Here is a 56893-nt window from a genome sequence, read left to right as displayed (position 1 = left end):
CGTGAAGGGTGGTTACTTCCCGGTTCCTCCGGTTGATTCCCTGCATGAAATTCGTAGCGACATGTCACTGGTTCTGACTGATATCGGCATCGAAGTTGAAGCCCATCACCACGAAGTGGCAACGGCTGGTCAGTGTGAGCTGGCAATGAAGTTTGCTGAGTTGATCCAGAAGGCGGATGAGGTGCAGTGGTACAAGTATGTAATCCACAATGTGGCACATGCACACGGTAAAACTGCTACCTTCATGCCTAAGCCGATCTACGGTGATAACGGTACTGCCATGCATGTGCATCAGTCTCTGTGGCTCAAAGGCAAGAACCTCTTTGCTGGCGACAAGTATGCCAACCTCTCCCAGGAAGCACTGTGGTATATCGGTGGCATCATCAAACATGCCAAGGCACTGAACGCCATCACCAACGCTTCTACCAACTCATATAAGCGTCTGGTTCCAGGCTTTGAAGCACCGGTTATGCTGGCTTACTCCAACCGTAACCGTTCAGCTTCCATCCGTATTCCGGTTGTAAACTCTGATCCGGCTCGCCGTATCGAAGTTCGCTTCCCTGACTGCACAGCTAACCCGTATCTGGCATTCACTGCTATGATGCTGGCTGGTCTGGATGGCGTTGCTAACAAGATCGATCCGGGCGAAGCTGCAGACAAGAATCTTTATGACCTGCCACCGGAAGAGGGCAAATTGATTCCTACTGTTTGTGGTTCTCTGGAAGAGGCGCTCAATGCACTGGATGCAGATCGTGACTTCCTGAAAGTCGGTGGTGTCATGGATGACGATATGATTGATGCCTACATCGAGTTGAAGATGGAAGAGCTCAACGAAGTTCGTATGCGTCCGCATCCGAAAGAGTTCGAACTCTACTACTCTGTCTAATCACGCTTGATCAGATCGAAACTGAAAGGCCGCCCAATGGGCGGCCTTTTTATTTGTCCGGTAAAATCTTAAGGGGAGACTTAACGGTTTAACCAACCCACCCAGCTGATCAGGAAGTTGCGATCTGCGCTGAGATTGACCCAGCGTTGAAAATGGTCGCGCTCAACCAGCATCCATGGGCCCGGTTGCGCAGAGAAGAGCACGTGATCGGTGATTTTTCTTACGATCCATGGATTCCCCATCCTGTTAGCCCAGTCGCTGCCAAAGCTCGAGATGCCGGTTAACTGGACTGATTGTTGCATCATCACCGAGTCTCCTTTGCTTATCGCAGATGAACTGCTTTCACCTTTTCACTTTTATATATCGGTCTGAAGAGATGGAAATTTAATCGCCGATTGCGAAGGTTTTCCTCTTCCGATTGCATGGGTATACTCATGCAATGAGTGATCAGATCGATTTCATCCTTCAACATAGCCCCGCAAGTTTACATGCCGATGTTCGGCGTCTCTGTGCAATATCGCAGCAGTTTTCGACACTGATGCGCAACGCTGATGAGGCTGAGTGCAGCGCTCTGTTCAGACCGCTTGATGAAGCCCGCTTGCCCGATGGCAGTGAAAGCTGGGTGCCAGGTAGTGAGAGCAGTGATCTGGTGAGCTGTTTGTCGCACCTTCGATACTGCAAACATCGCGGTCATCGCCACCTGATCTGGTGGGAGATGGGATTAAACGGTGATATGGATGACTCATGCCGCGCCATTGCCGATCTGGCTTCAGGGCTGATGGATGAGGCTTTGAGGATGGCAGAGAGGCTGATAGCGCCGCGTTATGGCCGTATCGAAGGCGGTTCATTCTGTGTGATCGGACTGGGCAAGCTGGGTGGACGTGAACTGAATCTGGGTTCGGATGTCGATCCACTGTTTCTCTGGCAGGGCGAAGGCAGCTCGGTGGATGGGCGTCAGTCGATCCCTGCGCCTGAGTATTATATGCATCTCTCACGTATGCTGATTCGTCTGATGAGTGAGCGTACAGCCGATGGCATCGTCTGGCCGGTGGATATGCGCCTGCGTCCCGGTGGTGATGGGGCAGCTATTGCCCTGCATCTGGAGGCGACACTCAGCCACTATCTGGAGTATGGGCAGACCTGGGAGCGGGCAATGCTGATCAAGGCGCGACCGGTAGCCGGGGATATGGCGCTGGGTCAGGCCTTTATTGATGGTATCTCCCCCTTTATTTTCAGGCGTTATCTCGATTACACCACAGTATCAGCCCTTGCTGATATGAAGCGGCGCATCGACGGGCAGGCGGGGTTAGGCGGCATTGCACCCGGTTTTGATGTCAAGCGGGGCAGGGGTGGTATCCGCGAGATTGAGTTTATTATCCAGTCATTGCAGTTGCTGCATGCAGGACGTGATGAGAAGCTAAGGGTTCAACCCAGCATGATCGCCATTGACCGACTCATGCAGGCGGGTGTGATCGGGGAAGAGGATGTGGCTGATCTGAAAGCTGCATACCGCTTCTGGCGGCGCATTGAGCATGCGATTCAGTCTCGCCGTGGTGAGCAGACCCATAAATTGCCCGAGGATTATGCCGACTATCTCACTGCTGCGACCGGCATCGATCATATCGAGCAGCAGATGGTGCATCACGCTGCCATTGTCGAGGATGCATTCAGAAAGTTTGTCAAACCGGTTGGTGACGATGTTGTGGAAGAGATCGATTGGCTCTCCGGTTCGCAGCAGGGAATGGAAAAATTGGCAGAGGAAGAGCGTGAGCGCATGGGGCTGGCGCTTGAGCGAATTGACAGGTGGCTTTCGCGTGGTCTGCTGCCTGAGCGTAGCAGGGTGCAGACCGGGCGCATTCTGCAACAGGCGATGCCGAAATGGCTCGATGATGAGAATGGACTCTCCGCACTGGAGGCCTTTGCCGACCTGATCCACGCCATCTCCGGTCGTGCTACCTGGATCGATCTTCTGGCTACCCATCAGGGGGCACTGGACTGGTTGATCGGTGTGCTCTCTGCCAGCCGTTATCTGGCAGATCATATTGCCAGAGACCCTTCATGGCTGGAGTGGCCGCTGATGGCCGAGCATGGTGAGGTGGATATCAGGGCTATCTGTGCAGAGCTTGATGCACTGAACGATTTTGACGATGTTGAACAGACACTGGCTGATATTGGCCGTGGCGTAGATAAAGGACGCCTGTTATGCGCGCTGGCAGTTGATGCACATGCATCCGATGCCATGACCATTGGCGGTTGGATGGCGGATATTGCCGATGCTGCAACGGCTGCGGTGATTCGTCTCTGCCTGTTTCAGATGGATCTACCCAGAGACTTTCCATTCGTGGCGCTGGCCATGGGTAAACATGGTTCGCACGAGATGGGGCTGGTCTCCGATCTAGATATGGTCTTTGTTTTCGTGCATGACGATCCGCGTGAGATGTTCGGCAAACGCAGTGCCGGTGAGCATGCCCAGCGCATTGGGCGACGTGCCATCCAGTATCTGACTGCACCGCCGCCGTTCGGGGCGGGCTTCGAGTTTGATGCACGGTTGCGTCCATCGGGAAGTTCCGGTGTGCTGGTGACCAGTCTGATCGGCTTCCACGATTATCAGTTGCGTGAGGCCCAGACCTGGGAGCATCAGGCGCTCTGTAGAGCACGCGCTGCGGCAGGCCCTGATGCTGCAAAGAGAGCTGTGGAAGATATCGTGACGGAGATTCTCGATCAGCAAAGGGATCATCATACGCTGGCTAAAGATGTAATGGAGATGCGTCGTAAGATGATCGATCATCTGGCCAGCAAGTCAGAGTCGCTGATCAATCTCAAACATGATGCCGGTGGTCTGGTTGATATCGAGTTTCTGGCGCAATATGCACGTCTGGCATTCGGCGGAAATGGTCGCCGGACCATTGATCTGCTCAATGATCTTCCGGAGTCAGCGCCTGAAATGTGGCAAGAGGCGGGTCGCTGGCTGGCCGGGACATACCTTGACTATCGGCAGATGGAGAATGCGCTGCGTGTCGAATTATGGCGATCAATCGGCAAGCTGCCGAAAGATGCGGCGGCCACCGAGTGGGAGACCATGCGCAGGCATGCAGTAATCACAACACCTGATACGTTGATTGAACGCATGAACAGGGTACATGCGTTATTTAAACAGCTTCTAAATAGTTAATTGTAGTAGTGAAAGGTTGGAGGCAGGGGCGAGAATCGAACTCGCGAATAAAGGATTTGCAGTCCTCCGCCGTAGCCACTGAGCCACCCTGCCGTTAACAACCACTTAAAATAAAAGGGGAGGAGAACTCCTCCCTTTTTAATCTGGAGCGGGTAACCGGGCTCGAACCGGTGACCTCGACCTTGGCAAGGTCGCGCTCTACCAACTGAGCTATACCCGCTAACGGGGCGAATAATGCCGTCTGTTTTGCCATTGTCAAAGGTAGGATGTTATGAAATTAAAAAGATGAAGGTTGCAGTTCTCTGAAGCTTGCAGTTATCGGGTGGGATGCTTTGAAGTTAAGCAGACAGGTTCAGGTTGGAGGCAGGGGCGAGAATCGAACTCGCGAATAAAGGATTTGCAGTCCTCCGCCGTAGCCACTGAGCCACCCTGCCATCTGAACCTGAAGCAATAAAAAAAGGGTCCTTGCGGACCCTTTAATCTGGAGCGGGTAACCGGGCTCGAACCGGTGACCTCGACCTTGGCAAGGTCGCGCTCTACCAACTGAGCTATACCCGCAGACGGCGCGAATAATGGCGAATGAGCGGGGAGTGTCAAGCATTGACTTTCGGGTAGCAATTGCGTCAGATTATATCTCACTATCTGGTTCCAACGAGTAATATTAACCGCAAAGCTTCAACTACATTTGGCATGACTCATATCTATTTTCAGGGAGACGAATCTTGAACGATACCGAGAAGCGCAAGATCTACATATTAGATACAAACGTACTGGTACACGACCCCAACGCGCTGCAGCGTTTTGATGAGCATGATGTGGTTATCCCGATTGTCGTGCTTGAAGAGATGGACAAGATTAAGAAGGGGCTGGATGAGTTGGCCCGCAACGTGCGCGATGTCTCGCGCCAGCTTGATGAACTCAGCGCTGAGTGCGAAGACCTCTCCAAAGGCTGTCTGTTGCCCGGTGGTGGCAGGCTCTATTTCGAGATGTCGACGATTGAATCGCTAAAACTTCTGCCTGACTCACTGGCCAGAAGCGGTGGTGATAATCGCATTATTGCGGTAAGCCTGTCGATGCAGCAGCAGCATCCGGATCGTCACGTTATTCTGGTATCCAAAGATATCAATCTACGTATTAAATCGCGCGCACTCGGCCTTAGAACTGAGGATTACCGTTCAGATCGCGTGGTCACTGATCTCTCTATCCTGCCCAGCGGCAAACAGCGACTGGATGAGGCGGAGTGGAGTCTGATGGCTGAGGATATGGATGTCGGTGAGCATGACCACGGCAACCGTTATATCGTGACCTGGCCTGAGGAGAAGGAGCTACCGTTCCTTAATAGTTTTGTAGTGCTGCCCGGTGAGCGCGAGGTGGCGGTTCAGTGCACACAGATTGATGAGGGGCGCAGAGTTCACCTCTGTGACATTACATCCTACCGCAATGATCGCCACGCCATATGGGGTATCAAAGCCAGAAATCTGGAACAGAACATGGCGATGAACCTGCTGATGGATGCAGATCTCGATCTGGTGGCGATGCTCGGGCTTGCCGGTTCAGGTAAGACCCTGCTGGCACTGGCCTGTGGTCTGCATCAGACGCTTGATGTGGGGCTGTATGAGAAGATACTGGTGACTCGTGCAACGGTGCCGATGGGGCAGGATATCGGCTTCCTTCCCGGCACAGAACGCGAGAAGCTGGAGCCGTGGATGGGGGCGATTACCGATAACCTCTCCATTCTTCTCGGTGATGAGGCGCAGAATATCGGTGATATTCTTGGTCAGCACAGGATTGAGATCGCGGCCCTCTCATTTGCCCGAGGTCGCACATTCACCAAAACCTGGTTGATAGTCGATGAGGCACAGAACCTGACACCACATCAGATGAAAACGATTGTGACACGTATGGGTGAGGATTCGAAAATTCTACTGCTCGGTAACAATGCTCAGATCGATACGCCTTATCTGACTGCCCATACCAATGGCCTGACACAGGCAACGATGGCCTTTGCAGGCTGGGAGCATGCAGGTCATATCGCGCTGAAAGCCAGTGAGCGCTCAAGATTGGCATCCAGAGCGGTTGAGGTGCTTTAAGAAAACCTAATGGGGTTGATCTGAATTAACTGTTGTAGTGAGCCAATCAAAGGCATCATCATAGCTTTTGAATACCCTCAGTTTCTTGTTGTTGTTAGGCACCAGATTTCGATAGGTGATGTACATCTGTGCCAGACCGAAGGCCAGGGTGGAGCTTACGACGATGGCAAGTCTGGTCTGGATCTCATGTTGATCTGAACGTTGAGCGATTCTGCTGAGTTCAATGATACCTCTTGTGGAGAGGTTGAGATCAGTGATGTGGCGAAAGTCGAGAAGCTCGTTAAACAGCTGATAGTCAAGATGACCTTTGATCTCCTGTTGGTAGCTGGTTAAGGCATCAATGAAGTCATTGTCTGAAGCCTTGCCACTCCAGGTTGTAACAATCAGTTGATTGGCCAGATCGATATCGTGGCGAACAGACATATGATCTATATCCATGTTTCTCTGTTGTTGATTATCATCTCGTCCCGTCACATTCATATAGATATTATAGACGAAGAAATATGGGATGGAGGAAGAATGTTTCTGTGACCCGGATTACCGGCTATGACTACGTGGCCAGATGCTGTTTGAGGTGAGAAATTGAACCCACGTTTCAGCAGGTTTCCGATATTCTTCCAGCTGCAGGTCGAGTACATGCAGATCGGCATCGGAGATGTCGTTGGCAGCGATTTGCCGCTTCTTAATCTGCTCTCTTAAAATGGTCTCTTCGATATCCAGCCAGAAAAAATGAAGCGGGGCGGCGCTGCTGTCAGTCAGCTGTTTAAGATGAAGACGCGAATCGGGGTGGATGAAGGTGGCATCGAGAATCACAGAAAAACCAGCATCAATGGTGGTTTTCGCAGCTGCAAACATGGCGTTGTAGGTGTTGATGTGCATCTGATTGCCATACAGCTCCAGATCAGGGTGGTTGGCCGCGATGCGTTTGCGGGTGGCATCACTGCGGATCATGATGGCCCGCTCTACCCCGCAGCCGAGCAGTGCAAGGTGGCTTTTGCCACTGCCGGAGAGTCCACCAATGGCAAACAGTGAGCTCTGCTCTCTGCCGGTGCAGGCAAGTGCGAGTTCGAAATAGTCGGCTGCTTCAGAGAGTTGAAGCGACCTCTTTTCTCCCTCCAACTCATCAGCCAGCAGGCATGCTACCTTGCCGCGCACTGTGGCCCGGTAGAAGAGGTAGAGCGGTAGCAGCTTCAGACCACTGTAATCACCTGAAAATTCGAGATAGCGGGAGAGAAAACGCATACCGAGATCCGGCCTGCCGTGGGCATCGCAATCCATAATCAGGAATGCGACATCACTCATCGTATCGATGGTGCTGAAATCATCATTGAATTCGATGCAATCAAAGAGGCGTGGGTAGCCATCGATCAAGGTGATGTTTTTCAGATGCAGGTCACCGTGGCAGTGGCGGATATGGCCATCTGATTGGCGGGCTTCAAGCAGTGGCTGCAGCGTTGCCAACTCACGCCTGGCAAACTGAGTGAGGCTCTGAATGGTTTGTCGGTTTAGCCCGGTGCCGATATGGCGGGATGCAGCATCCAGATTGAGCGCGATATGGTTCTGCAAGAGGGCGATATGATCGATCTCCCTGTTGGCTGCAGAGCTATGGTGAAAGCCTGCCGTATCACAAGCCAGCGCATCCATCCATGCGGCATCAAAATTGCCATTATTCAGTCGCTCATTGAGAAGATCAGACTGACTGAAGCGGTGCATCTTCAGGCAGTAATCAACCACCTCTCCATCTCCATCCAGCTGATAGCTCTCACCTTGCCGACAGATGTGGTGCATACCGAGATAGATGGCAGGGGAGATACGACGATTGAGCTCCAGTTCGCGTTTACAGAAATATTTGCGTTTCTCAAGGCTGCTGAAATCGAGGAAACTAAAATTAACAGGTTTTTTGAATTTGTAGGCGTATTCACCTGCCAGAAAGACCCATGAGATGTGGGTCTGAATCATCTCGATTTGCTCTGCCGGATGGGGATAGATGGCCGGATCAAAGAATGGTTTGAGGTGGTTTGGAACTGATTCCATGTTTAATCTGCCTTGCAAACAAAACAGGCCCCGGTAAAAACCGGAGCCTGATATTTGTGTGTCAGCAATCTGTTAACCGTTGTGGATAAACATGCCACGATTAATATCGCCAATGCTGACCATGCCGGTGAGCTTGCCATCATCAACCACCGGGATACGGCGCAGGTTCTTCAGGCCCATGTAGGAAGCGGCTTTCAGAAGCGGAGTATCAGAGGCGACAGTCATCGGATCAGGTGTCATAACATCCTTGATCTTCATGCACATCACGCGTTTGTAGTTCTCTTCCATGTCTTCAAAATCACGCGCCGATTTTGCATCGTGAATATATTCACCGAAGTTAGGATAAAGTGGCAGCATGGTATCGCGGATGGTAATAATACCAATCAACTTGCTGGCATCGTTGTCGTCGATAACCGGCAGTGAACCGCAACGGCGCATTACCATTTTTTGTGTTGCATCATGCAGCGTATCACCTGCTTTGCAGGTAAGGCATCCCTGTGACATGACATCAGAAACTTTCATGATTCCCCCTATACATTTGAAACGTAGCGTAATGCGAGGCATTACAGCGGCGAGGATAGACCTAATTTTCATTTTGTGCACCCGCTTTATCCGGCAAGAATCTATTGACACTGCATTGCGAGACGGTATTGTTCCGCGCCCATATCAAGCGCAGTTGAGAGGCTGCAAGGAGCAAGAATACGTGGCAAACCATGCATCAGCACTGAAACGTGCACGTCAGGATCAGAAAAAACGTCTGCAGAACCGTACGCAGAAATCTACTATGCGCACTGTTATCAAGCAGGTATTGGCTGCAGTAGAAGCCGGTGACAAAGAGACTGCAACTGCAGCACTGCGTCAGGCAACTTCACTGCTGGATCGTGCTGGTCGTAAGAATCAGATTCATGCGCGTCAGGCTTCCCGCCGTGTATCTCGTCTTAATGCGAGTGTAAAAGCAATCGCCTGATTAAACAGTATCAAGTTTTAAAGCCCGTCTGACATTTAGTCCGGCGGGCTTTTTTTATGGCTGAAGCTTGTGAGCCACGTGTAAAAGTCGTGAATGGCGATTTACTTCTCCACTCCGGCGCATTTTTGAATTGGAATTTCGGGGAATGGAACCACCATGCCCCTCATCCCACTCCCAAAAAATGCACACGAAGTGCAATTGCAACTCATCCACTCAGACTTTTTCAAGTGGCTCTGGTGTTAACGGATAGCAAATATATAGTGTCTGCTCTCTGTATACTGGCTGGAGGGTGAGATGAAAATCCTGATTATCGGTGCATCACGTGGTATCGGCCTGGAGCTGGTCAAGCAGGCGATTGATGCAGGGCATAAGGTTACAGCACTTGTTCGTGATAAAAGCGTGTTCGAGGGGCATGCGCACAAGAATTTCAAGGTGCGTGTGGGCGATATCATGATCAGGAAGATCGTTGAGGGGGCATGCGTGGGGCAGGATGCAGTCTGTATCACGGTTGGTATGGTGCCATCCAGTAAGCCGGTCAATCTCTTCTCCGATGGAACCAGAAACGCTCTTGGTGGCATGGAGCAAGCTGGTGTCAAACGACTATTGGCCGTTACAGGTATCGGAGCGGGGGATAGTGAAGGTCACGGCGGTTTCTTTTACGACAAAGTGACCAGGCCGGTGCTGCTCAGACATGTGTACGACGACAAGAACCGTCAGGAAGAGTTGATTAGAGCCAGTGGTTGTGACTGGACTATTGTGCGGCCAGCGCTACTGACGCGAACAGAGTTTACAGGCAAATACCGGGTTTTAACTGACCTGACAGGCATTAAAACGGGGAAAATATCCCGTGCTGATGTTGCCCACTTTATGTTGCAAGAACTTGAACATCCGGCATACATCCACCAGACACCGCTGCTGACCTACTGAAGAGCTTCTCTTAGAAGCTCGGAACGCCCTGACAGATCAGAGGGTTGTGAATCAGTCCTCTTTTTCTCCTCTAACAATATCAGGATTGGCGGCACGGAAACCGAAAAAGAGGCCGATCAGACCCAATAGGATGGAGACACCCCACTGCATGTTAGGGCCGACCTCGGCTCTATATTCGAACATCAGAAGGATGGTAAACAGGCAGATGCCGAAAATAATGATATCCATGACACGGGTATTGGTTTTCATCTGCAACTCTCCACAAAAAAAGGTCTATGCGCGCCATATTAGCGGCCTGAAGTGTGAATGAACACCCGGCTATGATCAGGCCTGCTTTGGCCGCTGAAGTGTGCTATAAATCGCAACTGTTATAACTGCTTTTGAGAATTAAGGTTTTATTCATCTCGCATGCTTATTATGCTGCGTCCGCGCGTCGTAATATAACGCCCAAATATGGAGATATGTTTGTCCGAAAATATTCGCGAGATACCTTACAACTATACATCGTATTCTGATCGGGAAATTGTCATCCGCTTTTTGGGTGAGGATGCCTGGGATGATATGAATGTATTGCGCACCCAGCGCCGTACCGGCCGTTCAGCGCGCATGCTGTTTGAGATTCTTGGTGACCTCTGGGTGGTCGAGCGCAACGTATTTCTGCGCAATGATCTGCTGAATAATCAGAAGCGGCGCCAGCAGATGCACAGGCGCCATTTTGATCGTCTGGCTCGTATCACAGAGGGTGCATCGGATAATCCGCGCGCACAGAAGATGGCTGCCTGCACAGGGCGCATGCTGGAAGATTTTTACGCATGGTTTGATCAGGAGCCGGCTAAACGTAAAAAAGCACGCCGTGCTTTTGCGAAATTCACCCACGCCAACAATGTCCATTTTGATGCTTATACGCTGAGTCACCATGCCACCGATGCCACTGACTGGCGTCACCATGCACCGTTTTGTGTACTTACCCCAGATTCAGCTGAAGAGATTGCCGGTCTGGTGCGTGCGACTGCCAAGCTTGATCTGGTCGTGATTCCGCGCGGTGGCGGAACAGGTCTGTGTGGTGGTTCTGTGCCGCTCTCCAATAATGCTGTGATTATCAATGTTGAGAAACTGGATCAGATCGGTCCGATTGTGACTCAGGATGTCGGCAGCAAAGGTGAGGTGGCAACGATCTCTGCAGGAGCCGGTGCGGTAACCGGCAAGGTGATGGAAGCGAGTCGTCCGCATGTCTTTGCCACCGATCCAACCAGCCTCTGGGCCTGTACCATTGGTGGCAATGTCGCCTCCAATGCTGGTGGTAAACATGCAGTGATCTGGGGTACCTGCGTTGATAACCTGCTCTCCTGGAGGATGGTGACACCTGATGGCAACTGGCTGCTGGTGGAGCGCATCAACCATAATATGGGCAAGGTACATGATGAGGATGAGTGCAGTTTCAGGCTGACCCGATCCGATGCCAAGACCGGTGCGCAACTCTCTGAAGAGATATTGACCATCAAAGGCTCGGTCTTCCGTAAACCGGGGTTGGGCAAGGATGTGACGCGTAAAGCGATGGGCGGACTGCCCGGTGTGCAGAAAGAGGGTACCGATGGCTTTATCGTCGAAGCTACCTTTGTACTGCACCGCTCCTTTGATGTTACCCGCACCGTATGCTGTGAGTTTTTCGGCCAGGAGCTGAGTGAAGCGACCAAAGCGATGGTGAAGATCAAACACCACGTTGATGCACTGGAAGGTGCGCATCTGGAGGGGTTGGAACACTTTGACGAGAAGTATGTCAAAGCGATTGAATATATCTCCAAAGCCACACGTCGTCAGGCGCCACGTGTGGTGCTGTTGATTGATGTCTCCGGTGATGATGAACATGCCGTTGCCAGAGCCTGTGCTGATATCTGCCGTATCACCTCCAACGGTAATGGTGAAGGCTTTGTTGCAACCACTGAGGCAGATCGCAAACGTTTCTGGGGTGATCGAGGCCGCATGGCCGCCATTGCCAAACATACCCGCGCCTTCAAGATGAATGAGGATGTGGTGATTCCGCTGGATCGCCTCTCCGAATATAACGACTACGTGGAGCATCTGAATATTGAGAACTCCATTCTCAATAAGAAAGATGCCATTGAGGCAATTTCAGCCTATCTCACCGATGCGCGTTCGCGTATCACTGGTAACCGCCTGGAGACCAGTGATCTCGATCTTGATGATGATCCCTATCTGACCGAAAAACTCGATCAATGTATCACGCTGATTGCCGAGACCAGAGAGAACTGGTGCCGACTGCTGAAAGGCATGGATGAGCCCGCCTGGGAAGTCGCCCACCTGCTTGAGTGTATCAAATACAAACGCTCTGAAGCGCTGTTCCGTGTCATTCAGCGCTCTGCTTTGCGCGTATCCTATCGCGAAGCGGTGCAGAAGCCGCTACACGATATGCTGCGCGGTCACGATTCACTGATTGATGGCGTTAACAGAGCGCACAGAAAAGCGCTCTCCAGCCGCATTGTGGTTGCTACCCATATGCATGCCGGAGATGGCAATGTGCATACCAATATTCCGGTTAACTCCAACGATTATGGTATGATGAAAAAGGCCCACCGCGTGGTTGAGAAGGTGATGGCCAAAGCGGTGGAACTTGGTGGTGTGATCTCCGGTGAGCACGGTATCGGTATTACCAAGCTGGAGTACATGGACAAAACCTTGCTGGCCGAGACAGCCGAGTATCTCAAACGCGTTGATCCGAATCATCTCTTTAACCGTGGCAAGCTGATGCCCGATACCGATCTGCAGCTCAGTTATACACCGAGTTTTAATCTGCTGGAGATGGAGTCGATGATTCTCGAGGCGGCCGATCTCACCGATCTCTCCGAAGCGATCTCGCCGTGCCTGCGTTGTGGTAAGTGTAAGCCGGTATGTAACACCCATTTCCCGCGCGCCAATATGCTCTATAGCCCGCGCAACAAGATTCAGGCGAGTGGTGCGATGATTGAGGCGTTTCTCTATGAGTCACAGACCGGCTCAGGCATCTCTTTTGAGCAGTTTGAGGGGATGCAGGATGTCGCAGATCACTGCACGATCTGTCACAAATGCGAAAGCCCATGCCCGGTAAATATCGATTTCGGTGATGTCACTGAACGCATGCGGGCACTGCTGAAAGATAAGGGGCAGGCCAGATTCAATATTGGCTCCAAATTCTCACTGATGTTCCTGACACTACAGAATCCCAATGCCGTTCGCCTGATGCGTGAGGTTGTTATTCGCTGGGGTTATGCGGGTCACCGTATGCTCAATCGCCTGGGTAAAATGGCCGGTCTGGTAAAAAATGAGCCGGCTGCCAGCCGTAATCTGGAAGGCATTCAGGCGCAGGTGATCAATTTCATTGAGCGACCACTGCCAGCCCTGCAGGCCGGTACGGCTCGTCAGAAGCTGGGTATTGAATCCAGTGATAAAAATATGATTCCGATCCTGCGGGATCCTAAAAAATCCAATGGACGGGCGGTCTTCTATTTTCCGGGCTGTGGATCTGAGCGACTCTTCTCTGAAGTAGGGCTGGCCACGCAGGCGATGCTCTATGATCTCGGTGTCAATGTGGTATTGCCACCCTCCTATCTCTGCTGCGGCTACCCCTCTACAGCAGGTGGCGATCATGAGCGCGGTGATCAGATCACCTATGATAACCGGGTACTGTTCCACCGCATGAAGAAGGTACTCTCCTACCTCGATTTTGAGGCGGTGATTGTCTCCTGCGGCACCTGTTATGATCAGCTGACCAAGTATGAGCTGGGGCAGGTGTTCCCGGATACGCCGCTGATCGATATTCATGAGTACCTGATGGAGCAGGGCGTGAAAACCGAACGCGTTTCAGGTGTGGAGTATATGTACCACGTACCGTGTCACTCGCCGCTAAAACGTCATGGCACCAAAGCGGCGATTGAATCGCTGCTGGGTCAGGATGCGGTAAAATCAGAAGAGTGTTGTGGCGAAGCCGGCACCATGGCTGTCGCACATCCTCAGATCGCCGGCAAAATCCGTACACGTAAAGAGGAGCAGATGCAGCTTGCCAAGGCACAGTTGCCCGGCGAAAACCCGCAGAAGATTCTCACATCCTGTCCTTCATGTTTTCAGGGGCTCTCCCGCCTGGAAGATCAGAGTGGTGTGAAGGCTGATTACATCGTCATTGAACTGGTCAGACACCTGCATGGTGACGATTGGCAGAAGCAGTTTATTCAGAAGGTCAAAAATGGCGGCATCGAACGGGTGCTGATGTAGGTATGTCATTGACCAGGCTGCTACTGATTATCTCTCTGTTTGCTCTGGTTGGCTGTGCCAGTGGGCCACCCAAAAACGTCAATGATGTCTGTTCAATTTTCAAAGAGAAAGATGACTGGTATGAGCATGCCAACGACTCCTTTGAGAAGTGGGGCGTGCCTGTGCATGTGCAGATGGCCATTATGTGGCAGGAGTCCCGTTTTCAGGCTGAGGCCAAAACCCCGCGTGACTGGATACTTGGTTTTATCCCCTATGGCCGGGTCTCTTCTGCGTATGGTTATGCACAGGTGAAAGATGGTACCTGGGACTGGTATATCGACCAGACTGGTAACTGGGGTGCGGATCGTGATGATTTTGAGGATGCCACCGACTTCATCGGCTGGTATGGCACCTACTCACAGAAAACCCTCGGCATCTCCAAATGGGATGCCTACAACCAGTATCTCGCCTATCACGAAGGCCATGGCGGCTGGAAGCGGAAAACCTATAACAAAAAACCGTGGCTGATTAAGGTCTCTAAAAAGGTCAAACGCAAGGCTGCGATATATGATAAACAACTAAGACGCTGCAAGGATGACCTTGATGATGGTAGCTGGTTCTGGTGAACCCCGCCCCCTGAATCCGAGGGGCTGATGCTTGCTTTTTAATGTAATAATCGTTTAGATAAACCACTGAAACAGAACAGACAGGTTGATGAGGAGCCCATGAAGGATTCCGCTGTAGAGAGAGAACAGGATGCCATCTCATCCGGCCTGCTCAAAGCTGAGCAGACCGCGCTTGCTTATGGTTCTATCTCTATTTCATTGGCCGCCAATCTGGTTAACAGCACGATCCTTGCTGTACTGCTCTGGCCTGTTGCAGATCATACAACGATTACCTGCTGGTGGCTGTTTTCCACGGCCATCTCCCTGTTACGTGGCTTTCACGCCTGGCAGTACAGAAAGGCCTGCCCATCCGTAGATGAAGCTGAAGTCTGGCTAAACCGCTTCCGCCTTGGCATGTATCTGGCAGCTTTGAGCTGGGGAGTAGCGACAGCACTGCTTTTTGTTAGTGATTCGGTTGCTTATCAGTCATTGCTGGCCTTCTTCGTTGCGGGTATGACTGCCGGTGCAATCACAACACTCTCCCAGTTATGGCGTACGTTGCTGGCCTATCTCTATCTGCCCATTGTGCCTCTGATTATTAATTTATCGATGGAGGCGACAACGATCTCCTGGACGATGGCGGTGATCATTGCACTCTACCTGCTGATGATGACCGGGGTTGCCCGTCGTGCCCATGATACAACGCTGCAAAATATTCGTCTGCGTATCGATAGTGGCCTGCATGAACAGGCGCTGGAGAAGTCTGAACGTAAATTCAGACTGCTCTATGAATCAGTAGCTGATGCGATCTTTATTCTGGATCTGAAGGGTAATTTTATTGATGTGAACAGATCAGCTTATGAGCGCCTTGGCTACAGCAAGGAAGAGCTGCTTGCCAAGCATATATCTGATCTGGATACCCCCCGTTATGCAGTACGGGTACCTGAACGCATGGCGCTGCTGATGAGTCAGGGTAGTGCCACCTTTGAAGCTGAACATCTTCACAAAAATGGTGACGTGATGCCTGTTGAGGTGAGTGCCCGCCTTGTGGATATCCATGAAGAGAGGGCGATTTTCAGTGTGGTTCGCGATCTTTCTGAGCGCAACCAGACAAAAAAAGAGCTGATGCAGAGTGAGGAGCGTTTTCGTGACATCTCCATGAGCATGGCCGACTGGATCTGGGAGGTCGATGCAGAGGGGCGTTACACCTTTGTATCAGGCAAGGTGAAAGAGTTGCTGGGTTATGAACCTGAAGAGGTGCTGGGAAAAACTCCCTTTGAACTGATGAGCGAAGAGGAGGCGGCCAGGGTTGCTTCAAGCTTCCAGACTATTATCGCCAACCGTGCCCCTATCATCAATCTGGAAAACTGGAATCGAACCAAGGATGGCAGGGATATCTGCATGTTGACCAATGGTGTGCCCATTTTAGATGAGCGTGGCGCATTGACCGGTTATCGCGGTGTGGATCAGGATATTACAGAACGGCGCAGGTCTGAGGATCAGCTGCGTAAACTCTCTCGTGCTATCGAATATGCCGGTGAATCGATTCTTATTACAGATCTGAATGGGGTGATCGAATATGCGAATCCGGCATTCAGCCAGATGACCGGTTATTCGGTAGATGAGGCGATTGGTGAGAAACCCTCCATGCTGAAAAGCGGTGAGCAGGATGATGCATTTTATCAGACCTTGTGGGGTACCATTACCAGTGGCCGGGCATGGCAGGGTTCACTGGTGGACAGGCGTAAGGATGGCAGCTTTTACAGTACCATGATGACGGTTGCGCCGATTATGGATGAGGCGGGTGAGATTACCCATTTTGTGGCGATGCAGAGGGATGTCTCAGAATATGAGGAACTGGAGGCGAGGTTCCAGCAGGCACAGAAGATGGAGGCGATCGGTACGCTGGTTGGTGGCATCGCCCACGATTTCAATAATATGTTGGCAGCCCTGCTGGGTAACCTCTATCTGGCCAAAAATGCTGCTAAAGATGATCCGGATATGATTGCCCGACTTAATCGTGTTGAGTCAGTCAGTCAGCGCGCAGCTGAGATGATTGCCCAGCTGTTAACCTTTGCCCGTAAAGGCAAGGTGAAGATGGTTCCGTTGCCACTGGCCCCGTTTCTGGAGGAGATGTTCAAGCTGGCAAGGCCATCCATTCCTGAAAATATCGATATGCAGTTGGATATCGCTGATCATGAACTGCTGGCTCTTGGTGATGAAACCCAGTTGCAGCAGGTGCTGCTTAATCTGATAACCAACGCCTCGCATGCTCTGGAAGGCTGTGCTAAACCAAATATCACATTCGGTGTTAAGGCCTACCATCCGGATACGCGTTTTACACAGGTGCATGCAGATGTTGATGCAGAGCAGATGGCACTTCTCTATGTGACAGATAATGGTTGCGGCATCTCTGAAGCGAACCTTGATAAGGTGTTTGAACCATTCTTTACCACCAAAGAGGCGGGCAAAGGTTCAGGACTGGGGCTATCCATGGTGCATGGGGCGATTAAAAGCCATGGCGGCGCAATAGAGGTCGAGAGTGCCAGATATTCCGGTACAACTGTAAAAATCTATATCCCCCTTCAACAGCCAGATGAGGCGAAGCCAGTAGCAGATATGGCATTGATGGAGCCGGAGAAGCAGGGGGCAGGGGAAGGCATTCTTCTGGTTGATGATGAGGCACTGGTACGCGAGGTGAATGCCGAGGTGCTGCAGGAGATGGGCTATCGTCTGTTTACTGCTGAAGATGGTATAGATGCGCAACAGGTCTATGCCGCGCACAGATCTGAAATCGGACTGGCTGTTCTTGATCTGGTGATGCCGAGGATGGGTGGCATGGAGCTGCTGCAGTGGCTGCGTGAGCAGGATAGTGAGCTGCCGGTAATCCTGATGACCGGTTATGATCGCGAGCAGGTGCTGCCAGCAAAATCGACACCTCAGAAGTGTATTGTTTTAAATAAACCTGTCGATATCACCAAAATGAGTCGTGCCGTACACGCCATGCTTGAGGGGGAGTGACGGCTGATTGCCAAACACTTTTCAGGATGGATCTGTTTGCTCCTCTTTAAGGTTCGCCTTTCTGGAAATTTCTGCGGTTGTATCTAACCATTTCAGGGCCTGCTCACGGTTTAGATGCAGATCGAGATAACCTCTCTTCTCCAGTGATGGGAACTCATAACTGCGAGTGAAAAAGTTATCTGTTGAGGTGACAAAACGGACCGGTTCAACAGCAAACTCTAACCAGTGGCCACCGGGAACCGGTTGCAGCGGATTGGATCGGATCACCTCTTCTGCCGCGTCAATATCTTTGCGGCCCCAGAACTCGATTTGGCAATCCAGCCCGGCCTGACTGATTATCAGGGTGAACTCCAGAGACTGCTCACTGCCCCGGCTGAAGTTCCAGCCTCTCTGAAGTGCTTCGCTGCGTAGTTGGAGAAGAGATATTTTGGGAGTCGTGTCGATCGGGTTCTTCTCTTCCACCACTTTGCGGCGTCCAAGCATGGTCATCACAACCAGGGTGGTGAGGATAAATACAGTCAGCCCGATGATTACTACAGTCGATTTTGAAGCATGTTCCATATCGGCAACCATGGCAGCGATGAAGGTGATCAGCGTGATGCCCACCCAACTGATAAGTGAAACCGATGAGTCGATGGTCGAAATCGCTTTCCATCCACTGGAAAGCGTACTGCTGCGCTGTTTAGCCATAGCCCTGATACTTCTCCTGCTCTGCTGTCTGCTTAAAAGGGGGTTACTGATCTTCCATTCAGTTTAGTAAGTATAGCGTGTTCTTCATAAATTGCATTGCCTGGTCCCTCAACTTTGGGATAAGCATTTGATGCAGTTAAAATTAGCGGCTGAAAACTTTTTTCAGGATGTCGGTGGTGCGCTTGGCAGGATTGCTGCGAATTGCAGCCTCCTCTTCGGCCATGTAGAGGAAGATGCCCTGTAGGCCCAAATCAAGCACATGCTGGGTGAGATTGGCTTTAACATCCGGCACGAATGGCAGTGAACTGTATTGGCCCATCACGGAGTCATAGGCCTGTACTGCACCAGCCTCTTTCAACGATTTCTCTACAACCGGACGCATCTCTGCGGAGAGTGGTTTGCTCATCTTGCCTTTGAAGTACTGGGTGGCTGCATCATTGGGGCCGTTGAGGATATTCTTGGCATCGGAGATGGTCATCGCTTTGATCGAATCACCGAAGATGCGTTTGGCTTTGGGGGTGGCCACCTCTGCAGCCCGATTCAGTTTCAGCTCCAGATCATCCATCATATAACCCATGCCGACTGCGGAGAGGGCGGATTTCACGGTTTGCATACTTTCAGGTAGTGGAATATGGATTTTCGGATCACTGTTGAAGCCATCGTTTTTGCTCAGCTGTCCTACTACCTGTTCAGAGCCGACACGCAGCGCATCTTTAAGGCCTGCAACCATATCACTGTTGGTCAGCGCAGTTGCGGCAGTGGATGTTGTGCTGCTGTCTTGCGTGGTTTTATTGTAGGTGTCTACGGCTCCACCAAGCTGATCCATCCATCCGGCAGTTGCCGGGGTGGCGATAAGCAGGGTTGCGGCTAACAGGCCGGGTTGAACGAAACGAAATGGGGACATAAAAGCTCCTTGATGAAGGTTAGAGGATAGCGGCTGAGTTTGGCTCTAGCCACAGCCATAACAGCAGGGCCAGAAGAAGCAGCCAGCAGATGATCACCGCAATGGCTGCTCTGCGGTTTTTCGGTAGCTGCATCGGATGGCGAAGTGCCTCCTCTCTACAGAGCTGCCAGATGGGATCGGGAATCAGGTGAATAGCTAACCAGATACCTGCCGGAACCAGTAGCAGATCATCAAGATAACCGATGACGGGGATAAAATCGGGAATCAGGTCGATCGGGCTTAAGGCGTAGGCAACGACGACGATAGCAATGGCTGTGGCCAGCCACGGTGTTTGGGGATGCCTGCTGCACAGGTAGAGGGCCTGCAGATTGGTTTTCAAGGTAGCTGCCCACTGCCGTAGTCGTTTCGTTATGGTGAGTTTCTCCTGCATAAACCCGAGTGTCATTTATGGGCTGATAATCAGCAAGGCAAAGTAGGGAGCGATGGCAAAAACCCAAATGCAGATTTTATAGAAGGCCATGCCGCCGTAGTGAACGGCATCAAACGTCTCATCTGAGAGTTTGAACCAGCGGCTGTGCATGCGATAGATCAGATCGCGGGCAAAGATAAAGAAGAGGAGCCACCAGAGCAGTAGCCCGATATGGATGATGGCAGACCAGAAAAGCAGATCGCGAAGTATGGCAATAGTCATGGCAGACCTCCGTTGTGAACACGCTTCATTATTATTATAGTCTATGATTCTATGATTATTCATATTTTGCCCGCAGCAAATGATCAGATGGGTCTGCCAGCGTGACCGTGTTATCACTCTATCCGACGGCTGAGGAGGAGAGACCGCTGCAAGGGCTCTATCTCGGACTGAACCTGCACAGGCAGGCAGCCGATGGCGATCTTCTGATCTACTCCAACTATATCGCCAGTGTTGATGGGCGTATCTCGCTCACCACTGAGCACTCATCAGAGACACAGGTGCCTGCGGATATCATCAATCGTCGCGATTGGCGGCTCTATCAGGAGCTGGCAGCCCAGGCTGATGTGATGATCACCTCAGCCCGCTATTTCAGGCAGCTCGCCAAAGGTGAAGCTCAGGATCTTCTGCCTGTGGGGCAGGAGGATGAATATGCTGATCTTCTCGACTGGCGTGAGTCCGAGGGACTGAAAGCTCAGCCTGATGTTCTTATACTATCCAATAGTCTGGATATCCCAGAAAGCGCCTTGAAACTGTTGCAGGGGCGGCGTGTTTTGATCTGTACCGGTAAACATGCTGAGCCTGAAAAGATTGCTGCACTTCAAGCTGCCGGAGCTGAACTGTTTGAGATGGATACCCCTGATGTTTCCGGTGCTGCAGTGAAAGATCTATTGATTGCGCAGGGCTATCGCACTGCTTATATGATTGCCGGACCGCAGGTGCATAGGACCCTGATAGCTGATCGGGTGCTTGATCGACTGTTTCTCACAACCCGATTAAGGTTGATTGGTGGCACCGGTTTTGACACCATTGTTAGCGGTGAGATTGGAGGGGTGGCTGATCTGCAATTGCTCTCTCTCTATCTGGATCGGAATGACTCAACTTCACAGCTTTTTGCACAATATGCGTTGCAACAGCAGTGATCGAGGTACATATTACTCAAATCGTGCCATGGATGGCGCTTTCAGGTTGCACATTGCGATGCGCCTGAACGGGGGAATTGATGCTGCAGCGGATGGGCTTTAGTGGTTTAGGGATTCTTGTGGCGGTGCTGTTCTGGCCCGCTGAAGCGCTGTTGCATGTCTTTATTTTCGGTGATGAAAGCTTCCTTGCTAATCTCTTTAGTGCTGATGCCGATGAACTCTGGATGCGGGTTTTGATCTCTGCGACGCTGGTCGGTTTCGGTTTTTATGCCCAGCGTGACTTTGGTCGTCAGCAGACACTACAGGCACAGCTGGAGAAGAAGGGTGAGCGGCTGCAGGCAATCATCGATCACACCTACGATGCTTATGTCAGTGCCGATGCCGATGGTAATATCATTGAGTGGAACAGAAGTGCAGAGATTCTCTTTGGCTGGCCACGCCATAAGATCATCGGGCAATCACTTGAGATGATTGTTCCTGAACGGCTGCGCGAAGATCATCGGCGCGGTTTTCAGCACTATAAAGAGACCAATATCGGGCCGTGGCTGTACAAGCCGATGCGAACCCAGGGATTGCATCGTGACGGTTTTGAGTTCTCTATTGAGATGGTTGTTACACCACTCACCACAGAGGGTGCGATGGAGTTCTTCTCATTTATTCGCGAACAGACTGACTGATCTCTCGATACCTATTCCAACAATAAAGGAGTTTGCTGATGTGTGACCTCTACGGCATCCCCAATTGCGACACCATGAAAAAGGCGCGCAACTGGCTTGATACACATGCTGTTGATTACACCTTTCACAACTATAAAAAAGAGGGTGTGAATGAAGAGCTTCTCTCGCAGTGGGCAGACCAGGTTGGCTGGGAGCTGCTGCTGAACAGGCGCGGCCTGACCTGGCGGAAACTCAGTGACCAGCAGAAAGAGGGGATAGAGAGAGATCGTGCCATACAATTGATGTGTGACTACCCATCGATGATTAAACGCCCTGTTCTGATAGACGGGGATCGCATTGAAGTGGGTTTTTCCGAAGCCGCTTATTGCCAACTGTTCGGACGCTGATGAGCCAGCATATTAAGGTTACTGTTCCGGGGCCTGTCGGTGGACTGCAGGGGCTCTACCATCCCGGAGAAGAGGAGAGTCCAGCCGTGGTGGTCTGTCACCCGCATCCGCAGTTTGGCGGCACCATGCGCAACAAGGTGGTCTACTGGATGAGCCGCGCGTTTGAGCAGCAGGGTTGTTCTCTGCTGCGTTTTAATTTCCGTGGTGTGGGAGAGTCTGAAGGAGTCTGGGATGAGGGCAGAGGTGAGAGTGATGATGCCCGCGCTGCCTTGGAGTGGATGAGCCAGATGCACCCCTATGCGCCGCTCTGGATGGCCGGTTTCTCTTTTGGCTGTTATGCCGGATTGCAGGCGGCCCGAACTGATAGCCGTGTTTCACATATGTTTGCCGTAGCGCCAGCCGTAAACCTCTGGCCCTTTGCATTCATGCGTGGCGAGACAAGACCGATTACTGTGGTATCCGGCACCGATGATGAGATTGTGCCCTTTGCCCGGGTGCGGGCCAGTGTCAAAGATAAGGCGCATATCCAATTCCATGCCATTGAGGGCGCGGGACACTTTTTCCCCGATCATATGCCGCAGATGAGTGATGCCTTGCTGGAGGGTCTGTTTGAGAAGCGTTCGGATGACGTGGCGTCTGCAGAGTAGCGCAGCTCTGTTTCAGTCTCACTGCTCTATTTCAGTCTCACTGCTCTATTCATGAGAAGCTTCTAACTACCGCGGTTCTTTTTCACCATCTCGATAATCTGTTGATCCAGTTCGTCAGGATTAAACGGTTTGCTGATCAGCAGTGTCTGCGCCATTTTTCGGGTATCTTCAATCACCAGTGAGCGGTCGTAACCGGTGGCAAAGATGATCGGAACAGTAGGTGCGAGCATGCGCATCTTGCGTGCTGCCTCCAGCCCGTTCATGCGTGGCATCACCATATCGGTGATGACAATATCCCACTGTTCCGGATTGGATTCGAAACGTTCACATGCCTCAATACCATCGCGAGCCAGTGTGACATGGTGGCCCATGCACTCCAGTAGCTCTTTGGTCGGTTCCAGTACATTGGGGTCATCATCGACCAGCAGTATCGTGGCGTTGACTGTATTCTCTACAGCAATAGCAGCGGTTATGGGTTTAGCCACCTTCAGGGGCAGGAAAAGATGAAAGGTGCTGCCTGCTCCGGGACTACTCTGCACATCGATGATGGCGTGGTGACTGCGGATACAACCCATCACGATGGCCAGCCCCAGACCACTGCCAAGCTGTTTGGTGGTAAAGAAGGGATCGAAGATCTTCTCCAGATTTTCACTGCTGATGCCACGGCCGTTATCTCTGATCTGGATATGGGCAAAGTTGCCATGTCGCAGCACCGGATATTTAACAATGTGCGCCATATCTTTAGCAGGATCCATAGGGTAAAGCGTAAGCTCAATCAAGCCCTCATGGTTGTCGCCGCATGCCTCTACAGCATTCTGAATCATATTCAGCAGTGATTGTTGCAACTGATTGGCATCACCTCTGAAGGTGTATTCGTCTGGGGAAAAATCCAGCCGCAGTTGAATCGATTCGGGCACGGTATGTTGTGCCAGTTTATGGAACTCTTTGATAAACGCGCTGAGCGGGAACTCTCTTGCTGTATGGTCACCCTGTCGGGCAAAGGTTAACAGCTGCTTGACGATCTCAGAGGCCTCCTGAGCGATCTTTTGCACCTTCTTCATACGAGCCAGTGTCTTGGGCATCTCCTTGACCTCACGGCTGGCCAGATAGGTCTGTCCGATCAGGCCGGCGAGAAGATTGTTGAAATCGTGCGCAATGCCGCCAACCAGGGTGACCAGTGCCTCCTGTTTTTGTGAGCGACGCAAACGATCATCCAGAGCAATCTGCTGGCTGATATCCTCCTGAATGATAACCACATGGGTGGTCGTGCCGCGCTCATCATGGATAGGGGCGATGCTGACCGAAGCGGTGAATAGCGTACCGTCACTGGTACTGATCTTCTGTCGTCCCTGCCAGGTTTTTCCTTCACTGAAAACCTGGTTCAGATGTGTTTCAAAATCGTTTTCGGCTTGGCTGAACAGCTGTGCCAGTGTGGCCTCTGAGAGATCACTATCCTGCCATCCCGTCTGCGTGAAGAAGGCTCTGTTTACATAATCGATCTTGCCATCAATCGTGGCAATAATGATCGCTTCGGCAGCCTGATCGATGGCGCTGGTTAAGCGGGTTTTCTGATCCAGTTCAGACTGAAGGCTGGCTGCCATCTCTCTGTAGTCTCGGATCATCTTACGCTGTTCACTCTGATCCTCGATGGTGAACAGGGCCAGTTGATGCTCTTCCAATAGTGAGACAGTTACTTTCTGATTGCGAAACTCGCCATTGCTGAGAGGGCAGGGGATAATCTGTTGATCATCGGCTGGAAACACGATTGTGCTGTTGCCTTCAAATACCCGGTCTAATTCTGTTTTGAACACTGGATTATTCAGGTGTGGGAAGAGTTCGAAAATAATTTTTCCGGTCATCTCCGCCCTGTTTTTTTTGTGCCATGTTTCCATGACACTGTTCCAGAGCATGATGCTACCCTCTCTATCGATAGCCAGAATACCACTGGAGATGCGGTCGAGAAGAGGGAAGTTGGAGGCGTGAATCATTGAAAATAGATCGCAGCAGGTGGTTGCGGAGTTGGACTTCGCATGCCGTTGCTGCCGGTGATCTGTTTCAAAGGGGTCAATAGACCCTCCTCTATTAAGCCGCTGTATAAGCGATAAGCAAGAACAGCGCCGCTTTTACTTCACAATCTTGATCAGGCTACCTGTTGCAGGCCTCTCTTTAATATCCATGCCATTGAGTGCGGCCAGTCTGTCAGCCGTAAAGCGACCGAGAATGTTGTTACTTCTGGCAGCAAGGGCTTGCCATGAGTCACTACCTCTCCACTGATGCATTGTGATGCGGGGAATATCTCCATCACGCTTTTTGTCATAAGGGCGAAACGATTTGGCAACCGTGGCAAAATCGGCCGCGTGTTTATCGAACGCATCCCTGTGGCACCACATGGTCAGTATATAGGCTTTGCTACCCTGCAGAAACACATGCGCATCGATCATGGCAAAGCTGACCTTGGGTGCTGATTGCTTGATCCTGGCATGGGCATAATCCATGCCAGCCTGTTTGCCCGTGGTGATCTGCAGGTTGCGCTTTTTCGGAAATGACTTTTGTAACACCTCTTCCACACTGTAGCGCTTTTGAAGCTCAATAAGCTGAAGCTGGAAATAGACCTCCTGCTTACGCACCCGTGCCTGTAGCGCCTGCGGTGAGTTGTTGATCACCCACTCCTCAGTGAATTCAAGCTGAAAGCCGAGTTCGGGATGCAGGAAACGACGGCCGACAACCGCCCCCTGTTCGGCACTGTCGCCGTAGGCATAACCGTTGATCGCAGCAAGCAGGGCATCGCGATTGGTCAGCCCGCTTCTTGCCTGACCGGCAGAGGCTTCGGCCACACGCTTTTCAATACGTTTTCGTGTTTCAGGGTGGCTGGAGAAGGCACCGTGATACTTCTCCACCTTCTCACCGGCATCGGTCTTCTCGCGGGTGTCGATCTCATCGAGCCGTTTGAGTGTTTTAAGGATGCCGATGGTGGCATTGGGATCATAACCGGCCTGGGCCAGATAGCGGATAGAGAGATCATCAGACTGAAATTCGGCATCGCGCCCGTAACCCTGAATAATCGACAGGGCCAACATGTCGGTAAATACCGTTGCCCCCTGTGGAATAGGGACAAATACAGAGGTGACCATCAGTGCAGTCTGATAAGCCCGAACTTTGGATATCTGCTGCACTGAATGCCTGGCTGTGACATGGCCGACCTCATGGCCGAGTACAGCAGCAAGTTCGGCTTCGTTGCTCATATGGTTGATCAGGCCACGATGGATAAAGATATAACCACCGGGCAGGGCAAAGGCGTTGATGGTTGCATCATCAACCACATAAAAGCGGTAGAAGAGATCCTGACGATCCGCAGTGGCGGCAACCTTCTGACCGACACGGTTCACATATTGCGCCAGTGGATCGTTGTCAGGCAGCAGAATGATGCTCTTGCTTATCTCATGAAAGGCCTGCTTGCCGATCTTCAGCTCCTCGGTCTCACTCATCATGACAAAGTCCTGACTGCCGGTGGCCGGGTTTTTGGCGCAGGCAGAGAGAAGTACAAACAGCATCAGAAGAAGAGTTATACGGTGTTTCACGAACGACCTCCGAATTGAGTCAGCCCCGAGATATGGGCTGAAAGCGAATTATTCCAGATCATAGGGTGAGTGCAAAGCGAGAAACAGGCCACCACCGGTTGATGTGCGGATGCGACCGCGCACAATCACCTGCTGCCCATCTTTAGGCATGTGTGAGGGAGCAAACCACTGCCTGGAGCTACGTGGAATAGTGATGGTTAATTTTCCAAGCTGGAATCGGAATGGGCCACTTGCCTTTATACGACCTCGCAGCAGACGGAACTGGCCGATCAGGCGGGCAGTCACATCCCGAGCCTCAAGCACTTTAAACTGCTCTGATTTCCAGATGCCGAGCATATCCCTGCGTGCAACAGCCTCTTCGTTTAACAGCTGCTGTGCCCACCTGAAATTCGGGGCAAAGGTGTAGACAAGGGCCAGGCCGTTGCGTACCAGCAGTGCGTTGATCCAGCTACCATCCCTTAGATAAACCTGTGCAAGTGTGCGTCCATAATTGTCTTTTTTGTCGCGATCCAGTTGTAGACGCACGGTTTTACCACTGATCAGCTGCTCTAACTGTCGCTTGGCATCCATGCCGTAAGGTTGAGCAGGCTGGCGATCATGGGCGATCTCAGGCGTGTTGATACCAAGCAGGCGCACCTTTTCACCGGCTCGTGTGCGGAATGTGTCGCCATCAATCACTCTGCCTACCTCTACCCAGCGGGATTGACCGATAACAGAGAGAGAGCCGGCATCTGCACTGCCTGCTACGCATAGCAGCAGGGCGATCAGCAGCAGGTTAAGTTTTGTTCGTAACAAGGCTTCCCACGAGCTCTGCATAGGAGCCCAGGTCGTGGCGATTGAGATAGTCGGAGAGTTCATCAAGCAGCTTTCCACACATCAGTGGATCATAGAAGAGGCCCGTACCGATACCGATGGCATCGGCACCAACGACAGCGAATTCAACGGCGTCTTTGGCGTTGGTGATGCCACCCTGACCGAGAATCGGGATGTTATGTTTGGCAGCGATAGCCCGTGTCTGATGGATTTTCCACAGCGCGACCGGTTTGATGCATGGGCCGGAGAGGCCACCGGAGATGTTGTCGATAATTGGTTTTCTGCTTTCGATATCAACGGCCATACCCACCAGTGTATTGATCACAGAGAGGCCATCACTACCCGCCTCAATCACCAGACGTGCAGTTTCAGCAATATCGGCACTGTTGGGCGAGAGCTTGGTGATCAGCGGTTTGCTGGTGTGGGGGCGCATCGCTTCAACAACGCGGGCTGCCATGCGTGGATCGTTACCGAAATGGACACCCCCCTCTTTGACATTGGGGCAGGAGATATTGATCTCAATGGCGGTGACCGGTGAATCATCGAAGATGCGGGCCACCTCGGCGTACTCTTCGGGTGAGGTGCCGTTGGCATTGGCCCAGAACTGGGTCTCATCATGCGGAAGATCGGGCAGAATATTTTCCACCACATAACGCGCACCGGGATTCTGCAGGCCGATGGCATTGAGCATGCCGGACGGTGTTTCATAAACGCGGTGCGGTGCATTGCCCATGCGCGGCTCAAGTGTGGTGCCTTTGAGGATAACCGCGCCGATGTTGCGGTTATCCCACCCCTCAACACGGGTGTACTCCTCGCCAAAACCGACACAGCCGGATAGCAGGACAAGTGGGGTTTGCAGTGTGAGACCGGCAAATGAAACGGAAAGATCAGGTGAGTTTGTCATCAGGCAATGATAACCGGATCACCCGTTTGAGCCTACACCGTTTTTAAACTTGGCCGGTTTGTGATACTTCCCATAGAATTATCATAGACAGGTGGCGAAGATGGGCATCTAATTTGCCGGGTGCTGCTGCACCATAAGGGTTGTTGATGAATGATACAGAGTTGATGGGTAAGCTCTCGATACGAAAAGGTATTCGCTGGAAACTGATGGTGGCGATGGTCGGCATGATCGTGGCGATTGTGGGACTGTTGACGGTGTTGCAGGTGAATAGTCAGAAAACTGCCCTGAAAAAAAATCTCAATGCCCATAGCTCTTTTCTCAAGGAGCAGATGACCAAGAAATCTGATCGCTCATCTGAACAGATGTCCAGCCACCTGCAGAAACTGATCGCCACCTACCGTCTGTCGCTGGCCAACCAGTATGTGCGCGAGGTGGTGCGCGATATTGATGATCTGAAATATGTGATTCTGATGCAGGGTGACCAGCCCAGGATTGCTTATGGTGCCAATCTGAGCAGTGAGCTGAGACAGGAGATTCTTCACGGCCATGTCTCCGAGTTTGCCGTCAGTCAGCAACTGGAGGCCAAACACGATTTTGTGGTCGGAGAGCTGGCTTTTATGGAGTCGATTGTTCCGATCCTGGTGGATGATAAGCAGTGGGGCGTGTTGCGACTCGGCTTCTCCCTTGATGAGTTGAACAAGGCGCTACACGAGTCGGAAGCCTATGTGGCCGAAGAGATGAATCATATGCTGCTGCAGGCGAGTTTGACGGCGCTGCTGTTTTTGATTGTCGGCTCCATCGTGGTCTATTTTCTGGCCGGCATGTGGACGCGTCCGATTCAGGAACTGGTTCGCTTCTCCCACGAGTTGGCTGGTGGCGATTTCAGTGCCACGCCGCATATCAGTATCCGCACTGAAGATGAGATTGGTGTGCTGGTAAGCTCGCTGGAGGAGATGGCGGCAAGTCTGCGCGACTCCTATGAGAAACTTGAAGAGCACAGCCATACGCTGGAAGAGCAGGTTGAAAATCGCACCCGTGAACTGGCTGAAGCACGCGACAGGGCCATTGCAGCCATGAAAGCCAAGAGTGATTTTCTTGCCAATATGAGCCATGAGATTCGCACACCGATGAATGCGGTGATCGGTTTGACCCATCTGACGCTGGATCGTGAAACAAACAAACAGCAGCGCAACTATCTGACCAAAACACTGGAAGCTTCCGAAGTGCTGCTCTCCATCATCAACGATATTCTCGATTTCTCCAAGATTGAAGCGCATAAAATGGAGCTGGATCGTATCGATTTTGATATGGATGAGGCGATGCATAACCTGGCCAATATCGGGGGCGTTCGCGCCAGTGAAAAAGGGCTCGATTTCCTTATCGATTTTCCACCTCAGATGCCACGTCTGAATGGTGACCCGCACCGACTGGGGCAGGTGTTGCTGAATCTGGTGAATAATGCTGTGAAGTTCACCGAAGAGGGGCAGATTATTGTTGGTGCCCGTATTCAGTCCTCCGATGAAAATGGTCATCTGATCCGCTTTACGGTGACCGATACCGGTATCGGCCTGAGTAAAGAGCAGCAGTCACGCCTCTTCCAGGCCTTTACCCAGGCCGATAGCTCAATTACCCGTCGTTATGGCGGCACAGGTCTGGGACTGGCGATCAGTAAACAGCTGGTTGAGATGATGGACGGTGAAATCGGTCTGGACAGTGTCAAGGGTAAAGGCAGTTGCTTCTATTTTACGGCACGCTTCCAGGCGGCTACAGAGAGTGTCTCTAAAATCATCGTTGTACCCGAACCACTGCAGGGGCTGCGAACGCTGATTGTTGATGATAACCCCACCTCCAAGATTATTCTGGCCCGTTTTATTGAGAGCTTTGGCATGCATGCAGCACATGTATCAACAGTGAAAGAGGCTGCCAAAGCTTTGAGGGACTCCTCAGCTGATCCTTATGGTCTGCTGATTGTCGACTGGACACTGGCTGAAACAACCGGTTTTGAGAGCCACGCCTTGATTCGCAAGGCAGCAAAACTAAAAGCTTTGCCACCCGCGATTCTGACTGCCAACTATGGCCAGAATGTGGCCAATGAGGAGGCTGCCAGAGCCGGTTTTGCCACAACCCTGCTTAAACCTGTTACCTCATCCTCGATTCTCGAATCGATCTCAGGTGTGTTCGGCTTTAGTAGCAGTGATCATGAACAGGCTGGCGGCAAGGATGGACTGGCAGGAAATGTGGCGCACCTGCAGGGGGCAAGACTGCTGCTGGTGGAAGATAATCCGATCAATCAGATGGTAGCTGAGGGGCTACTGACTAAAGCGGGCATCAGCCTGGTCGTTGCTCATAATGGTCAACAGGCCGTTGATGCGGTGCGCTCGGATAGTTTTGATGGTGTGCTGATGGATATGCAGATGCCGATTATGGATGGTCTGGAGGCGACCCGTTTGATTCGTAGCGATGCCGCGTTTGCGACACTGCCGATTATCGCCATGACCGCCAATGTGCTGCCCTCAGATGTACGTGACTGTTTTGAGGCGGGCATGAATGATCATATCGCCAAACCGATCGATCCGCAGGATCTCTATGCCAAGCTGGAGAAGTGGGTGAGCAGCTTCCGGCTTGGTGAGGTTGGCATGGACGATCAACCTCAGGATGAGATGCTGCCACAGCTGCACGGCATTGATGTGAAGGATGGTTTAAGGCGTGTGGGCGGTGACCTGCAACTCTATCGCAAGGTTGTTGGCAAGTTTGTTGAGAGTCAGGCTGATGTCACCGGGCAGGCGTTACGTGCTCTGCAGAGTGGTGATGCTGCTGTTGCGCAGCGATTGTTTCACTCGCTTAAATCTGTGGCGGGAAATATCGGTGCCAAAGCATTGCATGATGAGGCTGGCCGACTTGAGATGCTGATTCGTGATGGTGGCAGTGAAATCAATGCGGATGATTTTCAGCTGGCTGCAACCACGCTTGTTGAGATTATTGCTGCAATCCGTGGCTGGATTGAAGAGAAAGCTGAACCGGCTGTAGTGGCAGAGGATGGTGAGTTTGATCGCGATCTGGCCAATGCGGTGCTTGGCCGCATGCGTCTGCTGCTGGAGGATTATGATGGTGATGCCGTTGATCTTCTTGATGAGCTTGAGTCGGCCCTGGCCGGCACATCCATCGCAGCCAAACTTCCACGCATGAAGAAACATCTCGATGCTTACGACTTCGATGCAGCTCTGCTGCTGCTGGAAGGTGTTGAGCAGGCAGTCAGAGCTGCTTAATTAAAAAAGTAGATCACACTTTCAGCACTGTCACAATAAACAGAAAATCGAACCACGAATTAACACGAATAAGAGTGGTTCTGAATAGTTATGTTCATGTCTTGTATTTCGGCACATCTATGCGCCTCATCCTCGGCAGCCTGCTAGCGGGGGATCAAAAACCTTGTTTCTAATTACTGCTTTGTTGCGAGCAGATCACTGGCGTGCACGGTCTGGCCACGCAGCTGTTTGGATTCATCCGACAGCAGGTAGAGATAGGCAGGGGTCACACTGCTGGCTGGTGGCACCATATCGGGATGTTCACCACCGTAGGTGCGTTTAAAGAGTTTGGTGCGTACCCGTCCCGGATTGAGTGTGTTGAAACGGAACGGTTTGTCGGGATGCTCCATCTGCCACATCGCTGCAGCATAGCCGAGAGCACGCTTGGCCATACCATAACCGTGCCAGTTGGCCATATCCTTATCGACCATCTCACAGCTGGTAAAGATCACTGATGCAGCCTCTGCACGTCTGAGCAGCGGGAACATGATCTGGGTTAGCATATTCGGTGCGGTAAGATGGATATCGAGCATTTTACGGAAATCATTAACCTTCACATACTGTAGCGGCGTGCAGCGATCCATATCGCCAGCGCAGTGAACCAGCCCATCCAGATGTGGAACCTGATCCTTCAGGGAGAGGAACAGCTTACCGTAGTTGTCGAAATCATTGAGATCAAACGGGATACAGAGGCAACGGCCACCGAGTTCTTCGATGCGCTCCATAGTCTGCTGCAAACCATCTTCACTGCGGCCAAGTGCAATTATACTGGCACCTGCTTCACCGAGTGCTACTGCAACCTGCTGGCCGATGCCATCAGATGCACCGGTAACCATAATAATTCGATCTTTAAACTGCTGACTCATACCCTTTCCCCCTGCGAAGTCGCGATGTTAACCATAAAGGGAGAGAAGGGCATCCCTTGGGGGATCAGGTGAATTTTGCTGTGAGCGAAAGAGAGTATCCTCTGGGGGATCAGGTGAATTCTTATCCCAAATCTGAAGGCGATTCAGAGCAAATTTATTGAATTATGCGCTGCCCCTCGACTGTCGTTTTACTTCAGTCGCCAACGACGAGGTTCGGCGGCGGTCTCAACCGGTCATTCGCTTGAGTCCTGTATGGGGAGCTGGCTTATCAAAACCACCGAGGAAAAACCCCTAAACAAAAGCTGTGCCTTCGAACCTGTTGAATTCGAACGCCTTATTCATATGATGTCAGGGTAACAAAGTGCGTAGACAAAGGGGAACAACATGCAGGACGAGGCAACACAACCAGACAAAAAACAACAAGAGCCCGCGAAATTGAAGTGGCAAAAACCCCAAATCAACAACCTCAATAACGAAGCAACCCACGGAGGAAAGGGATTCGTCTACCCGACAGAAAGTTTTTTCGGCCCGGCCAGCGGGCCTTCTTAGGCGCCCACGTCCCAGTCCCAGCCGGTTATCGGGCTCATTTCGCACGCGGTTCTGCCATCCCCAACAGCCGGCGGCCGTCAAGAGGGGATAGTCGACCTTCCGGTGCGTGTGATATGCGTTAAGACAGCAATCCATATCCGGGTGAATTGCCACCCATTTCCTAGACAAGCTTGATTGGCCGGTTATGGCCGCAAGCAGTCCTTCGGAGATAATGAATTAGTCGTCGAAACCGGCGGAGATGTGATTTTCGAAGCGGGTGAAACGATGCACGAAGGTGAGTTTGACCTCGCCAATTGGACCCTGACGCTGTTTGGCGATAATGATCTCTGCCAGACCTTCATTCTCAGGTTTCTTGTTATAAACTTCATCACGATAGATGAACATGATCACATCGGCATCCTGCTCAATCGCGCCTGATTCACGCAGATCCGACATTACCGGACGCTTATCAGCACGCTGCTCAAGTGAGCGGTTAAGCTGGGAGAGGGCGATCACGGCGACATCCAGCTCTTTAGCCAGACCTTTGAGAGAGCGACTGATTTCGGAAACTTCCTGGGCTCTGTTCTCAGAGTTGGAACGACCACTCATCAGCTGGATATAGTCGATCAGCACCATATCAAGGCCTTTGTTTTCACGTTTGAGACGACGGCACTTGGAGCGCAGCTCCATCACGGAAATGGCCGGGGTATCATCAATAAAGATCTTTGATTCAGCCAGTGAACCACTGGCCGCTGCCAGTTTGCGCCAGTCATCAGAGGAGAAGCGACCGGTACGCAGATGTTGCATGTCTACGCGTGCTTCACAGGCAAGCATTCGCAGGGCGATCTGCTGGCATGACATCTCCAGCGAGAATACTGCGACTACGCCACTGTTTCTGTCCTCAGCGCGCATGGCTGCATTCTGGGCGAGATTCATCGAGAAGGCGGTTTTACCCATACTCGGACGGCCGGCAACAATAATCAGGTCACCACGCTGCATGCCCGAGGTTTTCTCATCGAGATCATCAAAACCAGTGGAGACACCGGTAACCAGTTGTTTATTGGCATAACGCTCTTCAAGCTCTTTGTAGCTCGATAGCATCAGATCGCTCATCTTGGAGAATGAGGGGCGTGAACGGTTGAACTTTTCGGCAACCGCGAGGATGTTCTTCTCAGCGGTGTCGAGATGTTCGTTGACATCACGCGCGGTCTCTTCGTAAACATCGCGGCTTACGCTGCTGCAGACAGAGAGCAGTTCGCGCAGTACAGAGCGCTCGCGAACAAGATCGGCATAATGTTTTACATTGGCGGAGGTAGGGACGGCAGTGACCAGATCGGCCAGATAGGATTCGCCGCCACAGGAGGCGAGTTCATCGCGTCGTTCCAGATTATCCTTGATGGTCAGGGCATCGACCGGCTGGCCGCGCGCTGATAGCTCCTGGATAACATAAAAAATCCGGGCATTGGCTTCAACATAGAAATGTTCCGGTTCTAATGAACCTTCCAGTCGCTCCAGTGCCTCGGCATCAAGCATGATTCCCCCGAGTACCGCCCGCTCAGCATCATAGGCATGCGGCGGGGTACGCTCTCTGAGCGTATCGGTACGCAGGGGAATGGCTTGACTCAATGTTCCTCTGATTCGACCTTGATGGTGACATCAGCAGTAACGTCTGGGTGCAGACGTACACGGAACTGGTGCTCACCAATAGTTTTGATCTGCTCATCGAGCAGGATGTTACGGCGTTCAACGTTCTGACCGTTTGCATTCAACAGATCAGCCAGTTCGTTGGTGCTCACAGAGCCGTACAGATGTGTGCCATCTGACGTTGCACGAATAACTTCCAGTGTCAGCAGAGAAAGCTTCTCAGCTTCAGCCTTAGCTGTAGTCAGAACATCTGCCTGCTTGGCTTCAAGCTGAGCACGGCGGCGTTCAAACACACTGCGGTTACCGGCAGTGGCAAGTGAAGCCTTACCATTAGGGATCAGGTAGTTGCGGCCATAACCGGCACGAACACTAACTTCGTCACCAACATTACCCAGACCTTCAACACGTTCCAAAAGAATCAATTGCATTTTATCCTCCAGCAGCCGGAAATCTCCGGCGAAAATCAAACCAAATATCCATCAGGCCGACAATGACGAATGGTACGATCATTGCAGACCAGATGAGTAACATCAAATACATCAGGCCAATCGAGAAAGTCAGTCCTTTCACTTTCAACCAGCTATGGGCAACCATCACTCCTTGTGCTGCTAGCAGACCGCCAGTGACGATCGCGGCATTGGCCACAAGGTACAACAGATTACCCGAGACAATCAGCATCAGCAGCATCAATCCTGTAAACAGAAACGCCAGTGCCTTGTCAAAACTCAGGGTGAGCAGGCTTGCCACTTCACCTTGATAAAAACCATATTTCATGGCCAGGTGGCGGGCCGAACCCATATTACCCCACCAGGTCATCCACAGTGTCAGCGCCAACAGGCCCGGTAACACTGCAACCATCGATTCTCTGAATAGCTGCATCGCCTGCACCTGTTCAGCCGGAAGCGTAGCCATATCAGCAAACAGTGGCTCCAGAAGCAGGTTAACCCACGCTTGTAACCCCAGATTCTGCGTACCGGCTGCCAGCATGAGACCGACTACCACCGCAATACCTGTACCCATCGCCACTTGCTGTGCACTGCGGCGAACGCCACCTGGCTGCATCAAAGCTGTTGCAGCCAGAGCTGGCAACAGACCATAAAGCAGTAGTGTCACCACACCGGCCGAGAGCGAGAAACCACTCAGGGCAGTGACTACAGCTGCAGCAATGGCTACAACCTGCAGGGCGAATTTCAAGCCTCCACCAAAGGTGATCAGAGCCACCAGTGCCGGAGTCATTAGATGCAGCGCTATACCCAGTGTCATCGCCAACAGGGCAAAGACAGTCGGTATACCCGGCACAATGGCCGGAAGCCACATGCCAAGCAGCATGAAACTCATCAGTGCTGCGCAGGGTAGCCGCCGGGTCAGAATAAAATCAACCAGCGGCGGCATGACCTGCTGTTCAGGTGCCTGATCTTGCATCAGATCACCTTACGATCAAAAAATATCAATCGTGGTGTAGCGGGGTGAATGCCAGCAGTGCCAGTACACGTGCACGTTTGACCGCAGTGGTCAGTGAACGCTGGTGCTTAGCACAGGTGCCAGTCACGCGTGATGGCAGGATCTTGCAACGCTCGGTAATGAAACCGCGCAGCAGATCCGGATCTTTATGGTCAATGGTCAGAGCCGTGTCTGCACAGAACTTGCAGAACTTACGACGACGCTGGAAACGACCACCATCACCCTGTGGACGACGCGGACGGTCACCCTGTGGACGAGCAGGGCGATCACCCTGTGGACGTGCCGGACGGTCACCTTGTGGACGTGCAGGGCGGTCACCCTGTGGACGTGCAGCGCGGTCAGCCTGTGGACGTGCTGGTGCAGCAGCAGTTGTTTTTACATCTTCACTCATCTATTACTCCTAAATCTCTTCTCAGGTCTGTTCCGGGTCAGCTGCGGATTGCTCTTTCAATCGGCATGATTCAACCCAGATCTCTACCTGTCCCCAGCAAGGTTCACCGTCCCTGCTGTAAAATCGTCTGCGTAAACAGCCTTCAACAACGACATACTTACCTTCGAGAGCCGAAATCGTGTTACAAATCTCGCCGGTTGCTCGAAGCGGCATCGGTTGTTGATCCTGAACTCCTGCTCGAACCGGGCCCAGTTGCGGACGTGATGTAACCACCTCTGCAATCAGTGCCAGAGCCCCATCAGGTGTCCAGCGTTTACGCAAATTGCGTAGCCGGCCCGAAACACGGGCGCGGTTAAACTCAGGCGCTTGCGTCTGCTCCATCAGCAGGCGCGGCCTCAGCAACTTTCTCTTCAACTACAGCTTCTTCAGCAGGTGCTTCAACTGCGGCTTCTTCAGCAGGTGCAGCAGCAGCGGCTTCAGCAGCAACGATTGCAGCAGCTTCAGCTTCAGCTTTCTCTTCAGCAGCAACTTCTTCACGCTTGGCAGCAGCCTGGGCGCGACGCAGCAGTGGAGATGGCTTGTCAGAAAGTTCAGTCAGTTTGGTGGTCAGGGAGCGGATAACACGCTCTTCAAGGCTGATCGCATGCTCAAGGGCCTTAATCGCATCGGCACTGCCATCTGTTACCAGCAGCATGTAGTTGCCACGTTTACGGTTAGCGATGGTGTAAGATAGCGGACGTGAGCCCCAGTTTTCGCGTTTAACAATGCGGCCACCGGACTTTTCGACTTTAGCGACCAGATCCTCGGTCAATGCTTCGGTGTTTTCCTGAGAGATATCAGGATTAACGATAAAAATAGTTTCGTAATACAAAACGGCGCTCCTCTCGGTGTACAAACGTACGCCCCGGTACGATTAGCGCGCCCGGAGCAAGGTATGTAGTTTGCATAGTTTCCCATGCAGTGGCGGCGCATCATAATCAGTCAAATCATGATTGCAAGCATGTGTTGGCCGAAACATTGTTGGCACGCTATGCTGGCTACCATTGTAATAACGGGAGGTAGCGATGGATTTACTTGTTTTTCTACTTATTGGTGCAGTGGCTGGCTGGATAGCCGGTAACCTGATGAAGGGTGGCGGTTACGGGTTGATCGGTAACATGGTGATCGGTGTGATCGGTGCCTTTATCGGCAAATTCGTATTCGGTTTTCTCGGTTTCTCCTTCGGAGGCATGATCGGCACGCTGATGGCAGCAGTGCTCGGTGCAGTGATCCTGATCTTTATTGTAGGGCTGTTTAAACGCTAACTGTCAAAATGGATCGCTTTTTCACCACCGCTCTTGTTTGAGCTTTGGCAGGCTTTCTCGGCCATATTGATTAACAGATCGATATTCTCTCTCAGGTTTATCTCATTGAGTTGATCCGGAGCCAGTGTGGCTGCGCCAATGCTGATGGCGGCAGGATGAGCTACAGTTTTAACACTCTTACGAATGCGTTCCGCCAGAATCAGTGCAGCCCTGGCATCGGTGTAGGGGAGTAGTACGGCGAAACGGCCGTTACCAAGTGGCTCGATAAGATCAGAGGCTCGAATAGTGCCTTTTATCTCATGAGTGATTTCAGTCGCCAGGCTTTGCTGTTCATCCGCATTGACCTCAAGCAGTAGCAGGGAGGTGCTGGCAGCTCTTCTTGCAGCCAGATTGAGCGTGATTTTCATGATCGAACAGAGCTGTTCATACTCTGGCGATGAAGATCTGTGCTGCTGAGCTGGAGTGGCCCACTCCGAATACTCAGGAATATCATCATCGATATTGTACCACGCTGCTCTGTAGCGGGTGAAGATGTGTTGGGTAGGGCGAGTGCCGGGATCACCATCAATGGTTCCCATGCGAAAAATATAGTGGTTCTGACCTTCACGTTTGGCATAGATCTGTGAGCCGCAGTTAGAACAGAAGTAGCGTTTTTTTCCCGGCGATGATTCATAGAATTTGAGCAGCGCTTCACCGGCCGTGAATTTCAGATCAGCAAGCTGCACCGCTGCAACAGAGGAGAAGGCGCTGGCATGAGCCTTCTGGCAACTCGGGCAGTGGCAGTGGCTGATCGGCCCCATCTCACCGGTGATCTCGTACTTTACCTGCCCGCACAGGCAACGGCCTTTAATCATAGATACCTCTTTTGATGGTGACCTCAAAGCAGGCACCACCACTCTGACCATCGATATAGTTCACATCACCACCATGCTGCATGGCAATCTTGCGCACAAGTGAGAGTCCAAGGCCAATACTGCCTTGAGAGTGTCCATCAATGCGTGGCTGATAAAAAGGTTCGAAAATATCTATCCGCTCAGCTTCGGGTATGCCGGGTCCATCATCACACACTTTGATGGTAGCGCTCTCCGAGTTGTCCGAGACGAAAACAGTAATCTGTTTTTCAACGGCGTATCGCTGGGCATTTTGCAACAGGTTACGCAGTAGGCGGCGCAGCATCGTTTCATCACCCATGATGCTGATCTGATCTCCTGAGACTTCTGCGTCATAAATACTGGCAACTTCAGCAGCCAGAGCCAGTAGATCAATCTTTTCAAACTGTGTCCCGGCACTTCCAGCATCAAGCTTGCTGGCCAGCAAGAGTTCATCGACCAGATCATCGAGCTCTGCAATATCTGCCTCCAGTTTGGTTTTGCTGCTCTCGATCGAGTCGCTCTGCATCAGTTCAATGGCCATACGCATGCGTGTGAGAGGAGAGCGCAGCTCGTGGGAAGCGCCACTGAGGATATGCTTTTGTGCTTCGATCAACTTTTCAATGCGTTCAGCTGTATGATTAAATCGCTTTGCCAGGATGGCAATCTCATCTTTGCCGGTAATGGAGGCTCGCGCTTTCAGATTACCCTGACCAAACGCATCCACTTGAGTCTGTAGCTGTTCAAGGCGACATGTGAGTCGCTTGGCAATCGGGTAGGCAGCTATGCCGAGCACAGCAAACAGCAGTACGATAACAAGCAGTGGCATGGGGAAGTGACCACTCTGGTGTGAGACAACAAGCCAGCGGCCATCATCCAGACGCAGAGAGAAGTTATCCCGGTCATGATCATGGCCCCAGTTATGCCGACTCTTCGGCAGTGGCAGTGGTGAGCCGGTGGAAACGACATGTTTACTATCGCGGTTATAGAGGCTCAGTGTCACCTCGAACGTTTTTGCCAATCCCTGTAGTCGAGGCTGCAACAGTTCAGGCGATTCATTGATAGGTAGTGACTGGCTCACCAGCAGACTCAGACCCGCCTTGAAACGGGCCGGTTCGTTGCCCTCTGACAGCGTTTTCCAAGCCAGACCTGCCAGCAGTGCAAACAGGATCAGGCCGCCGAGAAAAGCGAAGTAGATCTGCAGGTAGAGTTTATGACGCATGTTAGGGCCCTTCAATCCTGCTGCCGGGCAAAGACGTAACCGGTGCCGCGAATGGTTAATATACGGCGCGGTTTTTTAGGATCATCTTCAATATGTGATCGGATGCGCGATATATGCACATCAATACTGCGGTCAAAGGAGTCCAGTTCATGGCCTTTGAGCGCATCCATAATCTGGTCACGGCTCATAACGCGACCCGCGTGTCTGGCCAAAACTGTGAGCAGGTCAAACTGGTAAGCGGTAAGGTTGAGGTTATTGCCATCGAGCGTGGCAACATGGGCAGATTCGTTGATTTCCAGTCGTCCGAAACGGAGCTGAGTGGAACTGTTCTCCCTGCTTCCCCGACGCAGAATGGCGCGTATGCGGGCCAAAAGTTCACGCGGATTAAAGGGCTTGGGCAGGTAATCATCTGCCCCGATCTCCAGTCCGATAATGCGATCCATCTCATCGCCGCGTGCAGTAAGCATCAAAATTGGCATTTGAGAGAAAGCCCTGACCCTTCGACACACTTCAAAGCCATCAATATCAGGTAGTCCGACATCAAGAATCAGTGCATCGAAGTGATCTCTTTGTAGTGCCTGAATGCCATCTGTTCCGTTGGCACAACAGATCACTTGCATCTGCTGTTCAGAGAGATATTCGCAGAGCATATCCGATTGCTGCATGTCATCTTCGATGATCAGGATTTTAGCCATGCTGCCAGCCTATATTTGAACAGGCAGCATGACCATATTCCAGCCGATCAGCGTGAATGATGGAATCTCTCTTTAACATCAGAGGCCAATTCCTGGCGCTGCTCAGGTGTCAGCACATCAGCAATATCTGCAATCATCTGCACCAGCTCCTGAGAGTTACTGTTGAGCAGTGCCAATTCAGACTGGCGAACGGCCTCCAGTTCACTCCTGTCTACTGAGGGTTGAGTGAGTGCCCGGGTAAATGCACTGCGATTGTCCAGATGGGAGGTTTTCGTGGCCTGAAGTCGAGGCGCATAGCTATTTACAATGGCCTTGATCTGCTCGCCCTGTGCCTGACTGGCATCGACGTGATCAATCAAGTGGTCCGTCATTCGATCCATGCGTTCAGTTATATCCGCCTGGCTCCAGTGGTGACCTCCATGGTGCCATCCTGCATATCCACATCCGGGTCCGAACAGTGCCCCAGCCAGCCATACAACTCCGACAATAGCCAGGACTCCGAAAACGGCCCGGCCGCATCTGCCACGTTTTCCGCAGTGGTTGCGTTTACATTTGTGTTTGGGGTGGGATGTTTCATTCTCTTCCAGTTCATCTTTTTTCTCTTCAGACATGGTTGCCTCCTGTTATTACGGTTCGATCTGAACCACGGGTGCAATAGTGGAAGCGCCTTGTTTCGGGAAAATTTCTACTATGTAAAGTTTTGTAAACGGCTCAGCTATCAAGCCGGGAGAGTAGCTCACGCTTGCGTGTGTCTGGAATTTCTCGCCAGTCGATATCGAGAATCGCACCTTCAAGTGCCCAGAGCAGGTTCAGCGTGGCATTGGGCTGCATCGATTTAATCATGCGGTAGGCAGCCACTGAGCCGCAACGCTTCAGATCATCCAGTGTGTGGAGTTCGATTGCTCTTAACCACGTTCTTGAGACTTTACCGATGTTTCTCATGGCTGTTCAGCCAGCAGTTCAAAGGCTTCTGAGGCCAGCTGTTTGCCATTCACAATCACAGCAAGATCGTGTCTGCCCGCATAATAACGGCGGGTGGTGATTAGCCTGAAGGAGTGGGTTTTAGCGACTGTTTTAGTTGTATCGGCATAATCGGCTTCTGACACCTTGAATATTTTGCGCGCCTGCTTGCCGTTGGCTTTCATGAAGTCGATGGCGTACTCAATGCGCAGCTTGCCCAGCTGTTTGTCAGCCGTGTGCAGTTGAAAGGAGAAGGCCAGCTGTCTGCCGATCGCTACGTTTTTATCGACTTCAAGATTCACTGTTTTTACATGCTCCGGGTTGCTGAAGCCGAACAGTTGTAGCACTTGCGAATCTCCCTGTTTAAGCAGGCTGCGACTGGCATGTTTGAGAATCCAGTCGGTTCTACTGTTTTCTCCCAAACGCGCGTGTAACAGATCAATCAGAACGTCCGGGTGATCCTTTGAGATGTCATTGAGATTGTTGGCGACACTGCGGCGTACATATTCTGATTCATCATGCATCAGTTTTTCAATGACGTTGAGTACAGCTCCAGGGTCTCTCTTGAACTCCGGCAGTGCCATCGCCCAGGGCAGGCGTGGTCGACAGCCTTCGCTTGCCAGTCTGCGCACATGTTCATTATCTGACTCAGCCCATCTCTCCATTTGAGTCATCATGCGATCTCCATAACGGATGATGAACGGGCGCACAGCCAGCTCCGATGAGGAGTAGGGGGTCATCACTTCAAGGGCTTTGACCGAAGGCTCGTAATCGTCCAGACCGAACAGCTCGACATAAGCCGGGAAGATCAGATATTCGAGGCCGGAATATGTAGTGCCTGCCAGTTGCAGGATAGCAACCGCTTGCGAATAGTTTGCTGGCAGCAGTGGCTGCATCGAGGCGGCGATATGGTAGATACGATCTTTGAGTTCCCGCTGCTGCCAGTGAGCGTCGAAGACCGATGTTTTGAAGGCAACCGCATCAAAGTCAGGGCAGTGTTTGACCAGAGAGGCAGCAACATTGTCGATCAGTGTTTCATTGAATAGATTCTTAAACGGTTCAGCCATTGCAGCAGAATAGTTCAGAGCCGTGGCGGATGAAAGGGGGCGTGATGAAAGTGGTGAATCTTGAAACGGTTGCAGCAGAGGCTGTGGCGCATGATCCTGAAATAAAGAAAAGGGTGCTGCTGCATGAATCGGAACTGCCCTGCTCGGTTCGCCTCTCGCAAGCGACACTGACTCCGGGTCAGCAGGTTTCAGCCCACCATCATGAGCATGTTTGTGAGGTTTTTTACGTTCTCTCAGGAGATGGTGAATTCATTGTTGATGGTAAAACTGTTAAAGTTGGAGAGGGGAGCACGATCCGCATTGATGCAGGTGAAGTGCATGCCGTGGTTAACAACTCAGATAAAGATATGAGCCTGCTCTATTTCGGATTGCCTGTGTAAAAAAAAGAGCCCCGCCCGAAAGGGCGGAGCTCATGCTTGAGCTACTAAATGAGTTAGTAATCTTTCTTGTAGTTACCCAGTACACAGTGTTTGGTGAAGGTGGCTGCGTCACTGCTTGACCAGTCGGCTTTGGCTTTCTCTTTCATCGATTCGCACCAGGCTTTGCTACCCGGATCCGGTGAGCAGGCAGAGAGCGAGATGAGTGCCAGTAGAGCAAATAGTGCGGTGATGGATTTTTTCATGGTGATACCTCCTGAATTTTTATCCTTTTATTATTCTCTTTGTTATAGCTTTTAGTAGAGCAGTTGCGCGATAGCCTCTTCAGTCAGTGCTCCCGGCAGTCTTGCGCCGAGCTGGGATACGACCATACCTGCTGCATGTGAACCGAGGTGGCCTGACTTCTGCCACGAGAGGTTGTTGGTGATACCGTAGAGCACACCTGCAGCATACATATCACCGGCACCGGTGGTATCAATGGCCTCGGCCTCTACGCCCTCAATCGGCAGTGTTTCACCCTGATGCATAATGATTGAACCCTTCTTGCCGAGAGTGAGTGCAACATTCTCACAATGTTTGTGAATTTCCTGAGCGCAATCGATAGGGTCTTCAAATCCGGTCAGTGCTTTGGCCTCCTCCTCATTACAGAAGAGCAGATCAACCGGTCCTTCGATCAGTTGCTGGAACTGATCCTTAAAGAGGTGAATCAGGAATGGATCGGAGACTGTCAGTGCCACTTTCACATTATGTTTCTTGGCGTATTCAATCGCTTGCAGAGCTGCAGCTTTGGTGGAATCTCCGGCAAAGAGGTAGCCCTCAACATAGATATATTTTGCTTTGGCAACTTCACTCTCGAGGATGTCATCGGCATCAAGTGAGCTGGAGATGCCCAGGTTGGTGAGCATGGTGCGCTGTGCATCGGGGGTAATCAGCACCACGCAGGTGCCATTCTGGCCATCGGTCTGAGGCACTTCAATGGTGATGCCCAGCTCATTCATCTCATCGAGATACTGCCGGCCAAAGGCATCTGCGCCGGTTTTACAGGCATAGGCTGCAGAGCCGCCCATATCAGCAATGCCGACAATGGTGTTGGCTGCGGAACCGCCTGAGCAGTAGTTCACCTTATGATCGGAGAGGGCAGCCAGAATCTCCTGTTGGCGCTGTTCATCCACCAACGTCATAACTCCCTTTTCAATGCCCATCTTCTCCAGAAATGCATCGTCGCACTGCACCTGCAGATCCATAATGGCATTGCCTACGCCAAAAACATCATAATCCATCTCATTCTCCAATAAAAAAGTATGCTGCTTATCCTGCCACTGCAATTTTTGAATACCACAATAAGAGTCCAATCGGTTGCTCGAATCCGTTATGTTGATCACAATTGGCCACGAAATAATTATTCTTAATAATCAACACATCAGACATTCGGAGAGAATCCCATGCAGAACTTTGCTAACCGCATCGTAAGCCATCGTGCTTTCGAGCATTTCATTATCGCTATTATTCTGGTCAGTGCGGTACTGATCGGTATAGAGACATCCGAGGAACTGCTTGCTGAATATGGCAATCTTCTGCTCTGGGGTAATCGTATGGTGCTGACCATCTTTATCATCGAGGCTCTGTTAAAGATGTGGGCGCTGGCACCCACAGTCGGGCGCTATTTCAGGGGTGGCTGGAACATTTTCGATTTCACCATCATCCTGCTGGCGTTGATTCCGAGTACCGGTGAACTCGCCATGCTGGCCCGTCTTGCCCGCCTGCTGCGGGTTCTGCGCCTGATCTCTGCTATCCCTGAACTGCGCCTGATTGTTGCCACGCTGATGAAGTCGATTCCCAGCATGGGCAATATCATGCTGCTGATGGGGGTGATCTTCTATATTTATGGGGTGGCCGGGCAGCAGCTCTTCCATGCCCATGATCCGCAGCACTGGGGTAATCTCGGTATCTCACTGCTGACACTGTTTCGCATTGTCACGCTCGAGGATTGGACTGATGTGATGTATACCGCGATGGAGATGCACCCGCTTAGCTGGATCTATTTTGTCAGCTTTGTGATTATGGGAACCTTTGTGATCATCAATCTCTTTATCGCTGTGGTGTTGAACAATCTTGAAGAGGCGAAAGAGGAGCGCTTAAAGGAGCTGCGCCAGCCGCCAACGCGTGATTGTCTGATGAAAGAGCTGGATCAGACCCAGAAAGCGCTGGAGCAGTTGCGCCAGCAACTAAGCGAGGCCAGACCGGAGAGGCTGCATCAGAAGTAAGCAGGCTAGCTGTTATCCAGTGTGGCCCTGATCAGCTGACTGATTCGTCCTGTTGAGTAAGGTTTTGAGATCACCGTTTCAGACTCCATCTCAAATACGCCATCGGAGCTGCGGGGTTTGGCATAACCGGTGGCAAAAATAATTTTCATCTCCGGCTCGATCTTTCGAATGGCAGTCGCTGCTTCATCACCACCCATCACCGGCATGACTACATCCATCACGATTAGATCAATCTCGCCGCTGTGCTCTTTGAAGGTGGCTACTGCTTCTGCACCATTTTGAGCTGTTAGAAGACGGTAACCCAGGCTCTCCAGCACAGCCTTGCCTGTTTCAATAACTGTGAGTTCATCATCCACCAGCAGGATGGTTTCACCCGCCCCGTTGATGATCACTTCACTTGAACTGGAGTCAGTGATCCACTGGTTGGATGGCAGTAGCGGCAACCAGATCGAGATGGTTGTTCCCTGATTAATTTGGGATTGAACACCGATTGCGCCACCATGGGATTGAATGGCTCCATAGACCATGGAGAGCCCCAGACCTGTACCTTTGCCCACCTCCTTGGTTGTAAAGAAGGGGTCAAAGATATGGGTAATATCGGCGCTGTTAATGCCGTAACCGTTATCCTGGATGGAGATGCAGACCAGCTCCCGCTCTGCGATCTCCGGGTGATTGTCGATAAATTGATCATCAGCTTCAAACGCTTCAAGTCGGATGGTGATCAGTGGATCTTTTACACTCTCCACAGCATCACGGGCATTGTTGATCAGGTTCATAATCGCCTGCTGAAGAAGGTTAATATCGCCATGGATCTGCAGATCATCCGACTCGATATTAATCGATAATCTGATGTTTTCCGGAATAGAGACCATGTGCATCTTGATGGCCTCTTTCAGTAGCAGGGAGATATTCATCGGATTCATGCGCTGCACATCTTCGCGGGCAAAGGCCAGCAACTGCTGAATCATACCTGCGGTTCGGTAAGAGAGATCCTCAATTGTTTCCAGTCTGTTCACAGCCTCTGGGCGATCCTGAATCGCTTTTTTGGCCAGATAGAGATTGCCGGTAATGCCTGCCAGTGTGTTGTTGAAATCGTGGGCGATGCCTCCGACCAGGGTGCCGAGTGCCTCCATCTTCTGGGATTGATGGAACTGCTTTTCCAGTTTCTCATACTCTTCAAGGTTTTGCTGGCTGCCTACGTAGTGGGTGATTTCACCCTCGCTGTTTTTGATCGGTGAGATGGTTAACATGGCTGCATAATTGCTGCCATCTTTTCTCCTGTTCACAATCCGGCCCTGCCAGGCCTGGCCGGATGAGATGGTGCTCCAGATCTCTTTGTAGAAGTGGTCACCGTGCTGATCACTTTTAATGATGTTGGAGTTATGGCCTGTGGCCTCATCTTTACTGTAACCGGTCAGCTGGGCAAAGGCCGGATTGGCGTAGGTGATGAAGCCCTTGCTATCGGTAATGATGATCGCCTCATTGGCCTGCTCTACAGAGGAGGAGAGGATGTGAACACTCTCTTCAGCCTGTTTCAGGTTCAGCTCATCTCTGGAGAGGCGTTTGTAGGTGAAGCCCAGAGCAATAAGACCCAGTATCCAAATCACACCATAGGTGAATGAATCACTTAGATTCAGCTTTTGCAGGTAGCGGGCGTGTTTATCAAAAGGTACAGAGGCGGTAATGCCGCCGCGGATATCACCGACTCTGTAACCTTGAGAGGCGTGACACTGAAGACAAGCCTGCTGCACGACCAGAGGGCGCATCAGGCGCATATAGGATTTACCATTCATCACTGTTATCTCTGATGCTTCTGCCACTCCTTTTTCAAATGAGCGCAGTGCATCACTCTCCCATGCATCGGCACCATTTTCCGGGCGCAGTGGATTCAGACTGGTGATATGGGCAACTCTTCTGTTGTTCTCATTGAACTGGTCATTGATAAGTCGGGTCATATAGGCGGGATTGACCAGTGTCAGCTTACGTCCGGTGGGTGTGACGATGTCGCGCTCTTCTACCAGCCCCTCCAGATAGGGGTTGGGTGGTGTTTTTTCATTCACCTCTACATAGAGGCCGCCGTGGCGGGCATTCCAGGCACGGGCTGCTTTAATGTGCTGGATGAGCACATCTGCCTCAGATTTGGCAAAGGTATTAACAGACTCCCGGTGACCCTGCAGGTTGGCGTTGAGAAGAAAAGCCAGAAGCAGTGACCAGATGATGGCCAGACCTATCAACCAGGTTCGAGAGTTGCTAAAGAGATGCATAACATAGATAAGCAATTAGCGTGCCTTAAAAAGTTGTGATGTTTGACTCGATTGCATAACAGAGGGAATATCTAAATCATGTTCTTCAATACAGTTAGTTTTACGCAAAGGGGCTATGCATGAGGGTTGCCAATGAAGATGACCTGCCACGGATTGTTGAGATCTATAACGCCACCATCTGCTCCAGGTTGGCCACTGCTGATATTGAGGCGGTAACTGTCGAAAGCAGGCGGGATTGGTTTGCAGCCCACTCAGATAAACGTCCCATTTTTGTCGAAGAGATAGATGGGGCTGTTGTGGCATGGGTCAGTTTTGAAAGTTTCTATGGTAGGGCAGCCTACCACCAGACTGCTGAGATCAGCATCTACGTTGATGCACCCTGTAGAGGCAGAGGTTTAGGCTCTAAGCTACTGACCGCATCGATCAAGCTGTCTCCATCACTGGGCTTGAAGAATCTGTTGGCATATATCTTTTCTCATAATGCCGGAAGTTTGAGACTGTTTGAGAAGCAGGGTTTCTCAATATGGGGCGAGTTGCCGGATGTGGCTGAGATGGATGGTGATCTGTTCAGCCTCTCTATTCTTGGCTTGCATCTCTGCAGTGAGACTGAAGCAGTTAAACTTGGGATACGCTGACTTTTTCAGAGTATCCCTTGCTGTTGAGGCGAAGTCGTAGCACCATAGCTGGTCTTACTGAAATTGGCAGGGAAGATGAGTGTTGTGGCGGGAAGGGACCCCAAATGAAATATTTAATCTTAGCGGTAGCTGTGCTCTCTCTTGGGGCATGTTCAACGCATACGACGATTGATAGTGCTGAATTGGCAGAGGCGCGTCTGGCAGTAGCCGCAGCAAAAACTGCCGGCGCTGAGTCTTGTACGCCTAAGTTGCAGGCTGAGGCTGTGGCAAGCCTGTATATGGCGGCACATGAATCATCTGAGACCTCCGGCTCTGAAGGGCGAGATCATCCTGATGAGCGAGAGCGTTTGATCAACAGAGCAATAACGAAAGCACGACAGGCACTGGAGCTAAGCCGGCTAAATTGCGGGGTGCCAACAGCTGCAGGGCCTGCTTTGAGCAGAATTCATTTTGATAATAACAGCTCCTGGTTAAACCGCAGTTCGGCAGCTGCGTTAAAACAGCTTGTGGTTACATTAAAGCAACAACCGGATTTGCAGCTTGTGGTGGCGGGGCATGCCAGTAGCCCTGAATCTGAAAAGTATAATATGTGGCTATCCCAGCGTCGTACAAAGCGGGTGCTTAACTATCTTCTCACCCACGGCATATCAGCAGATCGTCTGGTTGCCGAAGCTTATGGTGAGAGCCGATTGCTTGCTGATGAGAGCAGTGATGATGGCGAAGCGAAAAACAGACGTGTAGAACTCTCTATCAGATAGATAACGGGTACAGCTGCGGGTATCTTATTCGTGATCCTGTTGAAAGAGCATATTGATACGGCGGATAATCTGCGGCAGCACATTCATACGGTGACGATCCAGACGCAGGCGCAAGCGTGGCAGATGATCAAAGCAGTGGTCATCTGATTTCGGCCAGCGGAATACCTGATCAATCTTGCCATCACTAAGCACATCGCTGAACTCTGCATTCAGACGCAATAACGCATCCTCTGAAAGAGGTTCGAGAATCCGCAGCAGCACCGCCTTACCGACGTAGCGGAAGCTGTGGTAATTGAGATAGAACTCCTTGATATGGTCAGTCGCCGCTTCAACACTGTCGGTATGAAAGAGCAGATTGTTATCATCGGCATCAATCAGCCCGTCTTTCACCAGTCTGCGCATCCATGAGTGCATGAATGGGCCCCAGTAGTCATCACCGGGTGCCTCCAGTAGTACCACAGGCACCGGTGGGTTACGGCCGGTCTGTAGCAGGGTCAGGGTTTCAAATGCTTCATCGAGTGTGCCAAAGCCACCGGGTGTGAGTACCACCGCATCACTCTCTTTAAGAAAGAATACCTTACGGGTAAAGAAGTACTGGCAGTAGAAGTGACGGGATGAGTCGGCCATGATCGGGTTAGGTTGCTGCTCCATCGGCAGGTTGATATTGATGGCAAAGGAGTTCTTTTCACCGGCACCCTCATTGGCCGCCTGCATCATGCCACCACCGCCACCGGTGATGATCATAAAACCCTCATCCTTGAGTGCAGCAGCGCACTGCATAGTCTGGATATAACGCGGGTCATCGGTTTTGGTTCGGGCCGAGCCGAATACCGTCACCTTGCGCAGTGCCTGATAGGGTTGGAATACATCCAGTCCTTTGCGTAGTTCCCCCAGCATTTTGGCCAGCATCTTGATGTCGCCATTGCTGTAACCATCAGAGATCAGCCGCAAGGCCTCAACCAGAATAGCGCGTTTGTAGGGTGAATCGTGCGCATAATCGGCAATCAGTTTACGGGCATGTTCATGAATATGTTCGGGAAGTCCCTCTAATCCGGAAGGGTCAGTCAGTTCTGAATTCACAGGTTGTAGTCCCGCAATCTATTTGGCTGCATCAATAACAATATCGATACGCCGGTTCATTGCACGTCCTTGCGGGAAGTCATTACTGGCGATCGGACGCACTTCACCATAACCGAGTGCTTTCAGACGCCCGCCATCTGTGCCGGCAGCAATCAAAAAGTCGCGTACCGATTCAGCCCGTTTCAGTGAGAGTAGCTGATTGGGTTTCACATCTCCGAGGTTGTCGGTGTGTCCCTCAATGCGCACGCTTCTGTCGGCATAGGTTTCCAGAGCATCTTTCAGGCGACCAAGCAGCGCATGAGATTTTGTATCGAATTTGCTGCGGCCGGGAGGGAACTGCAGTCCTTTCATGCGAACCAGCAGCGAGCCATCGAGATTCACAAAGATATCCGCATCGCCTTTGTTAAACTGGGAACGTATTTTGGCCTGGCGTTTCTTCTCGAAGGTCTCTCGCTCCAGCTTGGCACGGAACACCTCTTTCATATCGGTGATCTGGGCATGCTGAGCCTGCTTCATCTCTTCAGTTTGTGCCTGTAGTTTGGACTGCAACTGTTCACCATACTGTAGTTTCAACCGTTTGGCATCTTCAACCCGGGCTTTGCGTTCACTTCTAAGCTGATCTTTAAGTTTCTGAACAGCTGTTGCCAGCTCCTTGTTTGAATAATTGACCAGCAGCACATTATTTTCCGGCTCAAGATCGAGAACTGTTGCCAGTTGCTGGCGAAACTCACGATATCTGATGGCATTGTCTTCGTGACTGCCGGTTTTCTTGCGCCACGCTTTAACCTGCAGACAGAGATCTTTGGCTTCGATGGCCAGCTTGTAGGCATCAGCTGGCTGAGTGGGCATGGTTGAACTCAAGCCATCAATATAATTGCGCAGTGCAGCGACTTTCTCTTTGGCTGCACTGTAGGTGATCGGTGCATATTTTGCTGCACTGCTTGCAGCTGCACTTGAAAGCGCTCTGGCAGCCAGCTCAGAGAGTTGCGGCAGGGCAGCGTTCATCGCCTGGTTGTAGGCCTCCTCAGCCTGAGCTGCAAACTCTTGTGTTTTGTTGAGTTCACCCTCCTCGCGACTGCTGATCACCAGGTCCAGTAACTTATCTGCACTGTCCAGCTGTTGCCGGGAGACAAGGTTGTTGCCGATCTCCGGTGAGGAGGCAACGATATTCACGACAGACTGGGTCTCTTTACGCAGCTTAAGCAGCGGGCTGTACTGTTTGCGAAAACCTGCAGCAGTGAGCCTGGCTTCAGAGAGCGTCACCGCTGCCTGTTTCAGTGCCTCAGCAGACTCTTCATGTTTCTGTTGATGGGCGGTAAGCATGGCGGAACCGAGGTAGGCCTCCACGCGTGATGTGGTTTGCGGGGCATAGCGGGAGTGGCCACTCTGTTTAAATGCTTTGAGCTCCTTCTCAAATGCTCTTGGGGTCATCGCCTCATCTGCATGCAGTGGTGAGACCAGTGCCGAGAGCAGCAGCAGGGTAGAGAATAGAGAAAGAAAAAAGCGTCTGTTAGCCAAGGTTTAACATCCTTTCCAGCGAGAGTTTGGCCCAGCGCTGTTGCTGCTTAGGCACTGATATCTGGTGGCTGATTTCACCATTTTTGATTGAAGTGAGTGCGGCGCAGAGATGCTGCGGATCGGTGCGGAACATCGTTGAGCACATGCAGACCATCGGTGAGAGGAACCAGACCGGTTTATCAGGGAACTGTAGACGCAGTCGGTTAACCAGATTCAACTCTGTAGCAATGGCAAAACTGGCACCGGTAGGTGCCGCAGCCACATGTTTGATAATCATCTCGGTGGAACCGATAAAATCAGCAGTTTCACACACTTCGCGTGAACACTCCGGATGGGCGAGAATCTCAATGCCGGCATGGTTCTTTCTCATTGTATCAGCATGTTCAGGTTTGAAGAGCTGGTGCACAGAGCAGAAACCTTTCCAGAGGATCAGTGTCGCATTCTCAACTGCTTCAGGCGTGTTGCCACCCAGTGGCAGTTCGGGATCCCAGATGATCATCTGTTCATCGGGGATGCCCATCGCTACAGCTGTATTTTCACCCAGATGCTGGTCGGGGAAGAAGAGGATCTTTTCACGGTTGCTCCAGCTCCACTCCATAATTCTGCGTGCATTGCCGGAGGTGCAGACGATGCCGCCATGTTCACCGCAGAAGGATTTCAGTGCGGCGGTGGAGTTGATGTAGGTGACAGGGGTGACGCACTCATCCGGATTGATAACAGTAGCCAGTTCATCCCAGCAGCGCTGCACCTGCTCATCATCTGCCATATCGGCCATCGAGCAGCCGGCAGCCAGATCGGGCAGAATCACGGTCTGCTCATCGGATGTGAGGATGTCGGCGGTTTCAGCCATGAAATGGACACCGCAGAAGATAATGTAGGGGGCATCGGTTTCGGCTGCCTTCTGGGCCAGTTTGAGTGAATCACCACTTACATCAGCAAAGGCGAACACCTCTTCGCGCTGATAGTGGTGGCCCAGAATCAGCACCTGATCACCCAGTTCGGCTTTCAGGGATTTGATCTGTTCAATAATATCTGTTTCAGGGGTGTCGTATAGCTGCTTAAGCAGCGCCTGTGAAGTCATTGCCAAAGTTTCCGGCGGCATCGCTCCCTTGTCAAATTACGATTTTCTATTTGAACCGCGAATGGACGCGAATAGACGCAAATATTGGAAGCAGGAAAGTGGCTAATAATGAATCCCAGTTCAACGAAGAGATATAACTTAAGTTTTTATCGCTCGTTGTCTCTTATTCGAGTTCATTAGCGTCCATTCGCGGTTCCTCTTTCGTCTGCGCGTGCATCAATTGCCTGCTGCGGTTACGCTTCGCACAAGACCTGACTGGAGAGTTTTTATGCCTGCTTATCGTTCCCGCACATCCACCCATGGCCGTAATATGGCCGGTGCCCGCTCACTCTGGCGCGCTACCGGTATGAAAGATGGTGATTTTGACAAGCCGATCATCGCCGTGGTCAACTCCTTTACCCAGTTTGTGCCGGGTCATGTGCATCTCAAAGATATGGGGCAGCTGGTAGCGCGCGAGATCGAAGCAGCCGGTGGTGTAGCCAAAGAGTTCAACACCATCGCCATTGATGATGGCATCGCTATGGGTCATGGCGGCATGCTCTACTCTCTGCCATCCCGCGATCTGATTGCCGATTCGGTTGAGTATATGTGTAATGCCCATACTGCCGATGCCATGGTCTGCATCTCCAACTGCGACAAGATCACACCGGGCATGCTGATGGCCGCGCTGCGGCTGAATATCCCGGCGGTATTTGTATCCGGTGGCCCGATGGAGGCCGGTAAAATCACGATCAATAACCGCGAGGTTCATCTTGATCTGGTTGATGCCATGGTAATGGCTGCTGATCCCAATGAGTCCGATGAAGATGTAGCTGCGGTTGAACGTTCTGCCTGTCCGACCTGCGGTTCATGCTCGGGCATGTTTACCGCCAACTCGATGAACTGTCTGGCTGAAGCACTCGGTCTGGCACTGCCGGGCAATGGTTCGCTGCTGGCCACGCATGCGGATCGTAAAGAGCTGTTTTTAGAGGCTGGCCGCACCGCTGTAGCTTTGTGTGAACGCTATTACAAAAATGAAGACCTATCTGCGCTGCCACGCTCCATCGCTACCTTTGAAGCGTTTGAGAACGCCATGGCACTCGATATCGCTATGGGTGGTTCCACCAATACGGTACTGCATCTCTTAGCCTGTGCGCAGGAGGCCGGTGTCGATTTCACCATGGCTGATATTGATCGCATGAGCCGCAAGGTGCCCAACCTGTGTAAAGTTGCACCTGCGGTACAACACTACCACATGGAAGATGTGCATCGCGCCGGTGGCGTGGTCGGTATTCTTGCCGAGCTGGATCGGGCCGGGCTCATTCACAGAGACGTGCCAACGGTGCATGCGGCCACGCTTGGCGCAGGGTTGGATGCCAACGATGTGATGAATGCGTCGAATACCGCACCGCGTGAGATGTATCGCGCTGCACCCGGTGGCATCCCGACGCAAACCGCATTCTCACAATCCGAGCGCTGGAAATCGCTGGATACTGATCGCGAGAGCGGTTGCATCCGTAATCTTGAAAACGCCTACTCCAAAGAGGGCGGTATCGCTGTGCTCTACGGCAATATTGCCGAGAACGGCTGCATCGTAAAAACCGCAGGTGTGGATGAGTCGATCTGGAAGTTCACAGGTCGGGCGCGTGTGTTTGAATCACAGGATGATTCAGTCACCGCTATCCTCAATGATAAAATCGTGGCCGGTGATATCGTCATTATCCGCTATGAAGGCCCTAAAGGTGGCCCCGGCATGCAGGAGATGCTCTATCCGACCTCCTACCTTAAATCCAAAGGCATGGGCAAGGCGTGCGCACTGCTCACCGATGGCCGTTTCTCAGGTGGCACATCCGGTCTCTCTATCGGCCACGCCTCTCCTGAAGCTGCCGAGGGCGGTGCCATTGGTCTGGTGGAAGAGGGCGACACGATTGAGATCGATATTCCGAATCGTTCGGTTCATCTGGCTATCTCAGATGATGAACTGGTCAGCCGTCGTGCTGTGATGGAAGCCAGGGGATCAGATGCATGGAAACCTGTTGATCGTCAGCGTCCGGTATCCAAAGCGCTGCTGGCCTATGCTGCTTTGACGACTTCAGCCGATAAGGGTGCAGTACGTAATCTGGATCAGCTGAAATAACTCAGCTTGCTTGAACTTAAAAGGCGGCAATTTGTGTGCCGCCTTTTTTAATAATGAATGAAGATGGAGGGGATAAGTGAGCGAAAACAATTCCGCAAGAGATAATCAGGATCAATCATCTGAACAGGTGGGAGATCAGAGCGCTCATCTCGATTCGCTTATCGCTCAGTTTGAAGGTGACTGCGATATAGATATGGCAACCAAAGCAGATGTGGCAATCGACGCAGAGAAATCTGAACTGGATGAATCTGCCGCGCAGAGCACGGCGGCGATTGAAGCGGCTGCAGAGTCTGAACCCATAGAGCGAAACGATAGCAGTATGATTGTTCTGCTGGTCAGCATTGTCGCCATAGCCCTGCTCGGCAGTGCGATCTGGAAGGATTTCGCGGGTGGCGAAGAGAAGATTGCTGTTATTGATCAATCGCTGACAAACACGACACCTGCACGGATTGGTGCACAGATTGATGCACAAACCGATGCCCAGCCTGTAGCCGTTACTATTAAAGATAAGCAGGCGTCTCTGCCTGCTCTCAAAACCCCTGCAGAGAAAGAGCTGCAAGCGGCTGAAGCAGAGCAGGTGACGGCAGCTGTTGTGAAACAGCAAGAGCCGGAGATGCAGACAGAAACTGTAGCGCCCCCTGCCAGCAAAGAGGTACAAGCTGTCAAACCGGTCGCGCCTAAGGTGGTAACAGCCAAAGCTCGTAAGATCTCCTGGGCGGTAAATCTGACATCGGTCTCTACGCTGGCTTCGGCTGAGAAGATTCAGCAGGGCCTTAAAAACAGGGGCATCACAAGTGAAGTGAAACAGGCCACCATCGGCGGCAAATCATACTATCGCATTCGTATTGGTGGATTTGGTAGTAAGCAGGAAGCTGAACAGGTCAGGTTGCCACTGCTCAAAGAGAGAGAGTTCAGCAGCGCATGGTTGGAGCGTTACCGTGAAGAGGCTCAGTTAGCGGAGTAGCTCTGTCGTATAGCTGTCGTACATGGGGCCAAAACGTCGTTTGTATGGCTCTGTTTATTATCAAGTTTGGCTAATACCTGTTTGTGGAGTACCAATCTTGTGATTTGGGTCAACGTATTAACGGAGTAATATCGTAACGTTTTGCGCTGCTCCTGATCAGGGTGATGCATTCAAGGTTGTGGAGCAGGGAGAGGTGAATGATGGAAGAGCTGACTTACCTGACTGCGGATTCAGGCATCCATGCTGAAGAGCTTGTCGATCTCGATGATGCCACAGCAGAGGAAGCGCCCGTGCAGCAGCGACTGTTCGGCCCGTTTAACTACACAAAAGATATCATCGATGCGATTGTTGAAATGACACAGGTGATTCCTCTGTTCGATAACTTCGACCCTATGCAACTCAGGGTGATTGTCTCGCATATGCAGATTATCCGCCTGGAGGCGGGGGAGTGCCTCTTTACCGAGGGAGAAGAGGGCGATGAGACCGGTTTTATCGTCTCCGGTCGGGTGAAAGTGTTTAAGCAGACACATGGCGGTCAGCATGCATTGGTATCGACGCTGTCGCGCGGACGCAGTATTGGCGAAATGGCGATGATCGATTCCTACTGCCGTTCAGCAACTGCAATCACCAGTGAGGCTACGACCATGCTGACGCTCAAACGCAAACACTTCGAGCAGATTGTGGCGGTGGATTCGCAAACGGGCTTCGCCTTTATGAAGGCGCTGGCGCGGGTGGTCTGCCTGCATCTGCGCCGAACCTCGAACCAGTATGCCGACGCCTGCGAAACAGTAGGAGAGGTCACGGACGACTCCTGTCTGATGGAGGCGATGGTGAGCGGATCTACGGAGCGAGCGCAGCTGGAAACCATGGCTGCCGGTAGAGTTGCCTGATCGGGGTAATCACGAATTCCGGGAAGGTATACTAGATAAGGCCCTCTGCGAAAGCAGGGGGCTTTTCATTTTGCGGATTTCAGATCGCCGGTCTATGCTCAAGGTAATAATGGGTGAATCGCTACCGTATTGCTAGACACCTAAGAGCGTGACAAATTAGCTCTATGGAGGTCACGATGAGTGGCAAGCGATATACAGAAGAATTCAAGATTGAAGCAGTGAAACAGGTGGTTGATCGTGGCTATTCGGTTTCATCAGTTTCAAAGAGATTAGGCATAACGACGAAGAGTCTTTACGAATGGATCAATAGATTCGGGAAGCCTGATTCTCAGCACAATCAACTGACAGCTCAACAGCAGGAAATACGAGCCCTGAAGAAAGAGTTACGCCGGGTAACGGATGAGCGTGATATCCTAAAAAAGGCCGCAGCGTACTTTGCCAAGGAGTCCCAGTAAGGTACGCCTTCATCAAAAAGAACCT

General features: G+C 51.7%; 54 protein-coding genes, 4 tRNA genes and 1 pseudogene (1 of these 59 cut by a window edge). 23 read left to right on the top strand and 36 right to left on the bottom strand.

The features are described from left to right. On the top strand, positions 1-886 hold the 3' portion of the coding sequence (gene glnA / locus F3F96_RS11830) for a type I glutamate--ammonia ligase (protein WP_176963484.1). 548 nt of this gene lie to the left of the window's left edge; the window shows 886 of its 1434 coding nt (coding positions 549-1434); its start codon lies off the left edge, out of view; its stop codon occupies positions 884-886. Between the two features lie 80 nt (positions 887-966). On the opposite strand, the gene F3F96_RS11825 is transcribed toward glnA, so the two are convergent. Then, positions 967-1191: a hypothetical protein gene (locus tag F3F96_RS11825; RefSeq protein WP_176963483.1), complete on the bottom strand. Its 225-nt coding sequence runs from the start codon at positions 1189-1191 to the stop codon at positions 967-969. 134 nt (positions 1192-1325) lie between these two features. On the opposite strand from F3F96_RS11825, the gene glnE reads away from it, so the two are divergent. After that, the gene (glnE, locus tag F3F96_RS11820; RefSeq protein ID WP_176963482.1) at positions 1326-4058 is read left to right on the top strand and encodes a bifunctional [glutamate--ammonia ligase]-adenylyl-L-tyrosine phosphorylase/[glutamate--ammonia-ligase] adenylyltransferase; all 2733 of its coding nucleotides are present in this window, start codon (positions 1326-1328) and stop codon (positions 4056-4058) included. A gap of 17 nt (positions 4059-4075) precedes the next feature. Here glnE and F3F96_RS11815 read toward each other — a convergent pair. The 4 genes from F3F96_RS11815 to F3F96_RS11800 all read right to left on the bottom strand — a co-directional run bounded on the left by F3F96_RS11815 (position 4076) and on the right by F3F96_RS11800 (position 4616). Then, positions 4076-4151: transfer RNA gene (locus F3F96_RS11815), tRNA-Cys, on the bottom strand. A gap of 51 nt (positions 4152-4202) precedes the next feature. Further along, a tRNA-Gly gene (locus F3F96_RS11810) sits at positions 4203-4278 on the bottom strand. 138 nt (positions 4279-4416) lie between these two features. Then, positions 4417-4492: transfer RNA gene (locus tag F3F96_RS11805), tRNA-Cys, on the bottom strand. Positions 4493-4540: 48 nt separating this feature from the next. Continuing rightward, a tRNA-Gly gene (locus tag F3F96_RS11800) sits at positions 4541-4616 on the bottom strand. 164 nt (positions 4617-4780) lie between these two features. On the opposite strand from F3F96_RS11800, the gene F3F96_RS11795 reads away from it, so the two are divergent. Beyond that, positions 4781-6148, top strand: coding sequence for a PhoH family protein (locus F3F96_RS11795; RefSeq protein WP_186338980.1), 1368 nt, complete (start codon positions 4781-4783; stop codon positions 6146-6148). A 6-nt stretch (positions 6149-6154) separates the two neighbouring features. Here the strand turns inward: F3F96_RS11795 and F3F96_RS11790 are convergent, their stop codons facing one another. The 3 genes from F3F96_RS11790 to F3F96_RS11780 form a co-directional block, all read right to left on the bottom strand. Continuing rightward, complete coding sequence (locus F3F96_RS11790) at positions 6155-6628, bottom strand: STAS/SEC14 domain-containing protein (protein WP_176963481.1); 474 nt, start codon at positions 6626-6628, stop codon at positions 6155-6157. A 57-nt stretch (positions 6629-6685) separates the two neighbouring features. Continuing rightward, positions 6686-8182: an AAA family ATPase gene (locus tag F3F96_RS11785; RefSeq protein WP_176963480.1), complete on the bottom strand. Its 1497-nt coding sequence runs from the start codon at positions 8180-8182 to the stop codon at positions 6686-6688. A gap of 72 nt (positions 8183-8254) precedes the next feature. Then, positions 8255-8704, bottom strand: a complete 450-nt coding sequence (locus F3F96_RS11780; protein WP_176963479.1) for a cyclic nucleotide-binding/CBS domain-containing protein — start codon at positions 8702-8704, stop codon at positions 8255-8257. A 181-nt stretch (positions 8705-8885) separates the two neighbouring features. Here F3F96_RS11780 and rpsT point away from each other — a divergent pair, with 181 nt between their 5' ends. Together rpsT and F3F96_RS11770 are read left to right on the top strand one after the other, a co-directional pair. After that, positions 8886-9149 (top strand): 30S ribosomal protein S20, encoded by a 264-nt coding sequence (gene rpsT / locus F3F96_RS12370; RefSeq protein WP_176963478.1) that lies wholly within the window; start codon positions 8886-8888, stop codon positions 9147-9149. Between the two features lie 294 nt (positions 9150-9443). Next, the gene (locus F3F96_RS11770; RefSeq protein ID WP_176963477.1) at positions 9444-10076 is read left to right on the top strand and encodes an NAD(P)-dependent oxidoreductase; all 633 of its coding nucleotides are present in this window, start codon (positions 9444-9446) and stop codon (positions 10074-10076) included. Positions 10077-10127: 51 nt separating this feature from the next. On the opposite strand, the gene F3F96_RS11765 is transcribed toward F3F96_RS11770, so the two are convergent. After that, positions 10128-10325 carry a hypothetical protein gene (locus F3F96_RS11765; protein ID WP_176963476.1) on the bottom strand — a complete coding sequence of 66 codons (198 nt, stop codon included), beginning with the start codon at positions 10323-10325 and terminating at the stop codon, positions 10128-10130. A 216-nt stretch (positions 10326-10541) separates the two neighbouring features. Here F3F96_RS11765 and F3F96_RS11760 point away from each other — a divergent pair, with 216 nt between their 5' ends. The 3 genes from F3F96_RS11760 (at position 10542) to F3F96_RS11750 (ending at position 17944) form a co-directional block, all read left to right on the top strand. Further along, positions 10542-14339, top strand: coding sequence for an FAD/FMN-binding oxidoreductase (locus tag F3F96_RS11760; RefSeq protein WP_176963475.1), 3798 nt, complete (start codon positions 10542-10544; stop codon positions 14337-14339). 2 nt (positions 14340-14341) lie between these two features. Continuing rightward, positions 14342-14944 (top strand): transglycosylase SLT domain-containing protein, encoded by a 603-nt coding sequence (locus F3F96_RS11755; RefSeq protein ID WP_176963474.1) that lies wholly within the window; start codon positions 14342-14344, stop codon positions 14942-14944. A gap of 99 nt (positions 14945-15043) precedes the next feature. Then, the gene (locus F3F96_RS11750) at positions 15044-17944 is read left to right on the top strand and encodes a PAS domain S-box protein (RefSeq protein WP_176963473.1); all 2901 of its coding nucleotides are present in this window, start codon (positions 15044-15046) and stop codon (positions 17942-17944) included. 21 nt (positions 17945-17965) lie between these two features. Here the strand turns inward: F3F96_RS11750 and F3F96_RS11745 are convergent, their stop codons facing one another. The 4 genes from F3F96_RS11745 to F3F96_RS11730 form a co-directional block, all read right to left on the bottom strand. After that, a complete protein-coding gene (locus F3F96_RS11745) occupies positions 17966-18634 on the bottom strand; it encodes a hypothetical protein (protein ID WP_176963472.1) in 669 nt (222 codons plus the stop codon). 142 nt (positions 18635-18776) lie between these two features. Further along, positions 18777-19538, bottom strand: a complete 762-nt coding sequence (locus F3F96_RS11740; protein ID WP_176963471.1) for a DUF4197 domain-containing protein — start codon at positions 19536-19538, stop codon at positions 18777-18779. A 19-nt stretch (positions 19539-19557) separates the two neighbouring features. Next, entirely contained in the window at positions 19558-19983 is a 426-nt protein-coding gene (locus F3F96_RS11735) for a YkvA family protein (protein ID WP_241697815.1), read from the bottom strand. Continuing rightward, a complete protein-coding gene (locus tag F3F96_RS11730) occupies positions 19984-20229 on the bottom strand; it encodes a DUF6868 family protein (RefSeq protein ID WP_176963470.1) in 246 nt (81 codons plus the stop codon). Positions 20230-20330: 101 nt separating this feature from the next. On the opposite strand from F3F96_RS11730, the gene F3F96_RS11725 reads away from it, so the two are divergent. The 4 genes from F3F96_RS11725 (at position 20331) to F3F96_RS11710 (ending at position 22859) form a co-directional block, all read left to right on the top strand. Next, the gene (locus F3F96_RS11725; protein ID WP_176963469.1) at positions 20331-21149 is read left to right on the top strand and encodes a dihydrofolate reductase family protein; all 819 of its coding nucleotides are present in this window, start codon (positions 20331-20333) and stop codon (positions 21147-21149) included. Positions 21150-21229: 80 nt separating this feature from the next. Beyond that, the gene (locus F3F96_RS11720) at positions 21230-21826 is read left to right on the top strand and encodes a PAS domain S-box protein (RefSeq protein WP_176963468.1); all 597 of its coding nucleotides are present in this window, start codon (positions 21230-21232) and stop codon (positions 21824-21826) included. 38 nt (positions 21827-21864) lie between these two features. Further along, complete coding sequence (locus F3F96_RS11715; protein WP_176963467.1) at positions 21865-22212, top strand: ArsC family reductase; 348 nt, start codon at positions 21865-21867, stop codon at positions 22210-22212. Beyond that, positions 22212-22859 (top strand): alpha/beta hydrolase, encoded by a 648-nt coding sequence (locus tag F3F96_RS11710; RefSeq protein ID WP_176963466.1) that lies wholly within the window; start codon positions 22212-22214, stop codon positions 22857-22859. The genes F3F96_RS11715 and F3F96_RS11710 overlap by 1 nt, the downstream gene beginning before the upstream one ends. A gap of 62 nt (positions 22860-22921) precedes the next feature. On the opposite strand, the gene F3F96_RS11705 is transcribed toward F3F96_RS11710, so the two are convergent. The 4 genes from F3F96_RS11705 to F3F96_RS11690 all read right to left on the bottom strand — a co-directional run bounded on the left by F3F96_RS11705 (position 22922) and on the right by F3F96_RS11690 (position 28154). Beyond that, entirely contained in the window at positions 22922-24847 is a 1926-nt protein-coding gene (locus tag F3F96_RS11705) for a PAS domain-containing sensor histidine kinase (protein WP_176963465.1), read from the bottom strand. A gap of 135 nt (positions 24848-24982) precedes the next feature. Then, positions 24983-26437: a M48 family metalloprotease gene (locus tag F3F96_RS11700; protein ID WP_370465547.1), complete on the bottom strand. Its 1455-nt coding sequence runs from the start codon at positions 26435-26437 to the stop codon at positions 24983-24985. Positions 26438-26485: 48 nt separating this feature from the next. Further along, on the bottom strand, positions 26486-27232 hold the full coding sequence (locus F3F96_RS11695; RefSeq protein ID WP_241697814.1) for a thermonuclease family protein: 747 nt from the start codon (positions 27230-27232) through the stop codon (positions 26486-26488). Continuing rightward, positions 27213-28154, bottom strand: a complete 942-nt coding sequence (locus tag F3F96_RS11690) for a dihydroorotate dehydrogenase (protein WP_176963463.1) — start codon at positions 28152-28154, stop codon at positions 27213-27215. The genes F3F96_RS11695 and F3F96_RS11690 overlap by 20 nt, the downstream gene beginning before the upstream one ends. 146 nt (positions 28155-28300) lie before the next feature. Here F3F96_RS11690 and F3F96_RS11685 point away from each other — a divergent pair, with 146 nt between their 5' ends. After that, the gene (locus F3F96_RS11685) at positions 28301-31420 is read left to right on the top strand and encodes a hybrid sensor histidine kinase/response regulator (RefSeq protein WP_176963462.1); all 3120 of its coding nucleotides are present in this window, start codon (positions 28301-28303) and stop codon (positions 31418-31420) included. A 173-nt stretch (positions 31421-31593) separates the two neighbouring features. Here the strand turns inward: F3F96_RS11685 and F3F96_RS11680 are convergent, their stop codons facing one another. Continuing rightward, positions 31594-32325, bottom strand: coding sequence for an SDR family NAD(P)-dependent oxidoreductase (locus F3F96_RS11680; protein WP_176963461.1), 732 nt, complete (start codon positions 32323-32325; stop codon positions 31594-31596). A 384-nt stretch (positions 32326-32709) separates the two neighbouring features. On the opposite strand from F3F96_RS11680, the gene F3F96_RS11675 reads away from it, so the two are divergent. Then, on the top strand, positions 32710-32874 hold the full coding sequence (locus F3F96_RS11675) for a hypothetical protein (protein ID WP_176963460.1): 165 nt from the start codon (positions 32710-32712) through the stop codon (positions 32872-32874). Between the two features lie 216 nt (positions 32875-33090). On the opposite strand, the gene dnaB is transcribed toward F3F96_RS11675, so the two are convergent. The 6 genes from dnaB to rpsF are packed head-to-tail and all read right to left on the bottom strand — an operon-like array spanning position 33091 to position 37220. Then, the gene (gene dnaB, locus F3F96_RS11670) at positions 33091-34479 is read right to left on the bottom strand and encodes a replicative DNA helicase (RefSeq protein ID WP_176963459.1); all 1389 of its coding nucleotides are present in this window, start codon (positions 34477-34479) and stop codon (positions 33091-33093) included. After that, on the bottom strand, positions 34476-34925 hold the full coding sequence (gene rplI / locus F3F96_RS11665; RefSeq protein WP_176963458.1) for a 50S ribosomal protein L9: 450 nt from the start codon (positions 34923-34925) through the stop codon (positions 34476-34478). Before rplI ends, dnaB begins: the two co-directional genes overlap by 4 nt. Position 34926: 1 nt before the next feature. Then, entirely contained in the window at positions 34927-35919 is a 993-nt protein-coding gene (locus F3F96_RS11660) for a DUF2232 domain-containing protein (protein ID WP_176963457.1), read from the bottom strand. 25 nt (positions 35920-35944) lie between these two features. Continuing rightward, complete coding sequence (rpsR, locus tag F3F96_RS12760) at positions 35945-36349, bottom strand: 30S ribosomal protein S18 (RefSeq protein ID WP_176963456.1); 405 nt, start codon at positions 36347-36349, stop codon at positions 35945-35947. A gap of 21 nt (positions 36350-36370) precedes the next feature. Then, positions 36371-36730, bottom strand: a complete 360-nt coding sequence (locus F3F96_RS11650) for a hypothetical protein (RefSeq protein WP_176963455.1) — start codon at positions 36728-36730, stop codon at positions 36371-36373. After that, positions 36708-37220: a 30S ribosomal protein S6 gene (rpsF, locus tag F3F96_RS11645; protein ID WP_176963454.1), complete on the bottom strand. Its 513-nt coding sequence runs from the start codon at positions 37218-37220 to the stop codon at positions 36708-36710. Before rpsF ends, F3F96_RS11650 begins: the two co-directional genes overlap by 23 nt. A gap of 193 nt (positions 37221-37413) precedes the next feature. On the opposite strand from rpsF, the gene F3F96_RS11640 reads away from it, so the two are divergent. Beyond that, positions 37414-37653 (top strand): GlsB/YeaQ/YmgE family stress response membrane protein, encoded by a 240-nt coding sequence (locus F3F96_RS11640; RefSeq protein ID WP_176963453.1) that lies wholly within the window; start codon positions 37414-37416, stop codon positions 37651-37653. Here F3F96_RS11640 and F3F96_RS11635 read toward each other — a convergent pair. From F3F96_RS11635 to F3F96_RS11610, 6 genes are all read right to left on the bottom strand, one after another. Next, positions 37650-38507 carry a GFA family protein gene (locus F3F96_RS11635; protein ID WP_176963452.1) on the bottom strand — a complete coding sequence of 286 codons (858 nt, stop codon included), beginning with the start codon at positions 38505-38507 and terminating at the stop codon, positions 37650-37652. The two genes, F3F96_RS11640 and F3F96_RS11635, sit on opposite strands and share 4 nt — an antisense overlap. Continuing rightward, on the bottom strand, positions 38500-39744 hold the full coding sequence (locus F3F96_RS11630) for a HAMP domain-containing sensor histidine kinase (protein WP_176963451.1): 1245 nt from the start codon (positions 39742-39744) through the stop codon (positions 38500-38502). Before F3F96_RS11630 ends, F3F96_RS11635 begins: the two co-directional genes overlap by 8 nt. 11 nt (positions 39745-39755) lie before the next feature. Beyond that, the gene (locus F3F96_RS11625) at positions 39756-40439 is read right to left on the bottom strand and encodes a response regulator (RefSeq protein ID WP_176963450.1); all 684 of its coding nucleotides are present in this window, start codon (positions 40437-40439) and stop codon (positions 39756-39758) included. 47 nt (positions 40440-40486) lie between these two features. Then, positions 40487-41050: a Spy/CpxP family protein refolding chaperone gene (locus tag F3F96_RS11620; RefSeq protein WP_176963449.1), complete on the bottom strand. Its 564-nt coding sequence runs from the start codon at positions 41048-41050 to the stop codon at positions 40487-40489. A 100-nt stretch (positions 41051-41150) separates the two neighbouring features. After that, positions 41151-41381 (bottom strand): TfoX/Sxy family protein, encoded by a 231-nt coding sequence (locus tag F3F96_RS11615; protein WP_176963448.1) that lies wholly within the window; start codon positions 41379-41381, stop codon positions 41151-41153. Continuing rightward, on the bottom strand, positions 41378-42466 hold the full coding sequence (locus F3F96_RS11610) for a DNA alkylation repair protein (protein WP_176963447.1): 1089 nt from the start codon (positions 42464-42466) through the stop codon (positions 41378-41380). The genes F3F96_RS11615 and F3F96_RS11610 overlap by 4 nt, the downstream gene beginning before the upstream one ends. 44 nt (positions 42467-42510) lie before the next feature. Between F3F96_RS11610 and F3F96_RS11605 the strand changes: the two genes are divergently transcribed. Then, a complete protein-coding gene (locus F3F96_RS11605; protein ID WP_176963446.1) occupies positions 42511-42846 on the top strand; it encodes a cupin domain-containing protein in 336 nt (111 codons plus the stop codon). A 53-nt stretch (positions 42847-42899) separates the two neighbouring features. Here the strand turns inward: F3F96_RS11605 and F3F96_RS11600 are convergent, their stop codons facing one another. Next, positions 42900-43088, bottom strand: coding sequence for a DUF3012 domain-containing protein (locus F3F96_RS11600; protein ID WP_176963445.1), 189 nt, complete (start codon positions 43086-43088; stop codon positions 42900-42902). A 51-nt stretch (positions 43089-43139) separates the two neighbouring features. Next, complete coding sequence (locus tag F3F96_RS11595) at positions 43140-44123, bottom strand: adenosine kinase (protein ID WP_176963444.1); 984 nt, start codon at positions 44121-44123, stop codon at positions 43140-43142. A 162-nt stretch (positions 44124-44285) separates the two neighbouring features. On the opposite strand from F3F96_RS11595, the gene F3F96_RS11590 reads away from it, so the two are divergent. Next, positions 44286-45107 (top strand): ion transporter, encoded by an 822-nt coding sequence (locus F3F96_RS11590; protein ID WP_176963443.1) that lies wholly within the window; start codon positions 44286-44288, stop codon positions 45105-45107. A 5-nt stretch (positions 45108-45112) separates the two neighbouring features. Here the strand turns inward: F3F96_RS11590 and F3F96_RS11585 are convergent, their stop codons facing one another. After that, on the bottom strand, positions 45113-47371 hold the full coding sequence (locus tag F3F96_RS11585) for a DUF3365 domain-containing protein (RefSeq protein ID WP_176963442.1): 2259 nt from the start codon (positions 47369-47371) through the stop codon (positions 45113-45115). A 119-nt stretch (positions 47372-47490) separates the two neighbouring features. Between F3F96_RS11585 and F3F96_RS11580 the strand changes: the two genes are divergently transcribed. Together F3F96_RS11580 and F3F96_RS11575 are read left to right on the top strand one after the other, a co-directional pair. Then, positions 47491-48006 (top strand): GNAT family N-acetyltransferase, encoded by a 516-nt coding sequence (locus F3F96_RS11580; RefSeq protein ID WP_176963441.1) that lies wholly within the window; start codon positions 47491-47493, stop codon positions 48004-48006. A gap of 104 nt (positions 48007-48110) precedes the next feature. Continuing rightward, the gene (locus F3F96_RS11575) at positions 48111-48764 is read left to right on the top strand and encodes an OmpA family protein (RefSeq protein WP_176963440.1); all 654 of its coding nucleotides are present in this window, start codon (positions 48111-48113) and stop codon (positions 48762-48764) included. Between the two features lie 24 nt (positions 48765-48788). On the opposite strand, the gene F3F96_RS11570 is transcribed toward F3F96_RS11575, so the two are convergent. The 3 genes from F3F96_RS11570 to nadA are packed head-to-tail and all read right to left on the bottom strand — an operon-like array spanning position 48789 to position 52443. After that, on the bottom strand, positions 48789-49844 hold the full coding sequence (locus F3F96_RS11570; protein WP_370465546.1) for a TIGR00730 family Rossman fold protein: 1056 nt from the start codon (positions 49842-49844) through the stop codon (positions 48789-48791). 18 nt (positions 49845-49862) lie between these two features. Then, positions 49863-51362 (bottom strand): OmpA family protein, encoded by a 1500-nt coding sequence (locus F3F96_RS11565; protein WP_176963439.1) that lies wholly within the window; start codon positions 51360-51362, stop codon positions 49863-49865. After that, positions 51355-52443, bottom strand: a complete 1089-nt coding sequence (gene nadA / locus F3F96_RS11560; RefSeq protein WP_176963438.1) for a quinolinate synthase NadA — start codon at positions 52441-52443, stop codon at positions 51355-51357. The genes F3F96_RS11565 and nadA overlap by 8 nt, the downstream gene beginning before the upstream one ends. Positions 52444-52711: 268 nt before the next feature. Here nadA and ilvD point away from each other — a divergent pair, with 268 nt between their 5' ends. The 4 genes and pseudogenes from ilvD to F3F96_RS11540 all read left to right on the top strand — a co-directional run. After that, the gene (gene ilvD, locus F3F96_RS11555) at positions 52712-54559 is read left to right on the top strand and encodes a dihydroxy-acid dehydratase (protein ID WP_176963437.1); all 1848 of its coding nucleotides are present in this window, start codon (positions 52712-52714) and stop codon (positions 54557-54559) included. Between the two features lie 76 nt (positions 54560-54635). Then, complete coding sequence (locus tag F3F96_RS12755) at positions 54636-55523, top strand: SPOR domain-containing protein (RefSeq protein ID WP_176963436.1); 888 nt, start codon at positions 54636-54638, stop codon at positions 55521-55523. 197 nt (positions 55524-55720) lie between these two features. After that, complete coding sequence (locus tag F3F96_RS11545; protein WP_241697813.1) at positions 55721-56413, top strand: cyclic nucleotide-binding domain-containing protein; 693 nt, start codon at positions 55721-55723, stop codon at positions 56411-56413. A 176-nt stretch (positions 56414-56589) separates the two neighbouring features. Next, positions 56590-56893, top strand: a pseudogene (locus F3F96_RS11540) (transposase); the annotation flags it as partial.

The sequence above is a fragment of the Mariprofundus sp. NF genome (genome assembly GCF_013387455.1).
In the GTDB taxonomy this organism is placed as follows: Bacteria; Pseudomonadota; Zetaproteobacteria; order Mariprofundales; family Mariprofundaceae; genus Mariprofundus.
Note: the sequence above shows the minus strand (reverse complement) of the source record. Positions and strands in the feature narration are given on the sequence as shown.

Excerpts from the sequence above, each read along its gene's own strand:
- F3F96_RS11580 (WP_176963441.1), top strand. The coding sequence starts at position 47,491 with ATGAGGGTTGCCAATGAAGATGACCTGCCACGGATTGTTGAGATCTAT.
- F3F96_RS11765 (WP_176963476.1), bottom strand. The coding sequence starts at position 10,325 with ATGAAAACCAATACCCGTGTCATGGATATCATTATTTTCGGCATCTGC.
- F3F96_RS11740 (WP_176963471.1), bottom strand. The coding sequence starts at position 19,538 with ATGTCCCCATTTCGTTTCGTTCAACCCGGCCTGTTAGCCGCAACCCTG.
- F3F96_RS11790 (WP_176963481.1), bottom strand. The coding sequence starts at position 6,628 with ATGAATGTGACGGGACGAGATGATAATCAACAACAGAGAAACATGGAT.
- rplI (WP_176963458.1), bottom strand. The coding sequence starts at position 34,925 with ATGCAATTGATTCTTTTGGAACGTGTTGAAGGTCTGGGTAATGTTGGT.
- F3F96_RS11615 (WP_176963448.1), bottom strand. The coding sequence starts at position 41,381 with ATGAGAAACATCGGTAAAGTCTCAAGAACGTGGTTAAGAGCAATCGAA.
- F3F96_RS11755 (WP_176963474.1), top strand. The coding sequence starts at position 14,342 with ATGTCATTGACCAGGCTGCTACTGATTATCTCTCTGTTTGCTCTGGTT.
- F3F96_RS11545 (WP_241697813.1), top strand. The coding sequence starts at position 55,721 with ATGATGGAAGAGCTGACTTACCTGACTGCGGATTCAGGCATCCATGCT.
- ilvD (WP_176963437.1), top strand. The coding sequence starts at position 52,712 with ATGCCTGCTTATCGTTCCCGCACATCCACCCATGGCCGTAATATGGCC.
- F3F96_RS11585 (WP_176963442.1), bottom strand. The coding sequence starts at position 47,371 with ATGCATCTCTTTAGCAACTCTCGAACCTGGTTGATAGGTCTGGCCATC.
- F3F96_RS11730 (WP_176963470.1), bottom strand. The coding sequence starts at position 20,229 with ATGACTATTGCCATACTTCGCGATCTGCTTTTCTGGTCTGCCATCATC.
- F3F96_RS11680 (WP_176963461.1), bottom strand. The coding sequence starts at position 32,325 with ATGAGTCAGCAGTTTAAAGATCGAATTATTATGGTTACCGGTGCATCT.
- F3F96_RS11575 (WP_176963440.1), top strand. The coding sequence starts at position 48,111 with ATGAAATATTTAATCTTAGCGGTAGCTGTGCTCTCTCTTGGGGCATGT.
- F3F96_RS11720 (WP_176963468.1), top strand. The coding sequence starts at position 21,230 with ATGCTGCAGCGGATGGGCTTTAGTGGTTTAGGGATTCTTGTGGCGGTG.
- F3F96_RS11710 (WP_176963466.1), top strand. The coding sequence starts at position 22,212 with ATGAGCCAGCATATTAAGGTTACTGTTCCGGGGCCTGTCGGTGGACTG.
- nadA (WP_176963438.1), bottom strand. The coding sequence starts at position 52,443 with ATGACTTCACAGGCGCTGCTTAAGCAGCTATACGACACCCCTGAAACA.
- glnE (WP_176963482.1), top strand. The coding sequence starts at position 1,326 with ATGAGTGATCAGATCGATTTCATCCTTCAACATAGCCCCGCAAGTTTA.
- F3F96_RS11590 (WP_176963443.1), top strand. The coding sequence starts at position 44,286 with ATGCAGAACTTTGCTAACCGCATCGTAAGCCATCGTGCTTTCGAGCAT.
- F3F96_RS11735 (WP_241697815.1), bottom strand. The coding sequence starts at position 19,983 with ATGACACTCGGGTTTATGCAGGAGAAACTCACCATAACGAAACGACTA.
- F3F96_RS11715 (WP_176963467.1), top strand. The coding sequence starts at position 21,865 with ATGTGTGACCTCTACGGCATCCCCAATTGCGACACCATGAAAAAGGCG.
- F3F96_RS11610 (WP_176963447.1), bottom strand. The coding sequence starts at position 42,466 with ATGGCTGAACCGTTTAAGAATCTATTCAATGAAACACTGATCGACAAT.
- F3F96_RS11625 (WP_176963450.1), bottom strand. The coding sequence starts at position 40,439 with ATGGCTAAAATCCTGATCATCGAAGATGACATGCAGCAATCGGATATG.
- rpsR (WP_176963456.1), bottom strand. The coding sequence starts at position 36,349 with ATGAGTGAAGATGTAAAAACAACTGCTGCTGCACCAGCACGTCCACAG.
- F3F96_RS11600 (WP_176963445.1), bottom strand. The coding sequence starts at position 43,088 with ATGAAAAAATCCATCACCGCACTATTTGCTCTACTGGCACTCATCTCG.
- F3F96_RS11605 (WP_176963446.1), top strand. The coding sequence starts at position 42,511 with ATGAAAGTGGTGAATCTTGAAACGGTTGCAGCAGAGGCTGTGGCGCAT.
- F3F96_RS11620 (WP_176963449.1), bottom strand. The coding sequence starts at position 41,050 with ATGTCTGAAGAGAAAAAAGATGAACTGGAAGAGAATGAAACATCCCAC.
- F3F96_RS11660 (WP_176963457.1), bottom strand. The coding sequence starts at position 35,919 with ATGCAAGATCAGGCACCTGAACAGCAGGTCATGCCGCCGCTGGTTGAT.
- F3F96_RS11630 (WP_176963451.1), bottom strand. The coding sequence starts at position 39,744 with ATGCGTCATAAACTCTACCTGCAGATCTACTTCGCTTTTCTCGGCGGC.
- F3F96_RS11770 (WP_176963477.1), top strand. The coding sequence starts at position 9,444 with ATGAAAATCCTGATTATCGGTGCATCACGTGGTATCGGCCTGGAGCTG.
- F3F96_RS11675 (WP_176963460.1), top strand. The coding sequence starts at position 32,710 with ATGCAGGACGAGGCAACACAACCAGACAAAAAACAACAAGAGCCCGCG.
- F3F96_RS11650 (WP_176963455.1), bottom strand. The coding sequence starts at position 36,730 with ATGGAGCAGACGCAAGCGCCTGAGTTTAACCGCGCCCGTGTTTCGGGC.
- F3F96_RS11690 (WP_176963463.1), bottom strand. The coding sequence starts at position 28,154 with ATGACAAACTCACCTGATCTTTCCGTTTCATTTGCCGGTCTCACACTG.
- F3F96_RS11685 (WP_176963462.1), top strand. The coding sequence starts at position 28,301 with ATGAATGATACAGAGTTGATGGGTAAGCTCTCGATACGAAAAGGTATT.
- F3F96_RS11750 (WP_176963473.1), top strand. The coding sequence starts at position 15,044 with ATGAAGGATTCCGCTGTAGAGAGAGAACAGGATGCCATCTCATCCGGC.
- F3F96_RS11745 (WP_176963472.1), bottom strand. The coding sequence starts at position 18,634 with ATGGCTAAACAGCGCAGCAGTACGCTTTCCAGTGGATGGAAAGCGATT.
- F3F96_RS11785 (WP_176963480.1), bottom strand. The coding sequence starts at position 8,182 with ATGGAATCAGTTCCAAACCACCTCAAACCATTCTTTGATCCGGCCATC.
- F3F96_RS11825 (WP_176963483.1), bottom strand. The coding sequence starts at position 1,191 with ATGATGCAACAATCAGTCCAGTTAACCGGCATCTCGAGCTTTGGCAGC.
- F3F96_RS11595 (WP_176963444.1), bottom strand. The coding sequence starts at position 44,123 with ATGGATTATGATGTTTTTGGCGTAGGCAATGCCATTATGGATCTGCAG.
- F3F96_RS11705 (WP_176963465.1), bottom strand. The coding sequence starts at position 24,847 with ATGATTCACGCCTCCAACTTCCCTCTTCTCGACCGCATCTCCAGTGGT.
- F3F96_RS11640 (WP_176963453.1), top strand. The coding sequence starts at position 37,414 with ATGGATTTACTTGTTTTTCTACTTATTGGTGCAGTGGCTGGCTGGATA.
- F3F96_RS11635 (WP_176963452.1), bottom strand. The coding sequence starts at position 38,507 with ATGATTAAAGGCCGTTGCCTGTGCGGGCAGGTAAAGTACGAGATCACC.
- F3F96_RS11780 (WP_176963479.1), bottom strand. The coding sequence starts at position 8,704 with ATGAAAGTTTCTGATGTCATGTCACAGGGATGCCTTACCTGCAAAGCA.